42 protein-coding genes, 1 tRNA gene, 2 pseudogenes and 1 riboswitch (1 of these 46 running past the window's edge) are annotated in these 57671 nt (G+C 42.9%); of the genes and pseudogenes, 17 read left to right on the top strand and 28 right to left on the bottom strand.

Annotation, left to right across the window (positions count from 1 at the left end; translation table 11 throughout):
• The 3 genes from D7D25_RS11285 to nrdG form a co-directional block, all read left to right on the top strand.
• A protein-coding gene (locus D7D25_RS11285) for a glycoside hydrolase family 5 protein (protein WP_122969062.1) crosses the window boundary here: on the top strand, positions 1–1087 show its 3' portion. The gene continues 74 nt to the left of window position 1, outside the view; 1087 of the gene's 1161 nt are visible here — the last part of the coding sequence; its start codon lies off the left edge, out of view; it ends in the stop codon at positions 1085–1087.
• Positions 1088–1415: 328 nt separating this feature from the next.
• Positions 1416–1629, top strand: a riboswitch (cobalamin riboswitch).
• Positions 1630–1803: 174 nt separating this feature from the next.
• Positions 1804–3921, top strand: coding sequence for an anaerobic ribonucleoside-triphosphate reductase (nrdD, locus tag D7D25_RS11280; protein ID WP_122969061.1), 2118 nt, complete (start codon positions 1804–1806; stop codon positions 3919–3921).
• Between the two features lie 77 nt (positions 3922–3998).
• The gene (gene nrdG / locus D7D25_RS11275) at positions 3999–4481 is read left to right on the top strand and encodes an anaerobic ribonucleoside-triphosphate reductase activating protein (protein ID WP_122969060.1); all 483 of its coding nucleotides are present in this window, start codon (positions 3999–4001) and stop codon (positions 4479–4481) included.
• 117 nt (positions 4482–4598) lie between these two features.
• On the opposite strand, the gene lepA is transcribed toward nrdG, so the two are convergent.
• The 5 genes from lepA to purB form a co-directional block, all read right to left on the bottom strand.
• A complete protein-coding gene (lepA, locus tag D7D25_RS11270) occupies positions 4599–6386 on the bottom strand; it encodes a translation elongation factor 4 (protein WP_122969059.1) in 1788 nt (595 codons plus the stop codon).
• On the bottom strand, positions 6383–6559 hold the full coding sequence (locus tag D7D25_RS18030) for a hypothetical protein (RefSeq protein ID WP_158602599.1): 177 nt from the start codon (positions 6557–6559) through the stop codon (positions 6383–6385). The genes lepA and D7D25_RS18030 overlap by 4 nt, the downstream gene beginning before the upstream one ends.
• Positions 6556–7953: an asparagine--tRNA ligase gene (gene asnS / locus D7D25_RS11265; protein ID WP_122969058.1), complete on the bottom strand. Its 1398-nt coding sequence runs from the start codon at positions 7951–7953 to the stop codon at positions 6556–6558. Before asnS ends, D7D25_RS18030 begins: the two co-directional genes overlap by 4 nt.
• A gap of 195 nt (positions 7954–8148) precedes the next feature.
• Positions 8149–9372, bottom strand: coding sequence for a pseudouridine synthase (locus D7D25_RS11260; RefSeq protein ID WP_122969057.1), 1224 nt, complete (start codon positions 9370–9372; stop codon positions 8149–8151).
• Between the two features lie 345 nt (positions 9373–9717).
• A complete protein-coding gene (gene purB / locus D7D25_RS11255; RefSeq protein WP_122969056.1) occupies positions 9718–11055 on the bottom strand; it encodes an adenylosuccinate lyase in 1338 nt (445 codons plus the stop codon).
• A gap of 220 nt (positions 11056–11275) precedes the next feature.
• On the opposite strand from purB, the gene D7D25_RS11250 reads away from it, so the two are divergent.
• Positions 11276–11350, top strand: a tRNA-Val gene (locus tag D7D25_RS11250).
• 122 nt (positions 11351–11472) lie between these two features.
• On the opposite strand, the gene D7D25_RS11245 is transcribed toward D7D25_RS11250, so the two are convergent.
• The 11 genes from D7D25_RS11245 to D7D25_RS11195 all read right to left on the bottom strand — a co-directional run bounded on the left by D7D25_RS11245 (position 11473) and on the right by D7D25_RS11195 (position 25126).
• Positions 11473–13539, bottom strand: coding sequence for a DUF262 domain-containing protein (locus tag D7D25_RS11245; protein ID WP_122969055.1), 2067 nt, complete (start codon positions 13537–13539; stop codon positions 11473–11475).
• 22 nt (positions 13540–13561) lie between these two features.
• Positions 13562–16216: a DEAD/DEAH box helicase family protein gene (locus D7D25_RS11240; RefSeq protein WP_122969054.1), complete on the bottom strand. Its 2655-nt coding sequence runs from the start codon at positions 16214–16216 to the stop codon at positions 13562–13564.
• The gene (locus D7D25_RS11235) at positions 16213–16626 is read right to left on the bottom strand and encodes a very short patch repair endonuclease (RefSeq protein WP_122969053.1); all 414 of its coding nucleotides are present in this window, start codon (positions 16624–16626) and stop codon (positions 16213–16215) included. The genes D7D25_RS11240 and D7D25_RS11235 overlap by 4 nt, the downstream gene beginning before the upstream one ends.
• On the bottom strand, positions 16619–17647 hold the full coding sequence (locus D7D25_RS11230) for a DNA cytosine methyltransferase (RefSeq protein ID WP_122969052.1): 1029 nt from the start codon (positions 17645–17647) through the stop codon (positions 16619–16621). Before D7D25_RS11230 ends, D7D25_RS11235 begins: the two co-directional genes overlap by 8 nt.
• Positions 17644–19572 (bottom strand): ATP-binding protein, encoded by a 1929-nt coding sequence (locus tag D7D25_RS11225; protein ID WP_122969051.1) that lies wholly within the window; start codon positions 19570–19572, stop codon positions 17644–17646. The genes D7D25_RS11230 and D7D25_RS11225 overlap by 4 nt, the downstream gene beginning before the upstream one ends.
• Positions 19573–19577: 5 nt before the next feature.
• Complete coding sequence (locus D7D25_RS11220; RefSeq protein ID WP_255417279.1) at positions 19578–21128, bottom strand: site-specific DNA-methyltransferase; 1551 nt, start codon at positions 21126–21128, stop codon at positions 19578–19580.
• Positions 21129–21646: 518 nt separating this feature from the next.
• Positions 21647–22096 carry a hypothetical protein gene (locus D7D25_RS11215; protein ID WP_148038915.1) on the bottom strand — a complete coding sequence of 150 codons (450 nt, stop codon included), beginning with the start codon at positions 22094–22096 and terminating at the stop codon, positions 21647–21649.
• Positions 22097–22138: 42 nt separating this feature from the next.
• A complete protein-coding gene (locus tag D7D25_RS11210; RefSeq protein WP_122969048.1) occupies positions 22139–22765 on the bottom strand; it encodes a hypothetical protein in 627 nt (208 codons plus the stop codon).
• A gap of 13 nt (positions 22766–22778) precedes the next feature.
• Positions 22779–23756: a nucleotidyl transferase AbiEii/AbiGii toxin family protein gene (locus D7D25_RS11205; RefSeq protein ID WP_122969047.1), complete on the bottom strand. Its 978-nt coding sequence runs from the start codon at positions 23754–23756 to the stop codon at positions 22779–22781.
• A complete protein-coding gene (locus D7D25_RS11200) occupies positions 23753–24481 on the bottom strand; it encodes a DUF6088 family protein (RefSeq protein ID WP_122969046.1) in 729 nt (242 codons plus the stop codon). Before D7D25_RS11200 ends, D7D25_RS11205 begins: the two co-directional genes overlap by 4 nt.
• Positions 24482–24619: 138 nt before the next feature.
• Positions 24620–25126 carry a tyrosine-type recombinase/integrase gene (locus D7D25_RS11195; protein ID WP_255417278.1) on the bottom strand — a complete coding sequence of 169 codons (507 nt, stop codon included), beginning with the start codon at positions 25124–25126 and terminating at the stop codon, positions 24620–24622.
• A gap of 202 nt (positions 25127–25328) precedes the next feature.
• On the opposite strand from D7D25_RS11195, the gene D7D25_RS11190 reads away from it, so the two are divergent.
• Positions 25329–25979, top strand: a complete 651-nt coding sequence (locus D7D25_RS11190; protein WP_122969044.1) for a carbonic anhydrase — start codon at positions 25329–25331, stop codon at positions 25977–25979.
• Between the two features lie 135 nt (positions 25980–26114).
• On the opposite strand, the gene D7D25_RS11185 is transcribed toward D7D25_RS11190, so the two are convergent.
• The 3 genes from D7D25_RS11185 to D7D25_RS11175 form a co-directional block, all read right to left on the bottom strand.
• Complete coding sequence (locus tag D7D25_RS11185) at positions 26115–29471, bottom strand: glycosyl hydrolase (protein ID WP_122969043.1); 3357 nt, start codon at positions 29469–29471, stop codon at positions 26115–26117.
• A gap of 69 nt (positions 29472–29540) precedes the next feature.
• Entirely contained in the window at positions 29541–31166 is a 1626-nt protein-coding gene (locus D7D25_RS11180; RefSeq protein WP_122969042.1) for a RagB/SusD family nutrient uptake outer membrane protein, read from the bottom strand.
• A gap of 21 nt (positions 31167–31187) precedes the next feature.
• Positions 31188–34232, bottom strand: coding sequence for a TonB-dependent receptor (locus tag D7D25_RS11175; protein WP_122969041.1), 3045 nt, complete (start codon positions 34230–34232; stop codon positions 31188–31190).
• A gap of 645 nt (positions 34233–34877) precedes the next feature.
• Between D7D25_RS11175 and D7D25_RS11170 the strand changes: the two genes are divergently transcribed.
• From D7D25_RS11170 to D7D25_RS11145, 6 genes are all read left to right on the top strand, one after another.
• On the top strand, positions 34878–35291 hold the full coding sequence (locus tag D7D25_RS11170; RefSeq protein ID WP_122969040.1) for a helix-turn-helix domain-containing protein: 414 nt from the start codon (positions 34878–34880) through the stop codon (positions 35289–35291).
• 144 nt (positions 35292–35435) lie between these two features.
• Positions 35436–36341 carry a DUF1016 N-terminal domain-containing protein gene (locus tag D7D25_RS11165; RefSeq protein ID WP_122969039.1) on the top strand — a complete coding sequence of 302 codons (906 nt, stop codon included), beginning with the start codon at positions 35436–35438 and terminating at the stop codon, positions 36339–36341.
• 202 nt (positions 36342–36543) lie between these two features.
• Positions 36544–37722, top strand: a complete 1179-nt coding sequence (locus tag D7D25_RS11160) for a hypothetical protein (RefSeq protein WP_148038914.1) — start codon at positions 36544–36546, stop codon at positions 37720–37722.
• Positions 37723–37737: 15 nt separating this feature from the next.
• Positions 37738–38526 carry a DUF5694 domain-containing protein gene (locus tag D7D25_RS11155; RefSeq protein ID WP_122969037.1) on the top strand — a complete coding sequence of 263 codons (789 nt, stop codon included), beginning with the start codon at positions 37738–37740 and terminating at the stop codon, positions 38524–38526.
• 200 nt (positions 38527–38726) lie between these two features.
• Positions 38727–39851: a hypothetical protein gene (locus D7D25_RS11150; protein WP_122969036.1), complete on the top strand. Its 1125-nt coding sequence runs from the start codon at positions 38727–38729 to the stop codon at positions 39849–39851.
• Between the two features lie 146 nt (positions 39852–39997).
• Positions 39998–40342: a tRNA-binding protein gene (locus D7D25_RS11145; protein WP_122969035.1), complete on the top strand. Its 345-nt coding sequence runs from the start codon at positions 39998–40000 to the stop codon at positions 40340–40342.
• A 97-nt stretch (positions 40343–40439) separates the two neighbouring features.
• Here the strand turns inward: D7D25_RS11145 and D7D25_RS11140 are convergent.
• The 5 genes and pseudogenes from D7D25_RS11140 to D7D25_RS18545 all read right to left on the bottom strand — a co-directional run bounded on the left by D7D25_RS11140 (position 40440) and on the right by D7D25_RS18545 (position 43652).
• A pseudogene (locus tag D7D25_RS11140) lies at positions 40440–41644 on the bottom strand (IS481 family transposase).
• Positions 41645–41740: 96 nt separating this feature from the next.
• Positions 41741–42058, bottom strand: a pseudogene (locus tag D7D25_RS11135) (DNA topoisomerase III); the annotation flags it as partial.
• Positions 42059–42141: 83 nt separating this feature from the next.
• Positions 42142–43128 (bottom strand): DUF3945 domain-containing protein, encoded by a 987-nt coding sequence (locus tag D7D25_RS11130; RefSeq protein WP_255417275.1) that lies wholly within the window; start codon positions 43126–43128, stop codon positions 42142–42144.
• An 84-nt stretch (positions 43129–43212) separates the two neighbouring features.
• Entirely contained in the window at positions 43213–43422 is a 210-nt protein-coding gene (locus D7D25_RS18550; protein ID WP_255417274.1) for a hypothetical protein, read from the bottom strand.
• Positions 43395–43652, bottom strand: coding sequence for a hypothetical protein (locus D7D25_RS18545; protein WP_255417273.1), 258 nt, complete (start codon positions 43650–43652; stop codon positions 43395–43397). The genes D7D25_RS18550 and D7D25_RS18545 overlap by 28 nt, the downstream gene beginning before the upstream one ends.
• A 395-nt stretch (positions 43653–44047) precedes the next feature.
• Between D7D25_RS18545 and D7D25_RS11125 the strand changes: the two genes are divergently transcribed.
• From D7D25_RS11125 to D7D25_RS11100, 6 genes are read left to right on the top strand one after another with little or no spacing between them, the layout of a single operon-like run.
• Entirely contained in the window at positions 44048–44923 is an 876-nt protein-coding gene (locus tag D7D25_RS11125) for a DUF4007 family protein (RefSeq protein ID WP_122969034.1), read from the top strand.
• On the top strand, positions 44910–48125 hold the full coding sequence (locus tag D7D25_RS11120) for a hypothetical protein (RefSeq protein WP_148038913.1): 3216 nt from the start codon (positions 44910–44912) through the stop codon (positions 48123–48125). The genes D7D25_RS11125 and D7D25_RS11120 overlap by 14 nt, the downstream gene beginning before the upstream one ends.
• Positions 48115–49233, top strand: coding sequence for a phosphoadenosine phosphosulfate reductase family protein (locus D7D25_RS11115; RefSeq protein ID WP_122969032.1), 1119 nt, complete (start codon positions 48115–48117; stop codon positions 49231–49233). Before D7D25_RS11120 ends, D7D25_RS11115 begins: the two co-directional genes overlap by 11 nt.
• Before the next feature lie 18 nt (positions 49234–49251).
• A complete protein-coding gene (locus D7D25_RS11110; RefSeq protein ID WP_122969031.1) occupies positions 49252–51465 on the top strand; it encodes a sensor histidine kinase in 2214 nt (737 codons plus the stop codon).
• 6 nt (positions 51466–51471) lie between these two features.
• A complete protein-coding gene (locus D7D25_RS11105) occupies positions 51472–52584 on the top strand; it encodes a hypothetical protein (RefSeq protein ID WP_122969030.1) in 1113 nt (370 codons plus the stop codon).
• Positions 52585–52586: 2 nt separating this feature from the next.
• Positions 52587–53348 (top strand): hypothetical protein, encoded by a 762-nt coding sequence (locus tag D7D25_RS11100; protein ID WP_122969029.1) that lies wholly within the window; start codon positions 52587–52589, stop codon positions 53346–53348.
• A 377-nt stretch (positions 53349–53725) separates the two neighbouring features.
• On the opposite strand, the gene D7D25_RS11095 is transcribed toward D7D25_RS11100, so the two are convergent.
• From D7D25_RS11095 to D7D25_RS11080, 4 genes are all read right to left on the bottom strand, one after another.
• Positions 53726–55363, bottom strand: a complete 1638-nt coding sequence (locus D7D25_RS11095; protein ID WP_122969028.1) for an IS66 family transposase — start codon at positions 55361–55363, stop codon at positions 53726–53728.
• A gap of 77 nt (positions 55364–55440) precedes the next feature.
• A complete protein-coding gene (gene tnpB, locus D7D25_RS11090) occupies positions 55441–55794 on the bottom strand; it encodes an IS66 family insertion sequence element accessory protein TnpB (protein WP_122969027.1) in 354 nt (117 codons plus the stop codon).
• Positions 55795–55895: 101 nt separating this feature from the next.
• Complete coding sequence (locus tag D7D25_RS11085; protein ID WP_122969026.1) at positions 55896–56153, bottom strand: hypothetical protein; 258 nt, start codon at positions 56151–56153, stop codon at positions 55896–55898.
• A 197-nt stretch (positions 56154–56350) separates the two neighbouring features.
• A complete protein-coding gene (locus D7D25_RS11080; protein WP_122969025.1) occupies positions 56351–57475 on the bottom strand; it encodes an IS256 family transposase in 1125 nt (374 codons plus the stop codon).
• Between the last annotated feature and the right edge of the window lie 196 nt (positions 57476–57671).

Below are 57671 nucleotides of genomic sequence, written 5' to 3'. Positions count from 1 at the left end.
GCCCGAACCGGAAACCGCCAATCCGCCAACAACCCTCGTGTCTCCCGCACAGGTCAGGGGATTTATGGTAAGCGACGCCAAAGATTTCGACAGAAATGCCCTGAACGCCGCTGCCGAATGGGGTGCCAATATTATCAGAATCCCCATCCATCCTGATAAATTCGCCCAAATCAACCAAAGAGGGATTTGGGATGCTTTGCCGGCCTACCTGGACATCTTGGCGGAACGGATTCAATGGGCTCGCGAGAAGAACATGAAAGTCATCATAGACCTACATGGGGTACCTGTGGAAAATCCAGGTGATATATCCCAGCCCACATTTTGGAACAATCCCGAAGTCAAACCGGGTTTTATCCGGATATGGAAAGAAATAGCCACAAAATTCAAAGGCAGCTCATACGACGACATCATCTGGGGATACGACCTCTACAACGAACCGGTAGAGAAAGTACCCAACACCGCCCATATCCCTTTCAAGTGGCGAGAGATGGTCCCGGAGATTATCTCCGCCATCCGCGAAATGGACTCCGATGTGTGGATTATTTATGAACCCGGCCCATGGGGAGAGGTTTTAGGATATAAAGATTTGACACCGTTGGAGGATGAACGTGTGATATACAGCATTCACTACTATAAACCTCAAGACTCCTTCACCCATCAGGGAGTATATTTTCCAAGCGATGTAACCACAAGAGAGCAAGCACAGCAATATATCGGGAAAACTTATCCAGGTGTACATGAAAACACCACATGGAACAAGGAGAAGATGGAGGAATCGATGGCTCCGGTCGTGGCTTTTCAGAAAAAACATAACGTCCCCATATTGGTGGGGGAATTCAGCGTTGTCAGATGGGCTCCGGTAGAATCGTCAAAACAATGGCTAACCGACGTCATCGACATCTTCGAAAAAAACAATTGGTCGTGGTGCTACCACGCTTTCAGGGAATGGCACGGATGGGACTTGGAATATAAGGAAGGAACCGGGGAATTCTGGTTCAGAGGAGATCCATATCCCGAACGTTCCCAAACAGAGACGGAACGGGCTAAAATCATCAGAAAAGCATTCCAAAAAAACAAAGCACAATGAAAACATCCCATTTCATATCCGGAATCGTGTCAGCCTTTTCATCATCACCATTCAGGCAGGATGTAAATTGGACGAGGCTTTAATCCGTTCCAACCAGGCTTTCACTATTCCGGTGTTGCCGGATGCGCAAGATGCCGTCACGCGGAAAAACGACAGCTTCTTTCACCCCCGTTATTGGACAAAAAGGAGAACTCCCGTCCTCATTTTTCCAATACTGATTGTACGATAAAAAACATATAATATTAATAACCAATTACATGTAAAAATATCACACTATTGTTGATAACTTTTTCGGAAAACTTAATTGGTTTTTTGAAAAAGTAAATTTATCTTTGTGACAACATTTGGTTTTTATTCATAGTCGTCTTTATGGATAAAATAAAAGGGAATGCCGTGAAAGTCGGCAACAGTTCCCGCTGCTGTAAGCTCTTTTTTACGTGCCGGACAAACATCTCCATAGCCACTGTTCCGATAGGCCGGAACGGGAAGGCGTTCAGACACGGGAGTAAGTCAGAAGACCTGCCAAGTGCGTTTCATATACTCTTTTTGATGTCTTTCGGGTAAAAAGACGATCAAAAATATTGATATCACCTATCCGTATTTTTTAGACTGACAGGCTTGTAGAACTTAAGGCTATAAGAGTGTTGGGCTTACAGATCGTCCGTTTTTCCAAAAGCCATGTGGTACATCAGCCTAACCCTCTAAATGTCTAAAATATGGGTAACCAAGCTATTCAAATCCTGAAACGGGACGGAAAACGGGTCCCCTTCTCCATTAAAAAGATAGAAAATGCCGTGGCCAAAGCGTTTCTCTCGGTAGGTGCGTTCGCAACCCAAGATGATTTCGTCGCGATCCTCTCCCGCCTCCACATTTCCGACGGCATGACCGTGGAAGAGATTCAGAACCAGGTGGAAACGGCGCTGATGGCGGAAAAATATTTTGCCGTCGCGAAAGCATACATGCTCTACCGGCAAAAGCATGCCGAGACGCGTGAGATCCGCGACAACTTGAACTTCCTGATGAACTATTGTGATGCGCAAAATGCCGCCACGGGAAGCAAGTTTGACGCCAATGCGAATGTGGAGAAGAAAAACATCGCCACACTTATCGGCGAGTTGCCCAAAAAGAGTTTCATCGACCTCAACCGCAAGATGATCACCGACCGGCTGAAGGAGATGTACGGCAAAGAGCTCGCCGACAAATACATCGGCATGCTGAACGAGCATTTCATCTATAAAAACGATGAGACCAGCCTGGCCAACTATTGCGCCAGCATCACCATGTACCCCTGGCTGCTGAACGGCACCCTTGCCATCGGCGGCAACTCCATGCCCCCGACCAACCTGAAATCGTTCTGCGGCGGGTTCATCAATATGGTGTTCATCGTGTCGAGCATGCTCAGCGGCGCCTGCGCCACGCCCGAATTCCTGATGTACCTCGACTATTTCATCCGCAAGGAGTACGGCGATGACTATTTCGGGCGTTCCGGGGACGTGGTGGATCTGTCGAGGAGGCAACGAACCATAGACAAAATGATCACCGACTGTTTCGAGCAGATCGTCTACTCCATCAACCAACCTACCGGCGCGCGCAATTTCCAGGCAGTGTTCTGGAACATTTCCTACTACGACAGGTACTACTTCGAAAGCCTGTTCGGCGAATTCCGCTTCCCCGACGGCTCACGACCCGTGTGGGAGTCGCTCAGCTGGCTGCAAAAGCGTTTCATGAAATGGTTCAACAGGGAACGCGCCAAAACCGTGCTCACCTTTCCCGTGGAAACCATGGCGCTGCTCACCAAAGACGGCGACACCTCCGACGCCGAATATGGCGATTTCACCGCCGAAATGTACGCCGAAGGCCACTCGTTCTTCACCTACATGAGCGACAATGCCGACTCGCTGTCGAGTTGCTGCCGCCTGCGCAACGAGATCCAGGACAACGGTTTCAGCTACACATTGGGCGCCGGCGGAGTCTCCACCGGATCGAAAAGCGTGCTCACCATCAACCTGAACCGCTGCGTCCAGTTCGCGAAACGTACCGGACAATCCTACACGGCATTCCTCGAAGAGGTGGTCGATTTGGCCCACAAGGTACAGACCGCCTATAACGAGAACCTGAAGATGTTCCAACAGAAGGGGATGCTGCCCCTGTTCGACGCGGGATTCATCAACATCGGCCGGCAGTACCTGACCATCGGCGTGAACGGGTTGGTGGAAGCGGCCGAATCGCTCGGCATCGCGATCAACCACAATCCCCGCTATGTGGCGTTCGTACAGGAAATATTGGGGATTATCGAACGCTACAACAAAAAATACCGGTCGAAAGAACTGATGTTCAACTGCGAGATGATCCCCGCCGAAAACGTGGGCGTGAAACATGCCAAATGGGACAGGGAAGACGGCTACTTTGTGCCGCGCGACTGCTACAACAGCTATTTCTACCGCGTGGAAGACCCCTCGCTGAACGTGATCGACAAGTTCCGACTGCATGGACGCGACTATATCGAGCACCTCACGGGCGGATCCGCGCTCCATATGAACCTGGAGGAACACCTCTCGAAAGCGCAATACCGCCAGCTGCTGCGTGTGGCGGCCCGCGAAGGATGCAACTACTTCACCTTCAACATTCCCAATACCGTGTGCAACGATTGCGGCGTCATCGACAAGCGCTTTCTGAAGGAATGTCCCCGATGCGGGTCCCGGAATGTGGACTACCTCACACGCATCATCGGCTATATGAAACGGGTAAGTAACTTCTCCCTCCCCCGTCAGGCAGAAGCAGCCAGACGGTTTTACGGGAAGATGGAGCCGGAAAAGGAGACGGTGGCATATTAAACAAACGTGATGTGTTAAAATGCGATATATTAAAAGAAACGGATCAGGATAAGGTTCGCCGCAAATAAGCTGCTTGTATGTTGAAATATGTCGATTATGATATTGTCTTTCAGGAAATTCCCGATGAAGTAACCTTGGCGGTCAACCTGTCGAATTGCCCCTACCGTTGCAGGGGATGCCACAGTCCACACCTGCAACAGGATATAGGGAAAGAGTTGAGTGAATCCGCGCTTGCCGGACTGCTGCAGTCATATGAAAGGGCGGTTACCTGTATTTGTTTTATGGGAGGCGATGCCGATACCGGTGAATTGTACCGGTTGGCCGATTTCGTCCGGAAAAGCCAGGGAGGAAGGATCAAAACGGCGTGGTATTCGGGAAACGACAAGCTTCCGGAGAATTCGAGGGATCATTTTGATTTCGTAAAGAGCGGCCCTTATGTCGAAACGCTCGGGGGATTGAACAAGAGCACTACCAACCAGCGGCTGTACCGGATCGAGGATGGCAAGATGATAGATATCACTCACCGGATGCATTCCGCCGCTCATGGTGCGGCACAATAGCGCCTGCATGGAACAAGCATGCGGGTACTTTCTCTACTTTTTATTTATTTATTATTTTGACAGGAAAGGCATTCCAAGTGATTGGCGTGCCTTTCTCCTTCCTGCTTTCCCACCCCGTTAATCCAGTTTCAGCACCGCCAGGAACGCTTTCTGCGGAACCTCCACGTTGCCGACCTGTTTCATCCGTTTCTTCCCTTCTTTCTGCTTTTCGAGCAGCTTGCGTTTACGGGAAATATCACCGCCATAACATTTTGCGGTCACATCCTTCCGGACGGCTTTCACTGTCTCGCGGGCGACGATCTTCGCCCCGATGGCGGCCTGAATAGCGATATCGAACTGCTGGCGCGGGATCAACTCTTTCAGTTTCTCGCACATGCGCCGGCCAAAGCTCTGCGCATTGTCGAAATGGGTAAGCGTGGAGAGCGCGTCCACCTGTTCGCCGTTTAGCAGAATATCCAGTTTCACCAGCTTCGACGGGCGGTAATCATGAAGATGATAATCGAATGAGGCATATCCTTTCGATATACTTTTCAGCTTGTCGTAGAAGTCGATCACGATCTCGCCCAGCGGCAAGTCGTAGATGATCTCCACCCTGTCGCCCGAGACATACTCCTGTTTGATCAGCACACCCCGCTTGCCCAGGCAGAGGGTCATGATAGGGCCGATATAGGCGGTGTTGGTGATGACCGAAGCGCGGATAAAAGGCTCCTCGATGCTTTCGATAAGCGTGACATCAGGCAGACCGCCGGGATTGTGCACCTCTTTCATATTCCCCTTCTTGTCGTATACCTTATAGGAAACGTTGGGTACCGTGGTAATCACATCCATATTGAATTCCCGTTCCAAGCGCTCCTGCACGATTTCCATATGGAGCAATCCGAGAAAGCCGCACCTGAAGCCGAAGCCTAACGCCACGGACGATTCGGGCTGGAAAGTGAGCGACGCGTCGTTGAGTTGCAGCTTTTCGAGGGATGAGCGAAGGTTCTCGAAATCCTCGCTATCGATGGGATAGACGCCGGCAAAAACCATGGGCTTCACCTCTTCAAATCCTTCGATCGCCTTGGTGGAGGGACGTTTCACATGGGTGATGGTATCCCCCACCTTCACCTCTTTCGAGGTCTTGATGCCGGAGATGATATAACCCACATCGCCACAGCCTACCTCTTCTTTCGCCACCATATTCAAGCGCAGGATACCCACCTCGTCGGCATCATACTCCTTGCCCGTATTGATGAATTTCACCATATCGCCTTTCCTCAGGCTGCCGTTCACAATCTTATAGTAAGCAATGATGCCACGGAAGGGGTTAAACACCGAGTCGAAGATCAGTGCCTGCAGCGGCGCATCCGGATCCCCTTGGGGAGCGGGCACCCGCTCAATGATGGCGTGGAGTATCTCTTCGATGCCGATGCCTGTCTTTCCGCTGGCGCGGATGATATCTGTACGGGGAACACCCAGCAGTTGCACGATCTGGTCTTCCACCTCATCAGGCATGGCGCTGTCCAGGTCGATCTTGTTAAGGATAGGGATGATCTCCAGGTCATGCTCGATAGCCATATAGACGTTTGAGATGGTCTGTGCCTGGATACCCTGGGCAGCATCGACCACCAGCAGGGCGCCTTCGCAGGCGGCAATGGAACGCGACACCTCGTAGGAGAAGTCCACGTGCCCCGGCGTGTCGATCAGGTTGAAGGTATATTTCTCACCCTGATATTCATAATCCATCTGTATCGCGTGGCTTTTGATCGTGATGCCCCGTTCCCTCTCCAGATCCATATTGTCGAGCACCTGCGCCTGCAGGTCCTTTCCTTCCACGGTCTTGGTGAACTCCAGCAGACGGTCGGCCAGCGTGCTCTTGCCGTGGTCTATGTGTGCAATGATACAAAAATTGCGTATATTCTTCATTTAGCTTTTTTTCTTGTTCTAATTCTCCCGTTTCCCGGGATCACCTTTTCCCATTCTCCCTCCTCTTCCGCTCTCCCAGTCACTGGGTCATAAAAGTCCTTCCCCGCGATTCCCACTTCACTTCTTAAAGCCTTTCCCGCTGTCCTGTCTGTCTCACCTTCCCTCTTTGTCAAAAGTCAGCATTATTAGGAGTTCTCGGGAAAGGGATCACGTCACGGATATTAGCCATGCCGGTAATGAACAGCATCAGCCGTTCAAAGCCCAGGCCGAAACCTGAATGGGGTGCGGTGCCGAACTTACGGGTTTCGAGGTACCACCAGATCGGTTCGGTATGCATCCCGGTCTCCTCCACCCTGTTCATCAGCTTGTCGTAATCCGCTTCACGCTCCGATCCGCCGATGATCTCGCCGATCTTGGGGAAAAGCACGTCCATCGCACGGACGGTCTTGCCATCGTCGTTCTGCTTCATATAGAACGACTTGATCTCCCTCGGATAGTCGGTCAGGATTACCGGACGTTTGAAATGTTTTTCCACCAGGTAGCGTTCGTGTTCCGATTGCAGGTCGGCTCCCCAATACACGGGAAACTCGAATGTGTGTCCCGATTCTTCAAGGATCTTTACTCCCTCAGTATAGGTCAGACGCACAAAATCATTCTCTACCACAAAATTCAGGCGGTCTGTCAGCCCTTCGTCATACATCTTGGCCAGGAACTCGATATCCTCCCTGCAATGCTCTAAAGCGTAACCAATGAGATATTTCAGGAAATCTTCCGCCAGATCCATATTGTCGTTGATATCGTAAAATGCCATCTCAGGCTCTATCATCCAGAACTCCGCCAAGTGACGGGGCGTGTTGGAATTTTCCGCACGGAATGTGGGTCCGAAAGTATAGATGGCACCCAACGCCATGGCACCGAGTTCACCTTCCAACTGCCCGGAAACGGTCAGATTGGTCTGACGTCCGAAAAAATCTTTAGTGAAATCGACCTTACCCTCTTTAGTGCGCGGCGGGTTCTCTATGTCCAGAGTGGATACTTCGAACATGGAGCCGGCACCTTCCGCGTCGGACGCGGTGATGATAGGCGTATGAAAATAATAAAATCCTCTGTCGTTGAAATATTTGTGAATAGCATACGACATATGATGCCGCATCCTGAAGATAGCACCGAAAGTGTTGGTGCGCGGACGCAGATGGGCTATTTCGCGAAGGAACTCGAGTGAATGCCCTTTTTTCTGTAACGGATAGGTGACAGGATCAGCAGATCCGTACACCTCGATCTGCGTTGCCCGTATCTCTACCGACTGGCCTTTGCCCTGCGACTCCACCAGTTCGCCGTTCACGCTGATGCAGGCTCCCGTGGTGACAGGACGAAGCAACTCTTCGCCAAAATCAGCCATGTCGATGACAATCTGTATGTTATTGATAGTCGATCCGTCGTTCAAAGCGACAAATCCGACATTTTTGTTCCCTCTGCGGGTACGCACCCATCCTTTTACATTGACTTCCTCACCGAAATTTGTAAGTCGTAAGGCATCCGAAATTTTTGTTCGTTTTAGTTGTTTCATACACTATATACTTCAATATCGCAAGCAACTCACATTAATCACCCACTCTTGCGTGAGTGATTATGCTCCTCTTCGATTAAATTACCCTATAAAATATCGAGTCTGTTCCTGCACGAAAGCGCACAGGAACAGGATTATCATTCAATTACATTAGTCGTTTTGAGACGAGATGACTCTCTATGGAAGTGTTGTTCATTAATCGAACGCACCCATCCGGAGCATGTTGACCTCTTGTTCTGTGAGGTAACGCCATTTTCCGCGTGAAAGTTTTTTCTTGGTCAGTCCCGCGAAATAAACCCTGTCGAGTTTCATCACCCTGTAGCCCAGTTTCTCGAAGATACGGCGGATGATACGGTTCCTGCCCGAGTGGATCTCAATACCCACCTGGGTAAGGTCTTCTTCCGTCACGTAACTGATCGCGTCAGCATGGATCTCGCCGTCTTCCAGTTCAATACCGTCGGCGATCATCTGCATATGCTCCATTGCCACCGGCTTATCGAGCCATACCTGATAGATTTTCCGTTTTTCGTATTTCGGATGTGTTAATTTCGATGCCAGGTCACCGTCATTGGTCAACAGCAACACACCGGTGGTGGCCCTGTCCAGGCGTCCCACCGGATAGATCCTTTCGGAAGCGGCACTCTTTACCAGTTCCATCACCGTTTTGCGGTTCTCGGGATCATCGGTCGTGGTCACAAAACCTTTCGGTTTGTTAAGCAGCACGTATACCTTGCTTTCAAGCTGTACCGGCTGGTTGTGGAACATCACCTGGTCGGCGCGGGTGATCTTGGTACCCAATTCAGTCACCACCTCCCCATTCACTTTTACCACCCCTGCCTGGATGAACTCATCAGCCTCGCGGCGGGAGCATACGCCGGCATTCGACAGGTACTTGTTCAGGCGGATGGGGGCATTGGGATCCGCGTTTTCTTTGTACTTGATCTGCTTGAACGGTTTTTTCTTTTTCAGCTTTTTCACCGGCTTGGCAGGTCTCCCCGGCCCCGGCCTACCCGGCCCGTTTGAGGGTTGGTTGCCCCAGTTCCGGTTGTTGTGACCGCTGCCACCGCTCACCCGCTGAGGCGACTGCGGACGTTCACCTACCCGGGGACGCCGTTTTCTGATGCCGCCCTCGCTATTCCCTCCGTAGCCCTCCTGACGGGAATCCCTGTAGTTCGGGTTATAGGATGGTCTTTCCTGATGGTACGATCTATCCTGGTTGTAGGAAGACCTCTCCGGATTGTACGACTGTCTGTCCTGGTTGTACGACTGTCTCTCCTGATTGTAGGACGGCCTGTCCGAATAATAACCATCATGCTGTGTCCTCCGCTCATTGCCGTAATTCCTGTTCGAAGCGTGTCTCTCATTGTTCGCGCTGTGATAACTCCGCCTTGGGCGCGATTCGTCATTGTTTGTTGTCATTGTTGCATTTACTTTTTGATTACTTAATGAAACCTCACGGTTTTTTCTTTTTTAAATCACATTTTTTCAAATCTCTACCGCCCGGCTAACACGACCGGCACGGATTTATTCAATATTATTTACTGTTCAATTAATGTTAGATTCTTTTCGATGTTCGTTCCTCTTTATTGTTGTGCTGTATCAAATACTTCTTATCTGTGTAAGCCGAATCGACTCCCCTTTGAGGATTTTGTGTTTGGCCAAATCAAATAAACTGTCCCAACTCTCATTCAAGGCAATGGTTTCGCTATGGCAGGAGCTAAGCCTGCTTGTCCTTTGCTTGGTTTACTTCACTAAAATATTTTCTTAGAATCCTGTGTAATTTTGGGGTGTGATCTCTTTCAATTCTTTTTTCACCTGTTCATTTACATCCAAATTGTCGATAAAATCCGAAATACTCTCCCGGGTGATACGCGCATTGGTTCGTGTCAACGCTTTCAGTGCCTCATAGGGTTTCGGATATCCTTCGCGTCTCAAAATGGTCTGGATTCCTTCGGCAACCACTGCCCAGTTGTTTTCCAGATCCCTCTCTATTGCCTCTCTGTTTAATAACAATTTATGCAATCCTTTTGTTGCGCTTTTTAACGCGATTAATCCATGGGCCATAGGTACGCCGATATTCCTGATTACCGTGGAGTCGGTGAGGTCGCGCTGCAACCGCGAGACGGGCAGTTTTGCCGCGAGGTGTTCCAATAATGCGTTGGCAATACCCAGGTTCCCTTCGGCATTCTCGAAGTCGATCGGGTTCACCTTGTGGGGCATGGCCGACGAGCCGACTTCCCCCTCTTTGATCTTCTGCTTGAAATACTCCATCGATATATATTGCCATATATCTCTTGTAAAGTCGATCAGTATGGTATGGATGCGTTTCATCGCGTCGAATGATGCGGCAAAAGCGTCGTAATTGGATATCTGCGTGGTGTACTCTTCGCGGCGCAGACCCAGTTTCTCCTGCAGGAAACGGTTCCCGAACCGTATCCAGTCGATCTGGGGATAAGCCACCCGGTGCGCGTTGAAGTTACCGATTGCCCCCCCGAATTTGGCTTTGGCCGGGATTCTTTTCAGCACTTCAATCTGACCGGCCAACCTATAACTAAAAACCTTCATCTCCTTCCCCAGGCGTGTGGGTGATGCCGGTTGCCCGTGCGTCCGCGCCAGCATGGAAATGTCTTTCCACTCATCGGCCAGCGCATCGATCCGTGAGACCAGCTCTTCCAGTTCGGGGATATAGACTCGGTGCAGCGCGTCCCGCCACATCATCGGCGTAGCGGTGTTATTGATATCCTGCGATGTCAATCCGAAATGAATGAATTCCTTATGATCTGACAGCTGAAGCGAATCGAATTTCTCTTTCAGGAAATATTCCACCGCTTTCACGTCATGGTTGGTGATTTTTTCGATCTCTTTGATTTGCCGGGCGTCCTCTTCACTGAAATTGCGGTACAAATCCCTTAATTGTCCGAAGATAGCCTCATCCTTCAACGGAAGGATTCCCTCTTCACAGAGAGAGATAAAGTAATCGATCTCCACCTGAACCCGGTAGCGGATGAGTGCGTACTCGGAAAAGAACGCGTCCAGATCTGCGGTCTTATCCCTGTATCGTCCGTCGACGGGTGAAATGGCTGTCAGTTGATCTAAATTCATTGTAACTTGTATTCGTATTTCCTAACGAAAACGTTTATTGCGGATTAATATAATCGCTACCCCTATTTTGATGGTACAAAAATAGGGATAATAATAGACTCGTGAAAATTTTCATAAAAAATATTTGTAAAAAGTTTTGCGGCAAACGAAAAACGACTTATCTTTGCATCGCTTTTCAGGAAAGCGGCTATCGAATATCTTTCAAAATATTCAAAAATCCGGGCGTTTAGCTCAGCTGGTTCAGAGCATCTGCCTTACAAGCAGAGGGTCGGCGGTTCGAATCCGTCAACGCCCACTTGATAATCAGGAACTTAAGATAAAATCTAAAGTTCCTGATTTTTTATTTGCCCACAATTTGCCCACAAGAAGTATTTATTTGTGTTTTTTGCCCAAGAATAATCCCGTTATGCACAAATTCTAATCCACTGCATTTTGCAAGTATATTTCAAACTGCAGCAAGCCTTCATTTAAACCACATTCTGTAAATAATTTCTTCAAAGCATTGATTTTAGCCATAGTGGAGTTGTCTTTGTACAAATATATTGTTTCGGCTATTTGCACATATCCATTATTTGGTGTTCGTATAATGTGTAAAAAATCTTCTCTGTCTGCTAACCGATTTACAACTGCAGAATGTTTTTCATATATCAATTCTACAATCAAAACATACATTTCCCTCCAAGAGTCTACGGTTTGGACTGAACCATCAAAAGAATAAGATTTCAAGTAGTATCCGGTAAAATCAAAATCTTCATCCAAACCATGAATATCGGCAGGTTTTTCAACAGGGACAAAGGTGTTTTGGGGATATGGCCATAATTTCAAAGCTTTCTCGTTGAGATAGTCTTGTCTTGCTTCTAACTCCTTTTCCGTCCAATTATCAAAATTGGCTATATACTGATTTAGCTTTATTCCACTTTCCTTAAATCCTTCATCAGCTAGATCTCTTTTTTCTATAAAACTACGATTGCTATATTTGCTGTTGTATGCTGTTAATGTTAGGTTAGCTATCCGATGAAGCCACTTTTGATGAATTTCCTCAGCTTTTTCACCTAACTCCTTTTTCCATTGTGCGGTCATAACTTGTGGCAAGATATGCTCAACAGAATATACACCATCTCTCATTTTTTCAATAACATTGGATGTCTCAAGGTTATTTCCGGTTTCTAATCTTTCAAACAAATACTCCCTGTTTTTAGGGATGATATGGTATAAATTTTTTGTTGAAAATGAGTGTAAAAATTCATCATCATTTGGAAATTGACCACTACCTGTCTTGGATGTAAGGAGATAGGTCAATACTTCGCTATATGTATGATTATCTCCTTTTAGTTTTAACGTATCTTTATGCAAAGTCATAAAGATTTTATTTAGTGCATTGGTGGGAATACCGGAAATAAAACGACGGAATAGGTATATTTCTATAACTCCAAGTATGTTTTTAATTTCCGTATCATCCATTGAATTTGTTTTGGAGTATTGGAATAACGACAATAAAAATGGATAAGTAACGCTCATCTCCAACTGATTGATACGAAATAGCACGGTATTAACCCCTCTGTTCCCGACAGAATTATTTATGATATTCTGATAAATTACCGAATACTCCAAAAGTTCTTTAAGCACATCTTCTACAATCAGATTGTTTGCCTCTATATATTCTTTGAAATCCGTATAAATATTCTTGAATGAAGATATTCTGTTTTGTTTCACAGTCAAATAATCACGAACAAAAACGCTCACCTTATAGTCTGTATTTTGCTCTATTTTATGCCAATATTTTTTATAAAAATCTTCTTGTGTCTTTGGTTCTAAACCCATTAAAGCAAAATTCCGAATTTTATCACCCTCTTCAAGTTCCAATCCGGTGGAATTAAGACTTTCAAAAATGAGTTGAGCATTATCTTCTTTATGCAGAAAGATGTCAATTATCAATAGTTTTGTTATTGCCAAATAGATTTCATCCACTGACAACTCTTTTTTTTCTTTAATTCTATTATAAAAATAAAGATAGTTTTGAGTGACATTCGATGTTGCATGATACTCATCTTTTTCGGCAAACAGCAATTTTTCAAACGCTTCGGAATCGTGTTTTACGTGCTTCAGTCTCACTTTATTTTCATCTACAAATTTATCAACAAGATAAGTTTCCCAGATTTTATCTAACAATCTAACATTTTCAAATGATGTAATTCCCTCTTTTGTCAGATTAACAATTGCCAATAAAAGAAGCGAAATAGTAGTGATGCGTTGTTGCCCGTCAATAATCAGATAATCAGATGAACCGGCGCCATCATACAAGGTGGAGACAATACTTCCAAAGAAATGAGATTCTCGGTTATCTTTGATGATCTTGATTAAATCATTGTAGAGTTGTTTGCAATTGTTTTGTTTCCAGTCGTAATTGCGCTGGTAAACAGGTATAATAAATCGATTATCTGCCCCTTCTAAAAATTTCACCAATGGTTTTGCATCACCTTTCATAATTCAATTCTTTGTTTATGTATTATTCCACCAATTCTCCAACACGACTTACAACCCTGTACTCCACCTCTTCAAACTGCTCAAAATGAGCCTTCCCGCATTTAATCTTCAATTGCTCGTCTCCGTTTAGTTTGGATACATCGACTTGCGGGGTGCCAGTATCCTTGGTTTCGGCAACAAAGTAAATCTTTGTGTCATCCTCAAATACCAAAGCCCAATCGGGATTGTAGTGGCCTATCGGGGTGGGTATTTTAAACCAATTGGGCAGTTTGAAATAGAATTTTATCTGGTCACTTGTCTCACAGTCCTGGGCGAATCGGCTTTCCACCCCCGAATCCAAAGGTACAAACTCCTGATAAATCGTCTTTGAAGGATCAGAAACCTTAAACGAGAAATCATTCAGGTAAACCTCCAATTCTTGGGCTTCAAACAAAGCCATTTCATATTCCGAACCGCCGATTTTTTGATATTTAATCCCTTCAATCATCAAATCGTTCAAAGTCCGTTTGATTGCGAGCGTGGCCAAGTCTAAGAACCGTTGCGGATTGATCAGAATATCACCTATTCTTCCCGATTGACTTACTATTTCCTCGATGGTGGAACGGGTCAATTCCGTTTTGTTCTGAATATAGCCCAAAACATCCGGAATGTTCCACGCATGGGCGCCATAATACACCACTCTATCGCCGACATAGCTTGTTCCAACGCCTTCATCGGTCATAGTGATGCCAACTCTTGTAGAACGAATGGAAGGGGATTTGATTTCGGGCATATCCTTAACGGCTTTTGCAGCTTGCTTAATAAGTTCGGACGTTTTATAATCCACTCGATAAGTGGTTTTCCTTTTCAACTTATCCCAAATCTCCAAGAATTTCGGGTCAGCCTCGAAGCCTTTGCGGTATTTGACGGCGACCCGTTCCCGCTTGTTTTTTATACGTCCCTCGAAAGCCACGCCACAATCTTCCTCAATTTCCTTTTGCAAGGCTTTGGCAAAATCGCCGTATGATTCATTGGCTACGACGGTCAGGCGATTGATATTGCGGTCGTAAATGCGTTTCCCCTCACTGTCAACAGCTAAACGAAGCCCACGCCCGATTTCCTGCCGTTTTTTCATATCGGACTTGGTCTCGTTGAGCGTACAAATCTGAAAGACATTCGGATTGTCCCAACCTTCGCGCAAAGCCGAGTGCGAAAAGATAAACCGAAGGGGATTTTGTATGTTCAACAGCTTTTCTTTGTCTTTCATGATGAGGCTGTACGTATCGTCATCGGCAAGTGTCTCACCCGAAGTGTCCTTGAATACACCCTTTTTATCCTGAGAAAAATAGCCGTTATGAATTTCCCCAACATTGCACTCCGGAAGTGATTGAAAGGCGGCTTTTTGGATCAATTCCGCGTAAATCTCCTCAAACCAAAGGGCAAACTTTCCTTGCTGCGGATTGCCGTTACTGTCGTATTGTCGATAATTGGCCACCCTGTCGATAAAAAAGAGCGAAAGCACTTTCACGCCCTTCGATTGAAGTTTCAACTCCTTTTTCAAATGCTCCTCTATCGTTTTCCGCATTTGGAATTTCATCACCTCATCGGTCAATGCCCCTTGAGTAGCCCCTTTGCACAACACATTACCGTTGGAAAAAGAGACACAGCCGTTGACGGCATCGATTTCTTCCACGATATAACCGTTCCTATAAATCTCGCGTTCATTTGAAAGTCGATACAAATCGTCTCCGGCACGCACATATACTGTTTTTTTACATACGCCGTTTTGCCCGTTTGCCATGATGAAAAGTTTGGCAGATACTTTGGTTTTGGTCGCCGTAATGGAATCGACTGAGACAAAAGCATCATTCGATGAGTTTTCTTCCATCACCGAATCCACCTCGATCTGCTTCACCAAACCCAAGTCGTAAGCTTTCACCGGATTGAGGCTGTAAACAAGGTTATACACGTTGCGATGCGTGGCGGAATAGCGCAACGTGAAAAGAGGTCTCAAGTTCTCGATAGCCTTTTTCCGTTTGGGCGTTTCCATATTTTGCGGTTCGTCCACAATGACTATCGGATGGCACGAGCGAATGAACTCCACCGGGAGCTGCCCGCTCAGTCTGTCGTTGGGACGGTTGATGATATTCTCGTCTTTGGCAAACGAATCGATGTTGATAACCAGGATTTCGATATGGTTTCCGGTAGCAAACCCGCGCAAAGCCGATATTTTGTTGCTGTCGTACACCATGTAATGTACCGGAATATTGTCATAAAGATTCCGAAAATGCTCATGCGTGATTTCCAAATTCTTCAACACACCCTCGCGGATGGCTACCGACGGCACCACAATCACATATTTCTTGAATCCGTATTGCCGAAACAACTCGTAAACGGTGCGCAGATAGACGTAAGTTTTCCCCGTTCCTGTTTCCATCTCCACCGAAAAGTTCATGCCCTGCAACGATTTGGAGGCTTCTATCTCGTTTTCACGCTGAACGTTTTGCAGATTGGTCAGCACCTGCTCCTCCGAAATGACCAAGCGATTGGAAATGCCATCGATCAAGTTTAACGTCCCCTCTTCCGGCACGAAAAAATCCGCCTCGCCGTTATTTTTAGGCTGTCCGTCAAACAGACGAATGACCGAATTGATGGCATCGAGCTGGAATTGCAGGTTGGGTTCGAAGTGGAGGATCATGGTTTAATTCGTTTGATTAAATTATTTAAACTGTCTTCTCTCTCCTTATGTACTAATTCACATTGCCAAATGGTTATCACTTTAAATCCCATTTTTGTAAATTTTTGAGTATTTTCCTTATCCCTTATGATATTTCCGGATATTTTTTCTCTCCAAAATTCGGTATTTGTTGCAGGTAATGTTGCTTTTTTACAATTTTCGTGTCCGTGCCAAAAACATCCGTTGACAAATATTATCGTTTTATATTTGGGCAAGACTATGTCCGGTTTGCCGGGTAAATCTTTTACGTTTTTTCTATACCTGAAACCGTGCGCAAAAAGATATTTACGTACCAAAATTTCCGGTTTTGTTTCTTTACCGGAAATTTTAGACATGATTAAACTCCGCTTTTCGGAAGAAAATTTATCCATTTAAATAAAAGTATAAATGAGACTTTATTTCTTCAACTTGAATTTTACAAAATTCAGGAGGCAATGCATTACCAATCATTAAGGCTATTTTTGAAATAGGAGCATCTGATGGAAATTTATAATCAATAGGAAAAGATTGCAAAAGTGAGGCCTCTCTTGCTGAGATACAACGATCTTGTTCAGGATGTAAAAAACGTCCTTTTGACGGATTTAAACAGCCGCCAGTTATAGTTGTAGAGTAATCATCCCATCTTAATCTACCATAAACATCGTTAAATCCAACATTTTCCTTTTGATGACATTTCAATTGTCTACTCGCCCCCAAATCTTTTCTACTGCCTCCATCATGAGGTATATCCCGAATTAATTCTTGAATTCGGTGTGTGTGCTTAGGAAATATTTTGTGAAAATAATCAGATGATTCTTCCGGCTTTGGAAGATTAGCGATTTTTTCTCTAACAGTAACTTTTTTATTTATAGGTTTCGCTATTTGGATTGGTCCTAAACGTGAGCCAACCATCACCAATCTCTTTCTATTTTGTGGAACCCCATAGTCTTTTACATTTACAACTTTATAAACTATATGCTCATATCCAATTTTTTTTAACTCTTTTATAGCTTTGTGAAAGTCAGGTGATAATGATAAACCCGGAACATTTTCCATCATAAATGTGTACGGCATTAAGCCTTCAATAAAGCTCACATATTCGTTAATAAGGCTATTTCTCTCGTCTTCAACGGGTTCTGCTCTATTAAGTCTCCTAATTGAGCTAAATCCTTGACAGGGAGGACAGCCTGCCAGCAGATGAATGGTTTTGTTGTTCAATAATTTTCTCACTTCTGCAATATCAACATCACGAATGTCCTTTGTTATGACTTTTACCTTTTTATGATTTATCGAGTATGCCTTTGATGCTAGTTCATCAATCTCAAAAGCGAGTTTAGTATCAAACCCGGCTTGACGAAGCCCCTCCGAAAGCCCGCCAACCCCCGAGAACAAATCAATTGAAAGTAATTTCATAATTCTTGTATTCTTATATCTTCAGGATTTCTTAATTTTATTAAATCTAAATAATCTCCCCATTGTTTTAAAGCTTGAGAAATTAATGACTCCCAAGTTAATACAAATATCTTTTTCTCTTGTAATTGTAATATCCTTTCCGTAACATCTTCAGCGCTGTTTTTATTGTCAGCAATAACATAAGCTGAATCAACATGTCTGAATTGAAGTCCTGTTTGTTTTGCAAGTTCTCGTCTTACTCCCATTACATAGTAGTTTATTCGATCCAAGTGATCTCTGTCTAAAGAAAGTCCGGGTCTCATAAATTCAACCAATAATAAATCTTGCCCAGATGATAAAACCAAGTCAACCCTACCTTGAAAAACATCTACTTTTAATTCTTTATCAGCAATATCTTTAATGAGTTTTTCAACGCTTCTCTCTTTTCTATAAGTTTCCCATTTAGGGTGGATTAACCATGGATGCTCATAAATATAATCTCTCACTTTATTTTCCAATTCTTTAGACTTAACCCTTTCTTTTAATTCTCCAATTGCAACGATTTTAGTTTTTACTGATTCTGCTATATTTAAGGCGGTTAAGACATCTGCTTCAGATAAAATTTCTATAAATTGAGTTTCATCAAGCTCATCCTGTTCAGCCAGTTCTGTGATAATGTTACGCAATCTTCCTTTTTCCCATGAGGTTAATATATCAGCGCACCACTCCTTAAATCTAGCTTGCCCTAACCTATCAAAAGTAGCAATCTTTTTAAGTACTGTTTCTACAGTTCTTCGTTCTGTTCTTGGCAAAGCGTCTAATCTATTTCTAAATCCGGAAATTTTATCATTTATGTCTGCAAGTCTTTTTTCTGACCTTCTAGACTTCCAAATGCTTCCCCATTCTTTGATTTTTTCGATTCCCCACACTTTAATTTTTTTACCTAATTCGGTTTGCAAATTAATGCGTTGCCTCTCGGTAGAAATTAAGTTATTTTCTCCTGTGTCAATAAAATCCATTTGTACTTGTCCAGTCATATATTCAAGAGAATTTTGAGCCGAAATTCCACCTGTCAAATCGAAGAAAAAAGGCTTTTGAGCCAACTTTCCTTTTACATAAACACCAATTCCTCTCAATTCCTCTACTTTAATCGGTTCTTCATAAAATCCGATTCTCCACTTGATTTCAAACTCATCAAAATCTTCTACAGCCCAACCATTATTATTAAACGACGTTACTTTAGGAAATTTATTTTTTTCGTCCTCAGTTAAATCTCTTGGAAATACAAATTCCATCTCATCATTAAAATTATGGGGTAGAGGCTCATCATTAATCAACACAACGAAATCATCGTAAAATTGAGTAAGAAGAAATCTTCTAGATAGTTCTTTCTTAAAGTTATCGATTAAATCTGCACCAAAAGACAAATCCATTCTTTCTAAAATAATTGTCGTACCATGATTTTCTTTTCTATATTCATCTGGTTCACAATATTCTACAACTTCTATAATTTTATTATCTTCTTTTTGCACATCATACTCCAAAATTGAATCAATATCCATTTTAAAAACAGTTTTTTCTCCAGTCGCTCTCGATATTGTATCGACTGTTATTGTTTTAGCTACTCCAAATCCGGCAAACTTTCCAATACCTTTTCGCCCTAATACTGGACGTTCTTTTCGGTTAGATGTATCTTTCCCAGATACTTCTCTTCGGTCACGTCCGACTTGTAAATAACAATCTTGGCATTCATTAAAAGTCATTCCGTCCCCTTTATCTGAGACGGTTATTTTGATGTTTTCAAGAATAACTGAAACTTCTTCAGAATCAGCATCCCAAGCGTTTGCAATGTATTCAGCAATCACATCAACAGGTTTCTGATACATTTTAATTCCTAAGTGATCAATGACTTTCGGTTGAATCTTTAAATATAATCTTTTTTCCATTCTTTTTATATCGTTTTAAACTCCACGCCGGCATCTTTCATTTGCAGGGCGGTGTTGGTTTTTAATTGATCTTTTCCTTTAAATATCCTGTCGAGGGCGATTACTTTTTTTGGGTATTCGCAAAGCACTTCGGTAATGATTTGCTCGTCCACTTTTTCAAGAATAAGTGCAAGGTCATTACCGTCAATCAGGTAATATCCATCGTTGGCCTCGATTTTCACGTTGAGGTCTTTTCCGCTCTTCAACAGCAGTTCATAGACCATATTTTGCAGGTCGGCGTTTTCGGCCACGGGGTCGATAAACAGTTTCAATTGCTCGGCTAAGGCTTCGGCAGTGTAGTTTTCCGGTTGTTGCCACTGCTTGAAATTGCTTTCTGAAAGGCGGAAAACCTTGAATCCGGTGTCAACTTGCGTTTCGGCTTGGTTATCATCTGCGGCAAAATTCAATTCTCCTTTTTTCTTTTCTACTTCACGCTTTATTTCTTCCCGGATTTTCTTTCCAGCCCGACGAATCCGCTCTTTTGCTATCTCCGCAATGGTCTTATATCCTGCCTTGAAAGCCTCGCTCTTTTCATCGCAAAGCTCCGGCATTTGCACAAGGATATACTTGCGGTTGCCACCGTCTTCTTTATTGAGTTGCATGACAGCGTGGGCGGTGGTAGCACTTCCGGAAAAGAAGTCAAGGATGATTCCATTTTTATCTTTTACAAGTTGAATCATCTTTTCTATTAATTTTGTTGGTTTAGGTGTATCAAAAGGTGGATTCTCAAATAAATTCTTTAATTCCGCCATAGCATCACGAGTACTTCCAACATCTTTTGCAAACCAAATAGACTCAGGAGCTCGACCTTCTAAGTTAGAAAGATAAATTTTTCTGATAATTTTTGTTTCATCAACATTGAAAATTATTTCACCAGTTTGTATCTTTTTTTCTATCGTTTCTTTACTCCATCTCCACCCATTACTACAAGGCTTAATAATATTTCCAGAAGGTGAAATTATGTCATAAATTAGGTTTGGTCTATAAAGGGCATTGCGAACGTCTCCGCTTCTCCAAGGGCCTTTTGGATCGTTGTCAGGGTTGCTGTAAGCTTTATTATCCTCATCCGTTCTTAAAAGCGAATTCACAACATATTCTGATGTTTTACTAAAACATAAAATATGGTTGTGATGATTGGAAAAAATATTTGAATAACCTTTAGGTTGAATACTATGTTGCCACACAATATTTGCCACAAAATTCTCCTCTCCAAAAATCTCATTCATCAGCAATCGCAAGTTATGCACCTCGTTGTCGTCTATGGAGATGAAAATGACCCCGTCATCTCTCAATAGGGTTCTTGCCAAGTAGAGACGGGGCATCATCATATTGAGCCAGTTGCTGTGGTACTGCCCGTTTTCGCGGCTGTTTTTCCGAAACATACCCTCGCCGGTCATATAACCGTCCTCGTCCTTGTCGCCCACCCGTTTTTGGTATTCTTCCTTGGTCTCGGAAAACTTATCGGGATAGATAAAACTGTCGTTTCCCGTGTTGTAAGGCGGGTCGATATAGATCATTTTCACCTTGCCGAAGTAGCTCTTTTGCAGCACTTTCAGCACTTCAAGGTTTTCTCCTTCGATGAAGATGTTTTGTGTGTCGTCAAAATCTACGGAATCTTCCCGCACGGGAACCAGTGTCCGGGTGCTCGGTTGCTGCATCACACGGAACGCATCGCTCTTGCCCGCCCAGTTGAGCACGTAACGCTCGTTGGCGAAGTTGATGTTTTCACCAAGAGTAATTCGCAATTTTTCCCAATCTATTTTTCCCTCGGAGAATACTTCGGGGAAGATTTGTCTAAGTTGATTAAGTTTCTCTATATGAGGCGATAAGGATTGTCCGTTCATTGGAATAAGTCTCTAATTTAACCAATTTACAAAGTTAAAAAATATTTTTGGAATTTGAGTGGAGAAAAAATGTATTTGAAATTTCACCACCAAAAATCTAATTGACAGACAATTGCTTATTCAACTGTTCCTTTTTTATTTTCAACTGTTCTTCCCGCTCAATTATCTTTGCCAGGTCTTCCACATTTTTCTCAAAAGTTTCTATTTTGTTTGCGTAACGCTTTAATTCTTTTACTGTCTCTGTTAAAATAAAAAATAGTGTCTATGGTTGCCAAATCTTCAGGCATGACTTGTCCCAACATTTGGATGTAACGGTATTTCAAATCGTTGTCGGAATAATCACTTATTTGGTTTCTTAGAGAGTTAATCCATACAGATAAAGTGACCAACAATGCCAATAAGGAGAAAATTATAATCAATGCCTGCATAGATGTAGGAGTAAATTCAATTTTTCTTTTTTCTTTTTGAATGGCATTTCCAATTTCGTCCAGTTTCTCGGATCGGCTTTCGTGAAAGATTTCCATTACCGATTTGAGTTTTGCGATTTTCTCGTTATCTGTTATTTCGGGCTGTTTCAGTCCGATTTTTTCAATTTGCAGGTTGGACTTGTCCAACTTTTGATTGATTTCTTCAAACATCATCAGGATGTTTTCGTTGCTTGTTGTGTTCATAAATTGTTGTTTTTAAATGTTATTTTTTTGGAGTCTGCGGGCTTGCAAAGCTTGGATGTATTCGGCAAGCGTGGCATCGTAATGCGGACTGTTGAGCAAGGTAAACATGTTCAATTCACCTATGATCGCTGAGATGGTTTCCACGGCACTCTCGGTAAAGCCGGCTTCCTGTGCTTGCCTTTCCGCTTCCTGCAAAGCGTGAAAAGCGTTGTCTTTGATCTGACGGTCTATTTTCGAAAAACTGCACTCCCTATCCACTTTTGAACCGTTGATTTTCGTACCGTCTTTCTCGAAAATAATTCCTTGAATTTTGTTGGTGTTCCCAGCGGTTTTGAATTCAAAAGAGACATTTTCTTTTTTTAGGTTTCTTCTTAACTCTTCCCATGTCTTGCTTTTGGGTTTGGTTAGCTCTGCAAATTTGTCCGTTCCGTGTTTTTCAATGTGTTTTTTCAGATTTTTGATGGCAGTCTCTATATTTTCGGACTTGGCGGTATATTTGGGCTTGCGTTGTTTTATGCTGACAACAGCATTTTCAATGTCAAAATCTTCAAATTCGGGCATGGATTTCAGTTCTGACACAATGGTGTCAAAGGATTTTAACTCTGAAAGGAGGAAAGTTTTTCTACGAGGGCGTGCCATAATAATCTTTGTTTTACGGTTTTATAGTCCAGTTTATGGCTGTCATCCTTTCGCGGATTTTCTCCAACGTGTGCAGGACAGCATCGCTACTTGGAAAATTGACATAAACCAAATCTCTAAAACTACCGTTATAGGTCGTTTCCAATTGAGACCATACGTTGGCTAAATCTTTAAACATCAGCGATTGGTTGGGATGATGGATTAACCACTGGTTATTATTTCTAAAACTTTTCACATCATCGTGGGCAACTTTGAGCAACATAGTTTCAAAGTTGGATGATTGAAGAAAATCGGCAAATTTTTTCTGTTGCAACAGTTGATGCAGGTCGTAAGTGTGGCGAATTTTATTTCTCAAATCATCCATTGGTCTATCGCCATACGAAAAACGTACTAAACTCATTATCTTTTCGCAAATTGTCCTTATCGGTTCAAGAACTTGAACAGTAAATGCCTGCATATCGTACTTTTCAATAAGCTCCGCTTGTTCTGCATCAAGCATCATTTCACCCACAAAAGAATTAATGTTTTGCTTTGTAAATGGCTCGTAATAACCTAACCATGTGGATTCTAAAACAATTATATCTCGTACTTGTCCGTATGCACCTACAAATTCTTTGCTGTAACTATGAGCGGTTTTTCGGCTCATACCCACTTTGTGCGTCAATCCTTGGATTTCGATTTCCGGAAGCGTATCATTTATCGCATTTTCAACGTCTTTTAGCTTGCGTTTCAGCTTATTGTCGGTTTCTCCTTCCCGCCTAATCACTACCAGATCAATGTCTTCCGAAAACCGGTTAATCATTTTGAAACACTTAGCCAGCGAAGTTCCACCTTTGAAAATTGTGTCAACTCCAATTTCTTGGCTAAAAATTGATTTCAATGCGAATGTAACCCAATAATCTTTTTCAACATAGATTGTGGGGATATCCATTTGCTGTGCTGTGATATTGACGGCATCTCGAAACAGTTTTTTATCGGTGTGCAGTTTCATACAATATTCCAATTTTCGACAGTTGGCAGGTCGGATTTATCCAAGCCTAATTCTATCTTTGTCAAAGGGTTAATGCTATTTAATAATGGCGTGGTAATGTTTTCTGATTTACCCAGATTTTCGAGAATTGCACCCAGCAATGCACGTACTCTTGGCGGATACATAAGAGCGTATTTAATCATTCGAGCTATCTCCTTTTCATCCATTTCAGCAATTTTTGCCGAAAGAATTCCTACCGAATTTTGAACGGTTGTATCCGGTATTTTTCGAATGTCTTTGAGTGCATCTAAAAAGCCCAAAACAGTATAATTGCTTTCCGTTACTTCCGCGTAACTTTTTACAGCATCGGCCTTTAAAGCTCCTCTATTTATGCTTATCCGCTTGCTTCGGGATGCAATTTTTACGCGAACAGCCAATTGTGTGGTCAATCCCAACTGATTATACAAATAGGTTCCTGTAACGTAAGCGATTCGCCTTCCGTTTTCAAACAAAAACGGGCGCAGTTGCTCGTTATAATCGGGTTTCAGCTCACCAAAAGCAGTTTTTACCGGCTTGTAGAATACTCCGTTGGACATTTTTTTGATTAGACCTTTGTTTTGCAGACGCTCCAATATCTTTGCAACAGACTGATAATCCTCTCTGGAAATATCCAAATCCGTGTAACCGAATATCTTGCCTTCGGGAAACCGCCCTATTTGTTTTTCTATTTGAGTGGACAAGTTCATAGCGCAAAGATAATGATTATTTTCAAACTGTCAAGTATTTTGCTCAATTTACTTGACAATTATTGTTTTTTTTAAAATCAACTTCGAATTTAAATAGAGACTTTGTCCAGTTTTTAATGCAATAAACTGGACATTTCATCACACGTCAGCCTCCGTTTTTTCTGAATTGGATTTAAGTAGCAAGATGTTAAAACCCAGTCGTTCCTCTTTGGTGTAGCTGTCAAAATAGTTCTGCGTTACCGTCCGTTTTGAGTGTCCCAATTGTTCCGCAATAAAACTTTCCGGTACTCTGAGTTTAGCCAAAATGGTAGCGTAAGAGTGGTGTGCCGTGTAGGGGCTGATGCCGTCCATCAAGCCAATCTTTTTTGCGATAATTTTGATTTTTTTATTCGTCAGACGTATCAGATTTTGAGATTTGAGAAATCGTTCTTTTTCCGTGTTGGTATCGTTGAGAAAGGGAAAAAGGTATTTTTCCTTGTCGGTGTTTTCATTTCCGTGCTTATTTTCGTGTTTATCAATAATCCTCTGAATCGTCTCTAAAATCGGCACAACAATATCCTTTTGGTCTTGGATGGTACTTTTCGTTTTTTGGCGGATAAAATAGATTTCGCCGTGCATTATATTTTTGTATTTGAAATTGCAAATGTCTCCGAACTCTGGTCATTTCATAAAGGTTTGGGCAAACCGGCGCATAATGAGGAAAAACACTGTTGTTGAGCGAAGAAACTTATAGCCCGCAACAAATAATACAGCTATTTTGTTAAGTAATGCGGAAAGAGGACAAGCCCGCAGGGAAGGCTTCCGATAAGTGGGCCCGCAACACGCGTATTATTTAAAATTCATCGATATGTCTGATCAGGAAAAGTATGACCGCATATTTGAAGCCAATAGGAAATGGATAGAAAAGAACCAGGTGGATAATCCCGAATTATTCGAGCTGCTGGCCGCAGAGCAACATCCTGATTTCCTGTACATCGGTTGTTCGGACAGCAGGGTGCATCCGAATCAGGTGATGGGATTAAAGCCCGGAGAGGTCTTTATTCACCGTAACATCGCCAATATGGTGAATGCCATTGACTTGAGCGCTCTCTCGGTCATTAACTACGGAGTGGAACATCTCAAGGTCAGATATATCATCATTTGCGGCCATTATGGATGCGGAGGCATACACGCTGCCCTGGGAAACTTAGACTATGGGATCCTTAATCCCTGGCTGCGGAGTATACGTGATGTCTATCGTCTCCATAAAACAGAGCTCAATGCCATTGAAGATGCCGAAGAGAGATTTCGTCGTTTTGTTGAAATCAATATCTATGAACAGTGCCGTAATGTATTAAAAATGGCAGAAGTACAAAAGTCATATCACAAGAACGGATATCCGAAAGTGGCCGGATGGGTGTTCGATATCAAGGACGCCCGGCTTCATGACCTGCATTTTGATTTTGAAGGGGAGCTTGCGAAAATCAAAGAGATATATGATATTACCGGCAAAGTGTGAACATTCCCTGTCCGCGTAAAGCCTGCTTCACTTCCGGGCGGGGAAAAGCCGGGGACAACCGGGTCGTGTCATCGACCAAGAAAGGGAGGGAGTGTCACGAATGAGACGTCCCCTCCCGTTTCCCGTTGATGACGATTAGTTCGTTTTCATTACAATTTCCACCGGGCCTAACAACCCGTAATCCTTTAGGGGTGATCCCTCTTTCGGGTCATTGATCGTCCATGTCTTTCTCTGCGGCCCGGGTAACCCCGCGTCATAAGCAAGACGGTTGAACCATGTGCTGGTGATGGCTACTTCCAACCTGTTTTCACCCTGTTGCACATATCCGGTGATATCCATCCTGTAAGGATAAGTCCATTTGGTGGCCACCTCCGATCCGTTCAGCCTGACTTCGGCGATCATCTCCACCTGTCCCAGATCGAGCCAATACTGCGCTTTATCTGTTATGCCATCTAAATGGAAAGTGGTGCGATAGACAGCTGTTCCCGAGAAGGCCTTGCCCTCCGCACTTAGCGAGGGGATATCTTTCCATGCCATCAACCGGTCGATCATCACGGGCGGCTCCCCTATCCCCCATCCCGTGGGGAAAGAGATTTCCCAACCATTTTTAATTTCCGTTTGTTGGGTGGTGGGAAGCGGCTTTTGGGTGTCGGTGAGCGTTTTTTCCGCCGGGGCTTCGGTATCACCGCGAAAGACGACAAAGCAGGATGTGCCTGCCGGAAGATCCATGCCAACCTGGGTATATCCCTCTCTTGTCGGCCGGGACGCTACGGCCCGGGTTTCACCCGTCAGCGGATCCCATATTTCGGCTGCGCCTGTACAGCGGAATGAGATGGTACCCTTGAATCCCTTTTCTTCGGGAGCGGATAAAAAATAAAGATCGGCGGCTTTGGTTTGACGGTGCAGCCACCGGACATCGGAGAATTTCACGCTGATATCGGGTTGGATTCTTTCGGCAATCAAGGCTGATCCGATATCGCCACGATAGACTTTTCCTTTCCCGACCTTGTGGCCATTTTCTACTTTTTGGTCTTCTCCTGCCCGGGAGGCGTTTCCTCTATCCCGCTCTTTTTTTGTTTGCCGGCTATCCTGCATGCCGTCTCCCCAAAGCGCTTCCACCGCTTTCCGGAAACGGGCCTCCCCAGCTTCACCCCCGCTTAAGGTCGCCCTGCCCGAAGGCGGTTCTCCCACAATGGTAATGCCTTGTTGCGCGAAGGAGAGGATCTTCTCCAGTGTTTCGGGCAGCATCCGTTTGCAGTCATATAACCACAGGACACGGTATGAGATGCCCTCCGGCGTGACGAGCCGCCCGTCTTTCACCGACAACCGGTTGAGCAACACGTCGGGGTTACAATAGTCATACGCGTGGCCTTCCGGGAAATCCAGAGACTGGTCGGGTTTGTGGTTCTGCTCGTCGCCCAGGTACATCAACACGTCCGATACCGGGTTCCCGCTCTCAAGCATGTAGTTGCACCTTGCCAGGTAGTCCGTAAAGTGCGGCATGTGCTCCCACCAGGTCTGCAAACGCAGGAAAGGCGTCCCGATGCCGGAACCGAACGATGTGGAGGGAGGCAGGAAGTCCGTGCGGGGATTGTGGGTGTAGGTATGGAACACCATGTGGGTCACTCCCCGTGCCAGGTGTTCGTCCGCCCTGTCTTTCAGGAAACGGGGATGCTCGTTCCACGACAGGTCAAAGGAGGTGAACGCTTCGGCCGCAACCCTCCCCTTCCCGTATACGCGGCTTGCCGACACGCAGGGTTTGACCGGCTTGAATTCGATGCTTCCGACGTGGGAATCCTGCTTTGGATGCCAGAACTCACACATGGGAACGTCCGCGTGCTTGTAATATTCGAGTATGTCTCCCGGGAAAATATCTCCCGATGCCGTTTCAAATGAAATCTTCAATCCGTTTTCCCGGGCAATGCTACCCATTTCGCCGAAGAAATTCTTCACCAGGAGGTCGTTCAGGGTGACCCGCCAATCGCGCAGGAAGCGGGCTGTGGTTTCCGGGTCCTCCACCACGTACCCGAACAGGGCGGGAAACATGGAAAACAGGGAGTAATCCCATTTTTCCCGGAAGGTGTTGTCCAGTCCAGCCGTCCATGTCTGTGTCCTGCATTCCCAACTGTCTATCAGTATACCGTCCAACAGACCGTCCTTCAGGCCGCTGTTGTCGCTCATCAGCCGGCCTATGTAACCCTCGAAGTTCGCCCTGGCGCCTGACGAGTCGAGTTTGTTGGATTCCCATCCCGTGGCTTCGGGGGGAGCCGGCCCGTTCCTCATCCCGGTGTTCACGTGCCCTATCCGGAGGAGGATCCATTTTCCTTCGGGAGCGTCCCATGATACGACTCCCGCGGTGTCCATCTTTTCGGTGATATCCACGATGGTGGAAGGATCGACCCAACTGGCCGGGGATTGTCGGGGATACTCTTCCCTTACGATCCGCCTTAACGTCCATGCCGCTTCCGATTCCCAGTTCTGTTGGCGGGCAGCGGAGTAAAAGTTAATATACGATACCGCCATATCGTGCAGGTTGGAGATTTCTATGCGGTAGGATTGCGCGGCGGTTTCCTCACAGGCAATGGAAATGGGCCGGTCATCCTGCCAACTCCCCGGCGGCATGTCCAGACGGGCAACCTGCTTCATCCCGCTGCCGGTTTCGGCATAGATGGCAACCGTGATATCCGGTGAATAGCACCATGCATGGGAAAACGAATTGACGGGCGGGAACTCCACCGTGCGGACGGTCGTTTCTTCGCTAAACCTGACATCGATGGTCGTCGGCTCCGGCAGTGAGGGGGGCAACATCAACCGCTCTTGCCCTATCAGGCACTCTTCCCACGGCAGGTCTCCGCGGTTGCTTTGTACGGCGGCGGGAATTAACCGGGCGCCCGTGTCCCCTTCCGGTGTGGCGAACGCGATCACAAAAAGGTCTTTATAATTGCGCCACTCCTCTTCGCTGGGTTGGGGCATTTCCAGTTGGATATTGACCGTTTGGCCGCCGTTGATGTCCTTACGGGAATGTACCAGGTGGCGCATGGAGTTTTCCGGTTCTATCCATGGCCCGCCGGCGTACGACCAGCCGGGACAGTTCTGCATGGTGAATTTCAGGTTCAACCGGTCGCACTCCCCAGCTGTCCAGACGATAAGGTCATCCCACGACTCACTCAAGGCTTTGATCTGTGGGGACACCCCCGGCCACTCTCCCCCGAACTGCCCGTGGAACAGTTGGATACCTGAGATGCCGGCTGCCGCGATGGCCTCCAGGTCGGCCGTTATGCCTTCCTTCGACACGTTGCCCCCGATAAAATGGAACCATGTTTCGGGATAATGGATTTTACCGGGGGTCCTGAATGTTTCTTTATCCAGCAATTCACTTTCGGGCAATTGCCGTTCCCGCGCACCGAAGCAAGAGATCAAGAATAAAAAGGATAAACCATAAAAAAAGAAAGAAAAGGATCCTCCTTTTTTATGTGATAGATGCGTTTTCATATCTGTCTGTTAATTTAATATTGCATAAGGCAAAAATAACAATTATTCCTACATTATGCGTTGAATTTGTTAATAACCTGTGTTTTGCTTCAAGGCACCTCCACTTTTGTCGATTTCCGCGCGTGGTATCGGCAAGCGGAGATGTTGTTCATGATAGGCAACCGGCGCGACCGTTTTGACTGTGTAGCTTTTTTCTCCATTGGCAGCCTTTCTGATCTGCATCCCTATAATTTGTCTGGATGACACCTCTTCAAGGATCTTCCACCTTCTCACATCAAAGAACCGATGTCCCTCGAACGCCAGTTCGATCCTCCTCTCATGACGTATCCTGTCTCTGAGGGCGATCCCTGAAGAAGTAACAGGAGGCATATTCACTCTTGCACGGACCAGGTTGACATATTCCCTTGCAGTTTCTTCATCTCCCAATTCAAATTTGGCTTCGGCATAATTCAACAGTATCTCTCCATAGCGGAAGAATATCCAGGGATTTGTCCCCAGGTCATCAGTCCTTAAATTCACCGACTTGGAGGGATCAATAAATTTATGCAGATAATAGCCGGTCATGGAGGCATTCCAGGGCAACACACTACTCTGAGGCGAATCGATTCCACCGTCGAATGTCTCAATTTCGTGATTCTGAAAAACGGCGCCATCGTGGAGGACAGAGGCATAGAACCTCGGATCCCTGCCGATGTAGGGATTTTGAGGATCATATCCGGAACGTGGATTCACGACGATGTTGTTTGAAGCGTCGAGGCTGTAAGGAAGTTCACCGTTTGTCATTTCATAATCCATCACCATATTTTCGGTAGGATGGTTATGGCCGCCACCATAAAGGCTGTTCGTGCCGGAAAAACCATTTATATTATGATTGATGGATTGGGTGAAATATCTTGCAAATATCGTTTCGTTATTGTCTTCCAAAAAGAGATTCTGATAATCGTGATATAGAGTGTATTGCTTGTCTATAAGCGCCTCTGCCGCTGCTGCAGCCTTTTCCCATTTTGCGAGGTCGTTTGAAGGATTGTTTAACGGGCTTGCCGTATACAAAAGGACACGGGATTTCAGCGCCAGGGCGGCATCCGGTGTAGCCCTGCCCTTCTTAATCTCACCACCGCCTAACAACAAAGCGGCTTCGTCCAATTCTTCCACGATAAAATCCATCACTTTATCGTAACTATCCCTCGTCACTGTCGTGTAATCATCGTCAAGCGCGAATACGTGTGTGACCAACGGCACATCCCCGTATCTCCATAATAACTCCGAATATAGATATGCCCGTATGAATTTCATTTCACCTTTCAGGCGGTTTTTCATTTCATCATCAAAAGTGGAAGATTCTATTTCCTGGAAGAACTCGTTGATATCCCTTATCCTCGCGTAGGCATATCCCCATTTATTGACATAAGGTGTAGTTGTTGTTCCCAATGTTGAAATATTGTCCGAAGTCAATTCCCCCCGCTGGACGGTCCATGCGCCGCCACTATTATGAATATCATGCGTCTCATCCGTCAGGGAACCCCATAAAGCTTCACAAAACCCGTGCTGCAGGCTGTTATACATACCGTTCACGTAGGATTCCGCAAGCGCTTCATTTTCCCATATTCCCGTTATCCTGTCTTTCGGCTCAATGTCGAGTATATCGTGGCAACGTGCAAAAGCGACAGAAATCACCAATAGAAATACATATTTCATTTGTCTCATTGTCATGTAAAGTTAAAACGTTAGATTAATGCCTATGTTGTAAACCCTTTGCTGGGGATAATACCATGCGGACGGTACTTCCGGGTCATACCCTATTTCCTTCATGTGGTCATAAATCAGAAAGAGGTTATGCCCACTCAGATAGATCCGGCAATTTTGTAACCCGGAGCTGTTTATCCAGTTGGAAGGCAGGTTATAACCGAGCTCAAGGTTCTTTAGTCGCAAGAATCCGGCATTCAAGAGCCAATGTGTGGATTCCTGTGTGTTTTCGCTTCTGCTTTCGGAGCTTCTCGGCATGGTGGCGTCCCTGTTTTCGGGAGTCCAATGGTTGTTCACCCGCCATTGGTAATAGTTTCCGGCACCTTTACTCAGTGAAGTGGTCCAGTTGGTCGTATTCAGGAAATTGGCATTTTCCTGGCCTTGCAGAAGTATCGATAGATTGAAATTCTTATAAGTAATCCCGGCGTTTAAGCCGAAGATTATCTCGGGATCGGCAGTCTCATTGATCCGTATCTGGTCGAGGGAGTTAATTTCCCCGTCCTTATTCACATCCTCATATTTGATGTCACCCGGCTGGGCTCCCAACAGATGCGGATAATTTTCGATTTCGTTCCAGTCTTTAAAAATCCCGATGGATTTGTACAACAATCTTGATCCCAGGGGTCTCCCGGTGGCCAACTGGTACGCTTCGGCCATCGGGGCTTCATCGGTGAAGATCACCTTGTTCCTATTAAAAGAGAAGTTCCCTGCAACGAAATACTCAATATCCCGGTATCTGGAGTTGTAGCTGATTTCAACCTCTATCCCCCTGTTGCGGACAATACCGATGTTTTCGTCAGGCAATTGCAAGCCGGTATATTCAGGGATTACCGCCGATCTTTTCGTGAGTATATTGGATCTTTCGGAATGAAAGACATTGATTTCTCCCCGCAGCGCGTTCCAGAGATAAAAATCCATTCCGAAATTGAATGTCTTCGCGATCTCCCAGGTAATGTTGGGATTTGGCACGTTCAGTGCGTTAAGCCCGTTTACATCCACATTCCCGATCACGTAATTGCTGCCGAATCCGTATGCCGCCAGATATTGGTAGGCAGGGATATTGTCATTCCCCATTCGTCCGTAGGATGCCTTCAACTTCAGATAGGAGATGAAATCCACACTGCTCATGAACGCTTCTTCCGAAGCATTCCATCCGGCGGAGACACCCGGGAAGAAACCGAATCTTTTGTTGCGCGGGAAGTTCTGGGAACCGTCATACCGGAAAGTAAACTGTAACAAGTACTTTTGGGCATAATTGTAACTTAATCGTCCGAAATAATTGATACGGGCCGATTCTCCCGCGGAACCGTCGTTGTTCATATAGTTCCTGTCACTGGTCCCGGCGAATAATTCATCTATTTTGGTCGAGACGAAACGGCTCCGGGAACCAAGCAGGTAATCGTAATCACTCGTCATTTGCTCATATCCGGCCAAACCCGCCATACTATGCTGGCCCAGTTGCTTCTCGTAGTTCAGCATCACATTCCATAGAAACATCGTATTGTTCCGCGTATCCACGCTTAAGCTGGGATCATCGGCTCCGAATCCCGTCCTGCCTCGTGTATATTCACCGGTATCCTCATCCCGGTAATAGACGTAACTCGGTTCATACCATGTTTTATTGAAACTGTGGCCGTAATCATAATTAAAACTCCCGTTCAGGCACAGGCCCTCGACCCAGGGTGCGTTTACCCGGTACGTGAGAGTGGATTGAAGGATTTTACTTTTTGAATTCCTGTATCCCTCATTCGCGCTTACCCTGTTGATTAAATTGTCGTTATCGCGTCCCGGCGCCATGTAATCGGTTCCCGGCCACTTGGGGAACCATGTGGGGTGGTATAAGAAGATATGGGGATAAATATCATTATAGTTGTAGGGTCTGATACCGTCCAGAATCGTTCCTCTCAGGTTTAAGCCGAAGGCGACATTTTTTGAGATGGTCGCGTCGATCTTTGATTGCAGGTTGTATTGTTCATGTTCGGTAATACCGTATTTATAATGCCCGTCCTGGAATGTCCTTCCCAATGAAACCCTGTAGGTGGTATTTTCATTTCCTCCGTCAACTGAAAAATCCAGACGGTTCTGAGGCGTGAATTTCTTCGTGATATAAGAATACCAGTCCGTATTGGGATAGTACGGGTCGGTTCCGTTTCTATACAACTCCAGCACCTCGTCGGTGTACACCGGTGGCCTGCCGTTCAACGTTTCTATTTCATTCTGGATGGTGGCGAAAGTAAATGCGTCCGCCATATTGGGAACCCTCGTGTCCTGTTGAAAACCCATGTTATACGAAAAGTTGAAAGTCGCTTTTCCTGACTTTCCGCTTCTGGTCTCCACGAGTATCACCCCGTTGGCGGCACGTGCCCCGTAAATTGCAGCGGTGGCGTCTTTTAAGACGGTTATATTTTCAATATCATTCGGATTGAGCCTCTCGAGGCCATCCCGTGGAACGCCATCGATGATGATCAGCGGGGCATTGTTCCCGAGCGTGTTTTTTCCCCTGATAAGAATGGAAGGATTGTCCAGTCCCGGTTCACCGCTCCTTGTGTTGACGGTAACCCCCGCCATAGTCCCGGCCAAAGTGTTCAGGACATTTGCCACCGGGGCTTCCCGGACCTGCTCTCCTTTAACGGAAACGACCGAACCTGTCAACTCTTTCGCCTTTTGTGTTCCATAACCCACGACCACCACCTCTTCGAGCGCTTCCACGTCCTCCGTCATCGTGATAGCGATGGTCCTCCTTCCGTCCACCGCAATTCTTTGCGGGACCATGCCCACGTAAGATATTTCCAGTGTCGCATTTCCCGGGACATTTGGCAGGGTGAAATTACCGTCCATGTCGGTGACCGTACCGATGGATGTTCCCCGCACCTGAACCGTCACGCCGATCAATGGTTCTCCCGATCCATCCGTAACCTTGCCCTTGACGGTTATGTTCTGGGCAAACAGGCAAAAGGAGAACAGCCACACAAAGAGAAATAGCATCCCTTTCACTAAACTTGACATTACTTGTTTCATTCCTGGATTTTTTTAGATTGATTAATAAATGATTAGATGTTATGTAACCCGTAAGGTCTTTTGGCATCATGGTGAATATGTTCCATCTTTACAGGCGAGAGCTAAAAGTTATCTGCTATCGGAGAGAAAAATTGAAAATTTCAAGCCGTAAATGGTTATGACTTTATCTCTGTAGGCCGACGAACAATTTGTTCCGGATAGGCTGATAACTTGCGAGACCTGAGTTAAACGGGTATTTCCGGCGAATGCCGGACAAGAGAGGAAGTGAGTTTTCAGGTAACTGAAACCCGGTTGCGGTAACAGGCAATGATACAATGTCCACGCCCTTATTGCTAAGGGCGCTTCCATTCTCTGGCCTCAGGATTTGAATTTTGCGGATTCGACAGCAAGGCCAAAAAAGCGCTATGTTATTCTTTACCGTAGTTTACGGCAGAAAGATAATCATTCATTTTTAATTCTGTTATGGGTCCATGATGCTTAGCTTTTCAAATTTAACAATTATTGATTGATGGTTCAAAGAAAGCGGGTTTTATGAAAAATACCTCATGAAGTTCGTTTTTGTTTATCAGTTTTGCATTGATAGTTATCAATACCTCCCCTTTTTTGTTTATATTTGCGGTAATAAAATAATATCCAGACAGATATATGGAAACCAAGGAACAAAAATTAAAGAACACCCATCACGGGCACGCCATCAAGCGTTTCCGCCATACACTGGGCATCAAGCAGGAGGCCCTCGCCGCCGAGATGGGGCTTAGCCAGGCACTGATTTCCACCTACGAACAGCGGAAAGTCCTCAACGACGAGGTAATCGAACGTTTTGCCAAGGCACTGAACGTGGCTCCCGAACTGATTAAAGATTTGGAAGAAGATCCCGTAACCGTAATTATTGAGAATAACAAGCTCGACAATAACTCAGGCTCTGCTTATAATTATATTGCCGGAGATAATATTATCAATAACCCGATAGATAAGATTGCGGAACTTTTTGAAAGATTATTGGAAAAAGAGCAGGAAAAGATCGTGTTATTAGAAAAGCTATTGGGAGAAAAGAAATAATTACTGGACGTATATCCCATAGAACAAATTCTCGAACTGAACAAAGAGAAGACAGCCCTCTACGAACGGATGCTCCAACTGGAGAAAGAGAAGAACGCCCTCTTGGAGAAGTTGTTGGAGGTGAGGAAATAAGATCTGGGGAATGTGCTGTCGTCATCGACGCCCGAAAGGGCAAGCCCGAACAAAAACAACTTTGGTGGTATCAGCGTAGAGGCAGATGCGTCTGCGGAACAGGTAACAGGTGTCCAGCGAGGGGGCCTCGTCCTCCAGACGGATGAGCCCGGGCGCCCTGCGGGTCAGAAGATCGTAGTCGCACTTCTCAATCAGGTCCTCATCGAAGCAGCCGAACCCTTATCTTTGCAAATCAATAATTTACGCATACAGCAAAAGAATTTTTTAATGGAACGACATATATCAATGAATTACACCGATGTGGTCAGGCAAATAAAAACCGCGATTTTGCAAAGTCGCTACCGGGCTGCGGCATTAGCCAATAGGGAACTACTATCCTTGTATTACGGTATCGGAGAGTTTGTCTCGAAAAATTCGCGCGAAGGAGCTTGGGGAACGGGCGCCATTGACCAAATCTCAAATCAACTGCAACAAGAGTTGCCCGGTCTGCGGGGATTTTCTGCCGCAAACATCAAAAACATGAGGCTTTTTTACGAAGCGTGGCGGGATATTATAAATCGTCAGTTGCCAACTGACGATTTGCCGAAAGCTGATTTTGAATACATTATAAATCGTCCGTCAGTAACTGACGATTTACAAATAAAGACCGATTCATTGGCTGATGCAACTTTGCTCCCTACGCCAAACTTTGCTCTGATCGGATTCACGCATCATTATGAAATCATTAAGAAAACCGATTTACTGGATGAACGATTGTTCTATATTGATAAATGTGCTTCTGAATTTTGGAGCGTCGAAAAATTAAAATATTCCCTAAAAGAAAATCTATTCTCCAAACAAGGGAAACTTCCCAATAACTTTCTAACAACACCGCTTTTTTATCCAAATAATCGTTATATTTGCGATTCAAAATACTGATATTTATGCAACACGCCAGTTTCCACCATATATTTATCCGGATTCAACGAACCTTCGTAAACACCCCCGATTGCAGGGGGATACACGAATGTTATAAATGGGGTATTTAGGAAAGTTGTATATTTATTGCGTAAAAAATACGTTGGGTGCAAGCAACAAGCAGGTGCTCAACGTATTTAAAATGATATTAAAGCAAACTAAGATGAAACAATTATTGACTATCCTCCTGATTGGATTTCTTGCCGTATCGTGCAAAACAACTAAACAAAGCCAATCCACTCCAAATGAAAATTTGAAAATTTACACCGATTTTTTGAAAAAGGAACACACTTCTTCCAAAGATTATGTTTTTGAATTATTCAAGAAATATGATATTGTAATTTTGTGTGAACGAGACCATGGCGAAATTACACAATACGATTTAATCATTGACATACTGAAGGACACTCGGTTTCAACATATACAAAATGTATATACAGAGATAGGTAATTCTCAATACAATGACCTATTGAATGATTTTCTGCATAATTCCTCTTTGACAAATGATCAAGTTGCAAAAACCGCCCTGAAAATGCAACGAAACATGTATCCACTTTGGGAAAAAACAAATTATTTATATTTTTTAAAAAGTGTTCATACAATAAACTCAAAACTCAAAGATGAAAAAAAAGTGAATGTTTTCAATCTTGATTTTGGAATACTTTGGGAAGCTTCTGACGAAGAGAAAAAGAACCAAAGTGCTATGCATAGCAGTGACCGCGACAGTTTCATAGCGGGAGGATTTATCAAATACTATAAAAAAAGTAAAACAAAAAAAGCATTGGTCATACTAAATTATCGCCATGCTTTTTTACGCGATATGTTTGGCAGAAAAAATGCAGGACGCTTTATTGCAGATGAATTTGGGAGTAAAGTAGCCAATGTGTATATAAATTCATTTATTCTGAAATCAACAAAAGTTACTGACCAAGAAGTCCCTGTTACGGCGATTGGAACACCGCATGATGGGAAATGGGAAGCTTCTTTTATTAAGTCCGGTAAAAAAGACATTGCATTTAACTTCGCGAACACACCCTTTGGAAATGATAGTTTTGACATGATGCCATTCCCTAACAACCTTAAATACAGTGATGTTTTTACAGGGTTCATACACTATAATTATTTTCCGGATTTACGAAGGGTTTTGGGAATAGATGGTTTTATTGATGATGAATTTTACAAGGAATTGGCAAAGCGCTATCAATTTTATGATGAAGAAATACCACCGAAAAATGAACTGAAAACCGATTATAATACCGTAATGGAAGTAACATATCGTGAAGAATTTTCCGATGCTGTCAAAGAAATAGAAAAGTGGGTTAGTGAAAGCTTGAATAAATAAAATAACACAAGAGACATGAAACTACTTTTTTTAATTCCTTTGCTTTTATCCATTCTTTCGCAAACTGCATTTGGTCAAACCGAACTTTGCATTGTCGGCACAAATCACGAAGAGCGAAGTTATTTTAACAGCGATAGCGTTTATAACATATTGGTGAAAATGAGTCCCCATGTAGTGCTTATTGAATTGGATTCTGCGTTTTTTAAGGATGATTTCCTTTTTAATTTGAAAGAATACCCTGATTTGCTTTGCACAAACGAAAATATCGGCGCGGAAAAATACCAATCAATCCATAAAGTTGATTTACGTCCTTTCGATATGACAGGAAGAAATGAGTACTATCGAAACTCAAACTATTTCAATAATCAGGATAAAATGTGGACAGATGTACTTGAACTATACAAACAAAATGAATTAAGCAAGAAAGACAGAGAAGATGTGGAATTAATATTATATGCGCAAGAACTTTACAATAATATTTCTTTTGGTTCTGCGAAAGATTTAAATACAGATAGCATGGTAAAGTTTTTATCATTGCGAGAAAAAATCATTTATCCCAAAATGCTTTCGATTGTCGAGAACACAAAGAAACTTCATAAATGGATTGATTTTGCAAAAGAATGGAAAAAACATTGGTATGAGCGAAACGAAATAATGGCAGACAACATAAAAAAGATTGCAAAGGAATACAAAAACAAACGGATTGTAATTTTGGTCGGGTTAGAACACAAGCCGGGACTATTGGATTTATTAAAGTTGGATAATTCAACTGAATTTACATTAAAAGAGTATTGGACATATTAAGCACGAAAACAAATGCCAGCACCCAACAAGCGGTATAAAAATTGCCGGGTTAGTAGATTATTCAAGGGTTGTAACTCTCTTCAACTTTTGTGTAACTTGAAAGGGAATCGCCCTCAATCGGCAACTTTTCATGCCGCCGCCCGTTAGGTGCAAGGCAGAGCAACTTACACCGTAAATAAGAGAAAAAAACTGAAAAAAATATGAACAACAAAATTTTGATGTCATTTTTGACGATATTTCTATTTGCCGGGTGCAATACTTCTCAAGATTTGAAAATTCATTACCTTAAAGAAGGAAAGATTTGCAATGAAGACATATTGCTTAATTTTATAGACAAAGATGGAAATATACAATCGTCGTATATTGACTCAGTGAAGTTCAGCTATTTGGACTCAGTATCCTATCCTGATATGAATCCTGACCGTGAAAAACGCTTCACAACCCCTTATGCGTTAAACTTTTCAAAAAAAATTAACCCCTATTCGCCCGAATATTACACCGCATACACTATTCATAATATTGTCAAAGTAATAGAATACTATAACCATCTGTTTGGCAATAAAATAGACTTCAATTCACAGAAAGAATTTAAAAACATAGATGTCCTTATGGGGGATATTCCAATGTTGACACACCCCAATTCTTATATTTTTAAAGAAAAGTCGAATCCGTCACCGTCATTATTCTCTCACGAAATAGGACACCGTGCCTTTTGGTATATTGAAGGAGAATTAGGCATTAACTTTAAAGGATTGACGGTTGTCCATATGGGATTACTCGAATATTTTACGGCTTCATTCAATAATTCCCCCATTATAGGCGAAGATTTTTTACCAGAGAAGTTAATCCGAGATGCTTCCCGATTCCATAAATACCCATTGGACAGTTCATTGATAATCAGAAATACATTTCGCCTTATGGAAGAATCATTTCCCACCGAAACAAAAAATCCGAAAAACAATATTTCAAAATATTTGTCGGCTTGTTATACAGCATACAACGATGACATATTAGACAACGTATACGACAATCACAGAGGGGGGATGATTCTGACAAGTACATTGTGGCGGATAAGAGAACAAATCGGCCAGGAAAAAACCGACAAGTTGGTAGCACAAACAATTTTGAGTTTGAATGATTATTTGAATAAGCGTAGTGAATTTTATTATTCGACAGACAAAGCGAAGCAAGATAAGATTGAATGGTACGATGTTTTTTACGGTTTAATTCAAAAGGACAAAGAATTGTTTGACGGACAACACACACAAATAATTTCTAATGAGTTTGCTCGAACAGGATACCCGACTAACAATGTAAAATATTAATGCCCAGCACCTAACACGGGATTTGCGTCAGGAGGGATAACACAAAAACCTGAAATTCTGCCTCCCGCCCGAACGCAAAGCCCCAAACCGTTGGTGGTCATTGTAACAAAACTACTAAATCGACCTGAACAAATGGAAGAAAGAAAATGGAAGAAAATAACGAATTGATAAGTTGGAGCGACTTCGCAAAAATTGAAATGCGAGTAGGAACGGTTGTCAGTGCTGAAATATTTAATGAAGCTATAAAACCTGCGTATAAAATAACCGTTGATTTTGGCGATTTTGGGATTAAGAAAACTTCTGCACAAATTACAAAATTATATTCACCAAGTGAAATTATCGGAAAGCAGGTCATTGCAGTTGTGAACTTTCCTGCAAAACAAATCGCTAACATACAAAGCGAGTGTCTTATTTTAGGCGCTGTAGACGAAGACGAAGTAACCCTACTGACTACGGACAAATTAGTGAAAAATGGATTGAAAATCGGATAAATTTCAAAAACGTAAGCATTCGATAAACTGTATTAGCTAAGACTTTATCTGACAGTCGGGCATTTTTTAGGTATTCAATATTGGGTTTTCTAAGCCATTAATGACCGGAATAACCAAAGGGGAAGAGGGGGGTGTTTTCGCCCCCTCGGCCATTCCAGCCAGTCGGGTTATTACTGACAGGTTGCTCCCCAGCTGAGCCTGTTTCCACTTCACCCGACAGTTGCAAAGACACAAAATTTTCATTTAGAGTGTCTAACATTTTCTCTTTTGCAAGATGGATGGACTCCCTCCAAGTCTGCATGGGCGTTTTACCGAAACAATATCTGCCTGAATGAGGCCGTTCATTATTGTAATACTGTAGCCATATATCCACATCCTGTTGCAGTTGCTCAATGGTCGTGTAAATCTTCTTACGAAAAGCTGTAGCATAAAACTCTTCTTGCATAGTTCTGTGAAAACGCTCACATATACCATTGGTTTGAGGGCTTTTTGCTTTTGTTTTGGTGTGGTCAATATTTTCAATGGCCAGATAGAGCTGATATTCGTGATGTTCTCTTGCTCCACAATATTCCGTTCCTCTGTCGGGAAGTATTCTCATAAGAGGGATACCATACTGATCGCACATGGGAATTACCCTGTCATTAAGCATATCGGCAGCTACTAATGCAACTTTGCGGTCATAAAGTTTAACGGCAGCCACCTTGGCGTAAGTATCAATAAAAGTCTGCTGATAGATGCGCCCGACGCCTTTAATATTGCCAACATGGGAAGTGTCTTGAGCCCCAAGATAACCCGGATGACAGGTTTCAATTTCTCCTTTCGAGACCTTTTCTTCTTTGGCTTTCTCCAAAGCAGCCACCTGAGCTTCGGTAAGAACCAGACCTTCCCGGGCTGCTTTGGCTTCAAGAGCCTTCAAACGCTTTTTGAAGGTTTCCAACTCGTTACGCAGCCATACACGGCGGACTCCCGCGGGGGATATAAATACTCCTTCCTTTTTCAGTTCGTTCGACACTCGCACCTGGCCAAAGGCAGGATTCCCTGTGGCAAAAGAAATAACGCGTTGCTCAATATGCAACTCAATACGGTTTTTGATAATAGGCTTACGCCGGCTGATTTCCCGTAAACCTAACTCGCCACCTGTTTCAAACAATTCCTTGTAGCGGTAAAAGGTATCGCGACTGTATCCTAAATATTTACAGGCTTGCGAAACGTTTCCTGATTGACTCCGTCGAATCTTACGATTTCTTCTGCTAATTTTAGCAGACCTAACTTGTTTTTGATTAATTTTGTTTCCGTATTCATTTCTGACAGTTTTTAAGGGTGAAACTTATTTTGTTTGTGATATTACAAATGTAAGTCTTTTGCCCTTGACTGTCAGATTAAATCGAAACTAATTCAAATAATTTCATCCCCAAGATTGAACAACTCTTTGATTACTTTAAGCTGCTTCATTACGCCGGGATCATTCTTATATTCCTTGCTTTCTTTCACCTGACTGGGCAATAGCTTAAATTCTTTCGGGAGTATCGGCAGGTTTTCACGCTTAAAACCCTCGATGCCGTAATGCTCCGGCATGGCAAGCCCGACCAAATGCCCGAAAGCCCATGTAACGGCGTACCCGTTACCCTCTATATAGCCATCTTTTTTATTGTTTGCGCTGACTATGGCTGCTATACTCTTAGCCACAGACGATTTTTCTGCAATTATAATTTTCATTTTAACATTGATTTTTTAGTGGTTGAAATAATAGATTACATCTTGCGCCCCTTGCCTTTCTTCGGAGCATCAGGAGATTTCTTTTATCCCTGCTTCTGCTCCTTTTTCTCCGCCTGTTTCTCGGTGGGTTGCGACTGACCTTTCTTCAATGGTTCGGTTGAATGCTTGGTCGCTTTGTTGGTCTTACCCTCATTATTGACTGCGACCTGCGTTTTACTCTCGGCAGCGGGTTTGATGTTCTGCGTATTCTGCGCTACCTGTTTTGCCTCGATAGCCCGTACCTGATCGGGGTGCTTGGTGGTATGGCGAACCTTACCCCTGTTTTCGTCAATCCATACCCACGCATTGTACTTCTGCCCTTTCTGGTCGGTAGCTTCAACTTTCTGCGTACCCGAAGCATCCGCATGTTGTTTGGGTTTCTGCGATTCCATGTCCTTAACAAAGACAGGCTCTTTGTTGCACAGCTTATCGAAATCCTCGCGGGAAAGTTGAACGCCGCCCTGTTTGGAATAGACCCATATCTCACCGAGTTTGCGGGCTTTAGGCATTTTCTGTTCATGACCTTCTGCCTGTCTCTCGCCTTGTTTTGTTCGCCGCTCTTGGTTGAACTGCTGGCGTTGTTCATCACTGAACTTAAAGTCGAAGTTTTTACTGGCGGCGTTGTACTGCACGAAGCGTTCAATCTTCTGCGGCTGTTCGCCCTGCTTCGTTTTCTTATCCATCCCTTCAATCCAAACGGCTTTACCCTCTTTCAGTCCTTGCTGTTGTTTGGGAGAAAGCGGGGCATTTTTCAAGGTCTGCGGAATATAAATATCCTTCAATGCCATAGCCTCAAAACGGTTGGTAAGTCTGTCAAGGGAAACAAGCGAAGGCACTTTTTCGCCTCTGGCTACGGGTTCAAGGTCGAATACCCGTCCGCCGTGCCCTGTCTTTTGGAACTGCTCTTTATCCTGATTGGTAAAGACAACTCCCATGAACGGTTTTTCAAAATCGGGCTGTTCCTGCTTGGGATGGGTAGCGATTTTGATGCTGCCGTCCGGCTGCTGTTCCAGCGATAAGCGGGCTTGCATGGGAAACTCCTGTCCCTAAATGGCAGGCTTAATTTCGACCCGTCCGGGCGACTTATGCCCGTAAACCATTGCTTTAAGGGCATCTTACAAGTTCTCGCCGGAAACGCCTAACTTTTCGACCTCTTTCCAGTTGAGCTTATTCAGGTCTAAAGGTTGATACTTGCCTGTAAACTCAACCTCTATGCGTATCTTACCGTCAAATTTGACACGGTACGGGTCGAGTGCCTTGTCTTTGTGGTCGAAGTTTGTCGAGGAAAGCCGCAACCTTATCTGCTGCTGATGCAGTAACAGCATAAACGCCCCGTATGCGATGGGTGGCTGAACTGTGCCAAAAACTTCTTGAAGAAATTCTCCAACGCATTGCCGTTGGTGTCGATCTTCATAAACTGGTCGGCGTTCTCTTTCTTAGGATCGACCGTTTTTAATTTGCCGTCCTGTTCTCCTGCGATGATTTTGAGTTTGCCATCTTCGCCCTGTGTCAGAAAGACTTTAGGCTCTTCATTTTTTACTTTTTTTTCGTACATAATAAATATGTTTTTATTCTGCATTAATATTAATGCAGAACGAAAGTAAGCCTAACTAATGAATTGACAGCAAGGAGTTAAGGTGGTGGATGCTTGTGTCCAGGGTTGTCTATGGGCGTTTTGAAAATCGAGGTGTTTTTGCCGTTCGGTTTTGCTATTCAAACTGGAAAATATAAATATGATTTTGGATGATGACTTGTGTAGGGAAAAGTGTGGGATAATGTAATCGCCAATAGAATTTTGTATAGGGTAATAAACTCAATAATAAGGCTATGGAGAAGTTTGAATAACTTAACATGCAGTATATTAAGGCTTAGAGAATTAGCCGTAAAAGCATTAGCTTATTCCCTCAAAAAAAACTATCTTTGCAAGTTGAATATATCTATAAATAGAATATGAGATTTTCAGGACATGAAACGTTCATCTGTAAGCAGTTCTGGCTAAAGAAAGGCTATGATTTTTTGGTCGCTGGCCGCAAATTCAGCGATGAAAATGCTGTTGTGGAATTGGGCGTTGGTAAAAATATGGTATCGGCTATTGGCTTTTGGATGAAAGCCTTTGGACTATGTAACGATAAATGGGAGTTATCAGAAATGGCTCATTATATCTTCGGTGATGAAGGAAAAGATACCTATCTCGAAGATATTGGTTCTATTTGGTTGCTTCACTATCTATTGGTAAAAGAAAACTATGCTTCAATCTACAGTTTATTTTTCAATGGTTTCAGGAGGGGACGTATAGAGTTTACATTGGAACAACTTCATAAATACATCGAATCTCTTGCTAAAGAAGATAATTCATATAATGTAAATACCATTACAACGGATATTATGGTATTACAACGAATGTATCAAAAAGCAGATAATACAGAAGGACGAATTGAGCCGGAGGATGTCTATTCAGGTATATTCAATGACCTGCAACTTATGACCAAGTTGAGAGTGGAAAAATATGGGGAAAAGGGACTTGTTGACTTATTCCGAATTTCAAATGAAGACAAGCAGAATCTACCTGCCGAAATTGTTTTATTCTCCATACTTGACACTTACCCCGATATGGAAACTATCGGTTTCAAAGAATTAGAAGTTGGGGATAATTCTCCCGGAATTGTTTTCGCATTAAACAAAGACGGTTTGTATTCCAAAATAGAGAAAATCACAGAAAGATATAAGAATGTGGTTTTTTCCAGCAATGCAGGAGTTCAAGTGCTACAATTTAAATCTGCCATTAATAAATGGGAAGTACTTAATGATTATTATGCCGAAAATTAAATATTACTATTCCCCCTCAATAAATATTGTTCGAGATTTAAATAAAGATCTGGAATATATTTCTACGCCTAATGCAAAGCAGGTTTATACACACATAGCCAAAAACTATACTACAGGCACACATTCTTTTAATATTGTAGGCTCTTATGGCACTGGAAAATCTTCGTTCTTATTAGCATTAGAGCATCATCTGAATGGAGAAAAAGACTATTTTAGTCCATTAAATGGTAGTTTTAAGGGTGTAAAGGGATTTGAGTTTTTGCCCATTATTGGAGAATCGACTTCTTTGTTAAATTACTTTGCTATAGAATTCGGGCTAAAAAATAAAGATTACAATACACGAGATATACTCAAAAAAATAGAGGCGAACTATACCGAAATTAGCAAATCAGGAAAAGGATGGCTTATAGCTATTGATGAGTTTGGAAAATTCCTTGAATATGCTGCTAATAATAATCCCGAAAAGGAATTGTATTTTATACAGCAATTAGCAGAGTTCGCTAATGATGATTCTAAAAATATACTTTTTGTCACAACACTTCATCAAGGATTTAACGACTATGCCATAGGTTTATCAAAAACGCAACGAAATGAATGGGACAAGATTAGAGGGCGATTAAAAGAAATCACCTTTAATGAGCCTGTTGAACAGTTGTTGTTGTTAGCTGCTGAGCGAATTTCATCAAGACAGCAAGAGGTAAAAAAAGGCAAGACCTTCAATCAACTTTTTGACAGCATTGCAGATTCGAAGACATTTCCACTCAATGACTATTTTAATAAGTCAATAGCTGAAAAACTTCTTCCTTTCGATATTTTATCAGCTTCTATTTTAACCTCTGCATTGCAACGATACGGTCAAAATGAACGTTCCTTGTTTCAATTTGTAGATTCGAATGATTATTTAGGATTAGAAGACTTTGACACTAAAACTAATCCTTTCTATAATATAAGTTGTGTGTACGATTATTTGATGTACAACTACTATTCTACTCTGACAACGAAGCATAATCAGGATTATAGTCAGTGGGCAACTATCCGTAATTCAATTGAGCGACTTGAAAGTGAACTTGTTGACTATGTAAGCGAAGGCACAAAGCTAATAAAGACAATCGGACTATTAAATATCTTTGCGCCTAATTCTGGGACTATTGACAGAGATTTTTTGGTGGATTATTCAAAATTTAGTCTTGGTTTTAATAATGCTGAAGAAGTTCTTGACAAACTTTCTCAGTTCAAAATAATCAGTTTTACAAAGTATGACAGACGTTATAAGTTGCTTGGAGGAACAGATTTAGACATTGACCAAGCTATTGCAGATGCTGAGATTGACGACATTGCGGACGTAGTGCCATATCTGAATAAATATTTTGATTTCCCGTATATACAGGCAAAAGAACACTTCTACAGGACTGGCTGTCCTCGTTTTTTTCAATTTAAAATATCGGAAAAACCATATAATGAAATTATAGAAGATGCAGATGGCATTGTTAATCTTGTGTTTTCCGAGAAAGATATAAAGCAAGAACTGCTTCAACAATCGCAGAATTCAAACGAGCCAATTCTATACTGTCTATATGACAATATCAAGGATATTAGGAATACATTAATTGAGTTGGAACGTATACAATATGTGAAACGACAATATCCAAGTGATAAGGTTGCACAGCGGGAAATAGATAAAATGCTTGTTCGTTATAAGAAAACACTAAATGAACTTGTATTTGAGGGACTTTTTGACAACAACAAAACTGTTTGGTTGTGCAATGGTTCCACTGCTCACATTCAGAGTCATAAACAACTGAATAGGCAGTTGTCTGATATATGTGACTGGGCTTATCCGGCAACGCCTGTTTTCCGAAATGAAATGGTCAATAAGGGGAAACTCTCCGGAGCGATGCAACCTGCACGTAGAAATTTGATTAAGGCACTTGTGTCCAACTTTGATAAGCCCAATTTAGGGTTTCCTGATGAAAAATTTCCTCCTGAAAAAACGATATATCTATCCTTGCTGAAAAATACAGGAATCCATAATGGCTATGCCTTGGCAAAACCTTTAGACGAAAGTTTCAATGCTTTATGGGATGAGTGTATCCGTTTTTTATATGATGCCAAAGCTACAAGAATGGGTGTACATGTTTTAGTTGAACGCCTTCAAAAGAAGCCTTTGAAATTAAAGCAAGGATTTATAGACTTTTGGCTGCCTATTTTTCTGTTTATTTGCCGTGATGAATATGCCCTATTTGATGAAAATGGTTATATTCCAAGCATAGATGATGAAACCCTTGTCTTAGTAAGCAGACAACCCGATTCATTTGAGATAAAGTCATTTGATATTTCGGGTATTAAATTGGATTTATTCAACTCATATAGGTCTTTTCTAAATATTGAAGAGGCTGATACAGTCACCAATGATAGTTTAATTGAGTTAATAAAGCCATTTTTAATTTTCTATGCACAGTTACCTGAATACGGAAAGAGGACCAAACGTATTTCTAAACAGGCTATCATACTGAGAGATGCTATTGCCTTATCTAAGGAGCCGGAAAAAACTTTCTTTGAGGATTTTCCTAAAGCGATGGGTATTTCATTAGAAAAGATAGCAAAGAATCCGGAACTGGTAAGGGACTATATAGACACTCTGCAAGCCTTAGTAAGAGAAATACGAACTGCTTATGAGGAATTAATAAATAGGATTGAAAATTTTATTCAATCAGAATTTATTGGAGAAGAAGTTCCCTTTGTTCAATACAAAGAAATATTAAAACAGCGATTCAAAAAGCTGAAAAAACATCTGCTGCTACCTAAACAGAAGGTATTCTACCAGCGTTTAATGTCAGAGTTAGATGTTCGTAACGCATGGATTAGTTCAACTTGTCAGGTATTGATTGGAAAATCACTTGATACTATTTCGGACGAAGAAGAAAAGGTTTTATATGAAAACTTCCGAGATATGATTAATGAATTGGATAATCTTTGTAATTTAGCAAAGTCCGACGTTAATCTTGATACTGAGGAAGTTTTCAAATTAGAGATTACTTCTTTTATAAAGGGTTTACAGAAACATACGATACGTTATCCTAAAGGTAAGACGGAAGAAATAAAAGAATTAGAAGCTGACATAAAAAGCAGGTTGAGTAACGATAAGAATGCCAACATCGCTTTGCTGTTAGACTTATTACAGAACGAAATTGATGGAAAATAACAATAGAAAAGTTAGGCATGTTCTTGGAATATCAGGCGGGAAAGATAGTGCAGCTTTAGCTATCTATCTTAACAAAAAATATCCTGATCTGAATATTGAGTACTATTTCACTGATACTGGAAAGGAATTACAGGAAACGATTGATTTAGTTAACAGAATAGAAAATTATTTAGGGAAAGAAATAAAACGTCTAAAAGCCACTAATAATTCGCATTTTGAGCCATTTGATTATTACCTGAAGTCTGTTGGGAATTTCTTGCCTTCTGTTCAGTCTCGTTGGTGTACACAAAAACTCAAATTGGAACCATTTGAAAAATTCGTTGGTAACGATTTGGCAATTTCTTATGTTGGAATTCGAGGTGATGAGGATAGAGAGGGGTACATATCAACAAAGCCTAATATTCAATCAATATTTCCTTTTCGCAAGAATATTTGGAGTATAGAAATATTATCTAATTTCTTCAAAAATGAAAATATAGAACTTCATTTAGGTTTATATCAAAATATTGCAGATAAAGTTATTTTTTCAAGGGCAAAAGAGATTTTGGAGATGCCAAGGGATAATAAGTTTACATTATCGAAAAAGTTAAATGCTTTATTAGATATTGATGCCAGTACATTTAATAAAGTGATGTTTACGTTTCTTAAAGATAAAAATTATCCGGTTTCAAACTTGGATGATTTTTCATTGCTCGACCATGAAGACAATCTGAATCGTGATGATATTTTCAAATTATTGCGAGAAAGTGGAGTTGGTGTTCCTGCGTATTATGAGAAAATACCATTTACAGTAGATGGACAGATAGGAGAATATGCTCGTAGCCGCTCTGGTTGTTACTTCTGTTTTTTCCAGCAGCGGATTGAATGGATTTGGTTGTATGAGCAACATCCGGATTTATTCAAAAAGGCTGTGGAATATGAGAAGGATGGATATACATGGATTCAGGGTGAACGTCTTGAAGACCTTATCAAGCCAGAGCGCATTCGACAAATTAAATTAGATGCAATCAAGCGTAATGAGAAAAGTGCTGCAACTCGGAAGTCTCCTTATTTAAGGGACATGTTGATTGATGCGGAGAACATTGTGTGTGCTAATTGTTTTATATAGTACTTAAACTTGTTGTATATGGCAGAAGAAGAAAAAAATATCAGAGAAGTCGGATTTACAGTTGATGCAGGCTTAATCCAACGACTTGGTTATGAATTGGTGGGGCGTGCAGAAACTGCTGTCTCTGAACTCATCAAGAACGCTTATGATGCTGATGCAACCGTTGTAGATGTTGATTTTATTGATTCAAATATAAAAGGAGGAACATTAATCGTTTCTGATAATGGCGTTGGAATGACAGAAGACCAATTAATAAATGGGTTTATGCGAATTTCTTCTGCCGATAAGATACACAACCCTATATCTGAACGATTTAAAAGAACTAAAGCAGGAAGGAAAGGAATCGGGCGCTTTGCAACGCAACGACTTGGAGAGCGCTTAACAATAATAACACAGACAAAGGACTCAAGTACAGCATTAAAAATTATTATTGATTGGAATGAGTATAGCATTGATAAAGAGTTAAGTTCAATAACATTTCCAATTGAAGAAGTTGCAAAAGAAAAAGAGGAAGGTACTATATTAACTATTGAAAACCTTCGAGATAGCTGGACTGATGCTGCAATTAGGAGAGTTTATAGATATGTCTTGGATCTTTTTCAGCCGGATTATCTTTCAGATAGAAGTAAAAAACACAATTCTGCAGTACAGAATGAAAATTATTTTAAAGCAAATTTTACTCAATCTATAAATGGAAATACATTATCAGTTTTAAATGATCAAGTTTCCATTTTCGATAAATCACTAGCTGTTCTTGAAGGGTATATCGACAATGAACATAATGGTATTATTACAGTAAAAAGTGATAGTTTAGATTTGGATGATATTATAGAAATTGATTATTCAAAAGATGAAAAAAAACATCTTGAATTAAAAGATGTCTATTTTAAAATACACTATTTTATTTATAATCGCCCTCAATATTATAAAGGAAAAATCTCGAATACTGAATTAAATAAAATCCAACAAGTATCAACAACCGCAAGTGGCGTTCGCCTATATAGAAATGGATTCCGTGTGCTACCTTATGGTGAAGTTACAGATGATTGGACTCGCATTGATAGACGTAGGTCTAGCGAATCCGGGCTAGTCAATGTGCCTATGAGTAATAAAAATCTATTTGGATTTGTAGAAATAACAGATCCAACTGGAAATTTATTTGAAGAAACAGCTAGTCGTGAAGGGTTGATAGAGAATGAAGCATTTCGACAACTATCTGATTTTATAAATAAATCAATCGTTGCAGCTAGGCAAAGAATTAGTGAGGGTATTACATCCTTTAAGGAGGAAGAAAGTAATGAAGACGATTTTATCCAAAGAACAATTGAGAAGGAGTTATCTACAAAAGAGAAACTTCAAGCCCTGAAAAATCTTTTTGACGACGAATCTAGTGAAGAAAGTCAACAAGAATCAAGAGAGGAGTCGGAAGAAAAAAGAGAAAAAAGAGAAAAGCAAAAAGCCGAAGGAAAGAGAATCGTTGAAGAAATTCGTAAAGAATTAGAAGAGGCTAGTATGTTACGTGTATTAGCTGGACTAGGACTTAGTATTGGTGAATTTACTCATGAAATAAAGCAATTCCAACCAGCCGTTTATGGACATATAAGTAAATTACAAAAGCAAAACTTATCACATGAAGGAGAAGCGGAATTAAAAGGGCTTGAAAAGAATTTTGATAGCCTTTTTGCATATACTGGATATTTTAGTGCCACGGTTTCACAGAATATCAATAGGGAAATAGAGCCCGTTGATATACTTATCGTGCTTGATAACTTCGAGCAAACAATTTCAAATGATTTGAAGAGAAATCTAATTAAATTTGAAACTGACCCTTGGGACTTCAATGTAAAAACAGTACCAATGCATCGGTCTGAATGGAGTTCTATTCTGTTTAATCTTTATACAAATGCTAAAAAAGCCATTAAACGGGCAAAATCAGAAGGTAAAATTCTTGTTGAAGTTGGTATAGATGGAGAAAATGTGTTCGTAAATTTTCATGACAACGGCGATGGTATTCCCGACGAGAATCGGCATAGAATATTTAATGCATTTTTCACAACTTCAACACCTGCAAGTTTTGATGCTCCGAGAGATGAACAAATGATTGGCACAGGACTCGGACTTAAAATAGTAAGAGATATTATAATTTCATACAAAGGGGATATATGTCTAGCTACTCCCAAAGATGGATATGTGACTTGCTTTAGAATAGAAATCCCTCGCTTAATAGAATAAAAAGATATGGCAACAACAACATTTTTATACATCGATGATGACATATTAAAAGATGCCGCTGAAAAAGTTCAAGGATTTGAGCAAGCGGGTCTTAAAGTGTTGACGAACCAGCATAAAGGTACTTGGGAAAATCAGATGAAATTTATAAAAGAGAATGAAGCTACATTAGATGGTCTATTATTAGATTTGAGATTAGATGATTTTCCTAATGAAGCCGGAGAAAGGGCTGACTTTAGAGGTACTTCATTGGCTCAAGAAATTAGAACTCGACAAAAAGAGGGCGAATTTAAATCTTTCCCGATTATCCTATTTTCAGGCAATGATAAACTTGAAAAATCTCTTGAAAAATCAGGGAAAGATTTATTCGATATTTGTATAGATAAAGGACAGATTAATGCAAAGTCGTATGACATTTTAAGTCCACAGCTTTTAGCCCTTGCAGAAGGATATAAAGCAATTACCCAATCAGCCTCGAATTTATCTGGCATATTAAATACTAACATTGAATATGTTGATGAACGATTCATTTCAGAACTGAATGACTTAGTAGGTAATCCCACGCATGTGATTGCCGGCTTCTTAATTCATGATATGATTGAGAAGCAAGGTTTATTAATTGACGAACAAGTATTAGCTGCAAGGTTAGGAATAGATATAGATAAATCTTCTGATTGGGGAAAGGTGATAAGTTCATTGTCCCCTTCAAAATACACAGGCGTTTTTAGTGGCGGATGGCATCGTTGGTGGATGACATCTGTCAATGAGTGGTGGCGAAAAGTTGTTAATACGGAAAAATACCTGCGTTCCACACCTGCATCTATCAGAGTTAATTTAATAAAAAAAGAACTAGGAATAGAAGGGCTTCATGCTGCTGAAAAAATAGAAAAAGCTGATAGTGAAGAATATTGGACAATGTGTAAAGGTTATAATCGCCCATTAGACCCTGTTGATGGCTTAATGATTGATGGGCAAGAAAATTTATATCCGTGGCAAGATGCTGAATATGTTTCTATAGATGCAGCACTTAAATGTAAGAACAATAATGCTTGGAAAAAAGTCGCAAAATTAGAAGAGGAGAGATTAACTGATTTAAAAGAGCAATTTAAGAAAACTAGATAGTTATGAGTAAAGGAACTGTTGCGAGTGCCTTAAACTTTTTATCTAAAGAATTAAAGAAGGCAAAATTATGTAATGATACGAAACCTATAGATAATGCGGTTAGTGATTTAAATGGTCGTAAAGATAAGGCAGGGTATTGGGGGTATAATTTGCAGAAATTAGTATTTAACAATATTAGTACACCAAGAGGTACAATGCCTAATAATGTAAGTTCGATACAAATAGTTTTAAATGTTGAAATCCATGAACAGGGATTGAAAGATGAGGAAATTCTCAATCCTATTGTAGTAGATAAGAAAAGAGGATTTGAAAAGAATTATAATTTTTCCATTGAAATTTCTGGATATTCAGAACAAAATAAAGTTCTCTCTCATTGGCATTTAGATTTTGACAGCAATGCTAATAATGAATATATTCATCCCGACTTTCACTTAACATTCGGCGGAAATGCCATGAAATCTGATGGAGAAGATGAAAATCAAGTTTTTGGCAAGGTATTACTCGTTCCCTCGCCAAGACTACCACATCCACCTATGGATGCTATTTTAGGTATAGATTTTATCCTAAAAAACTTTGTACAAAAGGATGTTGCTAATAATATAATTAGTGATTCTCAATATAGAAAAGCCGTTGAAAATTCCCAAAAACGACTATGGCGTCCTTATATGCTTGCTGTGGCTAGTCATTGGTGTAAGTTTAATGGTTGTAAGTTTAATGCGGATTCAACATTGACCAAGAAATATTACCCAGCTCTAGAAAATTAAATACAATAGTTTGAGCCGCCCAACTGAACGAGCGGCTCTTATTATCTCTATTCTTCCTTCGGCAACAAATGCCTTAAATGTAAGCATCCGAAGAAATACACATTGCACACCCTGGTGGATATTCCGGTGATATGCACCCAGCGATTCCGGCGATATGCACCCACTTGTTAAACTATCATTTTGACAAATAAATTCAACAGCCCCGGGTAGTGTTACATTCAGTGTGTCTCCAGTCTAGTTTCTTTATCAGTCTTGCAACAAAATTATTCATTTTTTGTAAGCATTCGGTGTACCCCGTATTGTTTGTACCTTTTTAAAAATTCATGCAAGATTACTTCTAAAAAAGTTGTAAAACATTCGGAGTCGGTTTGGAGTTTTTAGGACTTTTCCTGCACCCACCTGTCGGGTAACAGTTCCGCCAGGTCCCTTGAGTAGTCGTTGTCGTAATCATGGATATGCGCAAGCACATGGATCATCCAGCCGCGGAAGTCCACACCGGCAGATTTGCAACATCCCAGAAGGGAATAGAACACGGCTGCATCCTCCGCCGCGTCGTGGTTCCCGGCAAAAAGATAATTTTTTCTTCCAAGACTGAGGCCTCTCAGCGCATTTTCCGCCAGATTGTTGTCTATGCGGTACCTTCCGTCGAGATGGTATCGTGTCAGCCTGTGGTATATGTCGTGGCAATATTTTATGGCTTTGCCTATCGGGCTTTTGGGCATCACCTTGGGATATTCGTTCACCAGCCACTTTTCAAAGGCGACCATGATTGGATAGGCGAGCCTCTCTCTCAGGTCAGCCCTTTCATCATAAGTGAGGTTCCTTTCATCGGCTTCCCTTTCCACCCCGTAGAGCAGTCCGATCTGCGAGAGGGCGTATTCAGCCCTTGCCCTGTCGTTTTTTATCGAGTCCGAAAATTTCCTTCGGGCATGCGCCCAGCATCCAAGGGGCAACACCCCTTTCTTGTGCTCGTACATTTCGTATACCCCGTAGCCGTCCGTCTGTAAGGCGCCACGGAAGTCCTCCAGCAGTGCCAGGGCCACCTTCTGCGCCCTTGAACCCCCATCATAGTGGAAGAAGAGCCGCGAGTCCATGACGGAGCGCACCATCCACATGTATCCATTGACGGTCTTGTGCTTCTCGTTGTTGATAACCGGTATGGTTGTCTCATCCACCTGTATGTAATCGGTGGCAAGGACCAGTTCCCTGAGACGGTGGTAAAGCGGCCTGAGTAAATCCGCCGTATCCTTGAACCAGTCATTCACCGTGGGTGGCGGGAGATTGGCTCCCAGCCGCTTCATCATCTCTATCTGGCGGTAAAACGGGAGATGGTTCACGTACTTGTTCACCATCAGTTCGGCCAGGAGCGAGGCCCCGGCATAACTCCTCGGGATGGGCCGGTACTTTGCCGGAAGCGGGGCGGTCACCACCGGGTTGTCATCCTGCCGCTGTTTGTCCTTGCGGACGTACTTGTGGCGGATGATCCTGCGCACGTGGTATCTTCCCGGTTCATGCTCCAGCACTTCGGTCACTTCCGGTTCCAGCTCGGTCCAGGCCCCGGTGTTAACCGTGGTTTCTTCCGGGTAGAGGTGTTCCTCCACGCGCGGCAAGTCTTCGGGCAGTGGTTTGCGCACAGGTTTCCTTTTCACACGCTCTGTTACGCGCCGCTCCCTGAACGCCTGTATTTCTTCCCTGGCGGCCTCTGCAAGCTCCTTTTCCTCCGGCAGCAGGTCCAGCCCCTCAAAATCGATGCGGCGCTGTTGCGGGTCTTCCTTTATGAAACGTTCGCTGGATTTGCCCCATATCCGGCGCCTGAGATAGGCCACCTGCTTTTCCAGGTCAAGTATCCTTTCATCCTTTTCCGATAGGGTGCGCTCGTAGCCGGATTTCAATGCGTCAACATCCGTACGGTCTTCCAACTTACCCTTAAGAAGCATGTTCTCCTGGTATAAACGGTCACATTTATCCAGCAGGAGTTCTAAAAGTTCGTTCGGATTTTCCGGGTTTTGTTGCATCTTTACCTTTTGTGATAACGAGTGTAAAGATACGTATTTCCAGCGACATATGCAACATGAAAACGAATGAAAACTGTTTATTTATGCCGGTTCCATCGCTTTTTTTGTTTGTATTTCCCGGCATCCAGCCCCTGCACCATCAGCATCAGGTTTTGCCAGGTGAAAGGATGGGATTTCCCGTTTTCCTCCATGGGCGGGAGCGTGAAACAACCCTTCTCCAGTTTGAGGTAATAGATGACCAGGCCCCCATTTTCCATGTGAAGGGCCTTCAGGCAGGTGCAATTCCTATTAATAAAAAGGTATACATTTCCACTACGCACATCCTGTTCCATATGGTCATGCACAAGGCCGGTGAGCGTGTAAAAGCCCTTCCTCATATCACATGGGCAGGGATACAGCCAGTAGCGCATCGAGTCGTTCAGGTTAAACATGGCTTTGCCCGGTTAGCAGGATTAATGACCGCAGTCGCCCAAGGTCGGTGCCCGGGGGGACACGCAGGATCACGCCACCGGGATAGATGATCTCGTAAGCATCACCGGCAGGGGGAGTCCGTGTCGCTGCCGGTTGCCGGGGGAGGATGTTGCCTTGGGATTGTTCCTGGTGAGGGGTGAAAATGACCGGAACGAAACCGGGGGATTCCCCCGCCTTGCACTTGCCGCTTGCGCAGCTTCCTTTGCCAATAGAAAAACTTCGAGGTCACGATGCGCTCGTTCCGGCAAAAATCTTTTACCCGCAATCCGCTGGATTGATACCGGGCATAAACCTCTTCAAACTGCTTTTGGTTCCACATAGGGTTTTTGCCGACAAAAGTAGGACAACCTAAACCGGAATAAAACACGGGCTAGACCGAATGCTTACCCTTGATCAGTATTTTTTAATTCCGATACTTGCACAAGGATTATCGGCGTAGCCTGTAACTTGCTTGTCCTTGTGTAAGGTAAGAGGAATTAAAGACCTTTGTCAAGGATTAGGGAAAAACATATCCTGCTACCTGGGGAACAATGACTCATCCTTGTCTATACCGGGTAACTCCCTGTCATACGCGTCCTTGTCCATCGCCACTTTTCCCATGAGCACCAAAACAGAGTCTTCATTGGGCATGGCGCCACGCATCCTCAGCACCCGGCGGAAATCCTTGTTCAGCCGCTCTATCCAGTTTGTGGTGTGGATCATTGACTGGATTGCGTGATGGTACTGCAAATAGGTGAAGTAATACTTGTAGCCGATTTCCCCACCCATTTTTTTGATGCTCCTGTAATCCTTACCCCACTTCTTACAAAGTGCCGTCCAGTTTTCCCAGGCATCTTCCCGGGTGTAATCCTTTTGGCCGGTGCGAAAGACCTCGCGCAAGTCTTCGGCCAACTCCATCTTATCTCCGTGACGTACTTTTGAAAGCATGTTTCGTTTCAAATGGGTGACACACCGCTGGAGCTGGGCCGTTGGATAAACCTCCGACAGGGCTGTCTCCAGGCCCGTGAGGCCGTCGCTTACCATCAAGCCGACACGTTCCGCTCCCCGATCCCGGAGATCCCGAAAAATCTCTTCCCATGCCGTCGCACTCTCCGCGGGACGGTTGTGGATCCCAAGCACTTCACGCTTCTTGTCCTCTTTCACACCAAGAACCACATGGAAGGCTTCCGTGCCCACGGATCGTTTACGGTGGATCTTGACATGAATGGCATCCACGAAAACAATCGGGTAATAACTCTCCAGCGGGCGGTTTAACCATCTCTCGACATCGGAGCGCAGGTAATCGATCATGCGCGGGATGCCGGCCTTGCCATAGTGCTCCCCGTAAATCTCTCCAAAGATCTCACCAACCTGACTCTGTGTCAGACCCCTGCAGTAAAGACTGCCGGCCAGACGCTCGCACTCCATCTCCTGGTCACGAAGCAACGCCAGGATCTTGGGATGAAAGTTGCCGTAGCGGTCACGGGGAATCCTGAACTCCAGGACTCGACCTTGGCCAAAACTGCGACCATGGCGAAATCCGTTACCTTTATTGCCTTCCGCGTTATTTAAAAACTCCCGCCTTTCGGCTATCATCATGCTCTCCAGCATGATCTCCATTAAATCCTGTAACCCATTTTCTCGCTCTGAATGTTTGGCTATTTATAATACTCCCCCAAAACTGGACACCAGGTTAAGACATGACGATGAAATGAAAAAACATTATCTTTAACAAAAAAAATTATGTCCACAACAAGAAGAAAATTCAGTAAAGAGTTTAATGGATAAAACGGTTTGATTTGTGCCAGTGATTTCGGTCTATGTGTGCCACCTTTTTCGGTTCAAACCGTGCCACTTT

The sequence above is a fragment of the Proteiniphilum sp. X52 genome, from assembly GCF_003712195.1.
Classification (GTDB): Bacteria; Bacteroidota; Bacteroidia; order Bacteroidales; family Dysgonomonadaceae; genus Proteiniphilum.
The sequence above is the reverse complement of the archived record's forward strand: the minus strand, read 5'-3'. Positions and strand labels throughout refer to the sequence as shown.

Excerpts from the sequence above, each read along its gene's own strand:
- nrdG (WP_122969060.1), top strand. The coding sequence starts at position 3,999 with ATGTTGAAATATGTCGATTATGATATTGTCTTTCAGGAAATTCCCGAT.
- D7D25_RS11120 (WP_148038913.1), top strand. The coding sequence starts at position 44,910 with ATGCCGAAAATTAAATATTACTATTCCCCCTCAATAAATATTGTTCGA.
- D7D25_RS11130 (WP_255417275.1), bottom strand. The coding sequence starts at position 43,128 with ATGCAAGCCCGCTTATCGCTGGAACAGCAGCCGGACGGCAGCATCAAA.
- nrdD (WP_122969061.1), top strand. The coding sequence starts at position 1,804 with ATGGGTAACCAAGCTATTCAAATCCTGAAACGGGACGGAAAACGGGTC.
- D7D25_RS11185 (WP_122969043.1), bottom strand. The coding sequence starts at position 29,471 with ATGAAAACGCATCTATCACATAAAAAAGGAGGATCCTTTTCTTTCTTT.
- D7D25_RS11105 (WP_122969030.1), top strand. The coding sequence starts at position 51,472 with ATGGCAACAACAACATTTTTATACATCGATGATGACATATTAAAAGAT.
- D7D25_RS18550 (WP_255417274.1), bottom strand. The coding sequence starts at position 43,422 with ATGCTGTTACTGCATCAGCAGCAGATAAGGTTGCGGCTTTCCTCGACA.
- D7D25_RS11260 (WP_122969057.1), bottom strand. The coding sequence starts at position 9,372 with ATGACAACAAACAATGACGAATCGCGCCCAAGGCGGAGTTATCACAGC.
- D7D25_RS11170 (WP_122969040.1), top strand. The coding sequence starts at position 34,878 with ATGGAAACCAAGGAACAAAAATTAAAGAACACCCATCACGGGCACGCC.
- lepA (WP_122969059.1), bottom strand. The coding sequence starts at position 6,386 with ATGAAGAATATACGCAATTTTTGTATCATTGCACACATAGACCACGGC.
- D7D25_RS11125 (WP_122969034.1), top strand. The coding sequence starts at position 44,048 with ATGAGATTTTCAGGACATGAAACGTTCATCTGTAAGCAGTTCTGGCTA.
- D7D25_RS11180 (WP_122969042.1), bottom strand. The coding sequence starts at position 31,166 with ATGAAATATGTATTTCTATTGGTGATTTCTGTCGCTTTTGCACGTTGC.
- D7D25_RS11100 (WP_122969029.1), top strand. The coding sequence starts at position 52,587 with ATGAGTAAAGGAACTGTTGCGAGTGCCTTAAACTTTTTATCTAAAGAA.
- D7D25_RS11215 (WP_148038915.1), bottom strand. The coding sequence starts at position 22,096 with ATGATGTTTGAAGAAATCAATCAAAAGTTGGACAAGTCCAACCTGCAA.
- D7D25_RS11155 (WP_122969037.1), top strand. The coding sequence starts at position 37,738 with ATGAAACTACTTTTTTTAATTCCTTTGCTTTTATCCATTCTTTCGCAA.
- purB (WP_122969056.1), bottom strand. The coding sequence starts at position 11,055 with ATGAATTTAGATCAACTGACAGCCATTTCACCCGTCGACGGACGATAC.
- D7D25_RS11225 (WP_122969051.1), bottom strand. The coding sequence starts at position 19,572 with ATGGAAAAAAGATTATATTTAAAGATTCAACCGAAAGTCATTGATCAC.
- D7D25_RS11245 (WP_122969055.1), bottom strand. The coding sequence starts at position 13,539 with ATGAAAGGTGATGCAAAACCATTGGTGAAATTTTTAGAAGGGGCAGAT.
- D7D25_RS11145 (WP_122969035.1), top strand. The coding sequence starts at position 39,998 with ATGGAAGAAAATAACGAATTGATAAGTTGGAGCGACTTCGCAAAAATT.
- D7D25_RS11115 (WP_122969032.1), top strand. The coding sequence starts at position 48,115 with ATGGAAAATAACAATAGAAAAGTTAGGCATGTTCTTGGAATATCAGGC.
- D7D25_RS11200 (WP_122969046.1), bottom strand. The coding sequence starts at position 24,481 with ATGAACTTGTCCACTCAAATAGAAAAACAAATAGGGCGGTTTCCCGAA.
- D7D25_RS11235 (WP_122969053.1), bottom strand. The coding sequence starts at position 16,626 with ATGGATAAATTTTCTTCCGAAAAGCGGAGTTTAATCATGTCTAAAATT.
- D7D25_RS18545 (WP_255417273.1), bottom strand. The coding sequence starts at position 43,652 with ATGTACGAAAAAAAAGTAAAAAATGAAGAGCCTAAAGTCTTTCTGACA.
- D7D25_RS11095 (WP_122969028.1), bottom strand. The coding sequence starts at position 55,363 with ATGCAACAAAACCCGGAAAATCCGAACGAACTTTTAGAACTCCTGCTG.
- D7D25_RS11110 (WP_122969031.1), top strand. The coding sequence starts at position 49,252 with ATGGCAGAAGAAGAAAAAAATATCAGAGAAGTCGGATTTACAGTTGAT.
- D7D25_RS11205 (WP_122969047.1), bottom strand. The coding sequence starts at position 23,756 with ATGAAACTGCACACCGATAAAAAACTGTTTCGAGATGCCGTCAATATC.
- D7D25_RS11175 (WP_122969041.1), bottom strand. The coding sequence starts at position 34,232 with ATGAAACAAGTAATGTCAAGTTTAGTGAAAGGGATGCTATTTCTCTTT.
- tnpB (WP_122969027.1), bottom strand. The coding sequence starts at position 55,794 with ATGTTTAACCTGAACGACTCGATGCGCTACTGGCTGTATCCCTGCCCA.
- D7D25_RS11160 (WP_148038914.1), top strand. The coding sequence starts at position 36,544 with ATGAAACAATTATTGACTATCCTCCTGATTGGATTTCTTGCCGTATCG.
- D7D25_RS11150 (WP_122969036.1), top strand. The coding sequence starts at position 38,727 with ATGAACAACAAAATTTTGATGTCATTTTTGACGATATTTCTATTTGCC.
- D7D25_RS11190 (WP_122969044.1), top strand. The coding sequence starts at position 25,329 with ATGTCTGATCAGGAAAAGTATGACCGCATATTTGAAGCCAATAGGAAA.
- D7D25_RS11085 (WP_122969026.1), bottom strand. The coding sequence starts at position 56,153 with ATGTGGAACCAAAAGCAGTTTGAAGAGGTTTATGCCCGGTATCAATCC.
- D7D25_RS11240 (WP_122969054.1), bottom strand. The coding sequence starts at position 16,216 with ATGATCCTCCACTTCGAACCCAACCTGCAATTCCAGCTCGATGCCATC.
- D7D25_RS11210 (WP_122969048.1), bottom strand. The coding sequence starts at position 22,765 with ATGGCACGCCCTCGTAGAAAAACTTTCCTCCTTTCAGAGTTAAAATCC.
- D7D25_RS11220 (WP_255417279.1), bottom strand. The coding sequence starts at position 21,128 with ATGATCTATATCGACCCGCCTTACAACACGGGAAACGACAGTTTTATC.
- asnS (WP_122969058.1), bottom strand. The coding sequence starts at position 7,953 with ATGAAACAACTAAAACGAACAAAAATTTCGGATGCCTTACGACTTACA.
- D7D25_RS11230 (WP_122969052.1), bottom strand. The coding sequence starts at position 17,647 with ATGAAATTACTTTCAATTGATTTGTTCTCGGGGGTTGGCGGGCTTTCG.